Origin of the sequence: Pseudoalteromonas shioyasakiensis, assembly GCF_024518675.1 — a bacterium.
GTDB lineage: Bacteria > Pseudomonadota > Gammaproteobacteria > Enterobacterales > Alteromonadaceae > Pseudoalteromonas > Pseudoalteromonas shioyasakiensis_B.
The window spans coordinates 115,344-173,014 of record NZ_JANIGL010000005.1 but is presented as its reverse complement, the minus strand read 5'-3'; the positions used below and the strand labels follow the sequence as shown (position 1 = coordinate 173,014).

Genomic DNA, 57,671 nt, shown 5'->3' with positions numbered 1-57,671 from the left:
TTATAAAGCTAATAATTTTAAAAAGCCGGCAACTTTGCCGGTTTTTTTAGCTCTAATGAACACGGGCTCTGTATTCGCGATACAAAAATAATCTGGTATGATTAATACAGTAATGATTTATTTATTTTTCATGAGGTAACAATGACCCTGAGTGTTGGTTTTCAACTAGCTGATGAAGCAGCGACGGTCGCAATGGGTAACAAGCTGGCAAGCCTTACTGAGCAAGGCGCGGTTATTTATTTACATGGTGATTTAGGTGCCGGAAAAACCACATTAACACGCGGCATAGTGCAAGGGTTTGGTCATCAAGGTAAGGTTAAGAGTCCAACTTATACATTAGTCGAACCTTATGAATTAGCAAAAGCCAATGTATATCACTTTGATTTATACCGTTTGGGTGACCCAGAAGAGTTAGAATATATGGGCATTCGTGATTATTTTTCAAATGATGCAATTTGTGTTGTTGAATGGCCTGAGAAAGGCGGGGAGTTTATACCTGTGCCTGACTTAGACATTACTATGCGCTATGTTGGTGAGGCCCGTGAAATTGAAATTAACAGCGTAAGTCAGCGCGGTGAAGCAGTCATTGAACAATTAACTCGAGATTAAAAATAATAATTAAAGGTGTAATGGATCAGATGAGTCGAGTAGTCTTTAAGTGGGTATGTGCTTGTTTGTTATTTGCAATAAGCCAAGGGGTTGTTGCACAAAACACCATCAACAGTGTGCGGGTATGGCCGTCGCCAGATAGTACGCGCGTGGTTTTTGATTTGGCTGACAAACCTGACTTTAGCTACTTTATGTTGAAAAACCCGCTGCGACTTGTGGTTGATTTAGAGCATACAAATAAAATAAATGACTTACCAAGTATTCCCAAAAAACACCGACTAGTTAGTAAGTTACGTTACTCCAAAGCGAAAAACAGCAAAGGTGTACGGTTTGTGTTTGAATTAACCGGCCCTGTGAAACCGGTATTATTTGCCCTTGCCCCAACAGGGCCTTATAAAAACCGCCTCGTTGTTGATCTATATGATAAAGCGCAACCAGAGCCGGTAGCGCAAAGTAGTAATACAGCCGTGAAAAAACGTGACCTTAATAAGCAGCGTGACATTGTTATTGCCATTGATGCGGGTCACGGTGGCGAAGACCCTGGCTCTATTGGGCCATCCGGCACTTATGAAAAAACCATAACCCTACAAATTGCAAAACGTTTAGAGCGCATGATAGATGCTGAGCGCGGTATGATCTCGCGGATGATTCGCCGTAGTGACTACTTTGTTAATCTTAATACCCGCACCAGCCGCGCTCGTGAGAAAAAAGCCGACTTTTTTGTCTCTATCCATGCCGATGCATTTACTAGTCCGCAACCCAGAGGCGCTTCAGTGTGGGTGCTTTCACTGCGTCGCGCTAATTCAGAAATTGGTAAATGGTTAGAAGATAAGGAAAAACATTCTGAATTACTCGGTGGTGCTGCGGGTGTAATAAAAAATACTGCGAGTGAAAAGTACTTAGCTCAAGCTTTGCTAGATATGTCGATGGATCACTCTATGAAAACAGGTTTTAGTGTTGCAGAAGAAGTGATGGGTGAATTGAAGAAAGTTGCCAAAATGCACAAAAAACAGCCTCAGGCGGCAAGTTTTGCAGTTTTAAAATCACCAGATATTCCATCAATCTTAGTGGAAACAGGGTTTATCTCGAACCCGCAAGAAGAACGGCTATTAAAAAGTGCGAATTACCAAGAAAAATTAGCCAAAGCTATTTTCACTTCGCTAAAAAGTTATTATCTTAAAAATCCACCGGATGATTCGTTATTCGCATCATTAAAATCAAAATACCCAACCAAGCATAAAGTTCGCCCCGGCGAATCATTAAGCTTATTAGCTAGTCGCTATGGGGTGTCTGTTGCGCAATTAAAACGCGTAAACAAACTCAAATCCAATACCTTATTTATTGGCCAAGAGCTGGATATTCCACAGAGTTAACATCGTTAGGAAGAGTATGAGTATTGAAATATTACCCGCGCGATTAGCTAACCAAATTGCAGCGGGCGAAGTTGTTGAAAGACCCGCATCGGTTGTTAAAGAACTGGTAGAAAATAGCTTAGATGCAGGCGCTAACCGTATTCAAATCGATATTGAACGTGGTGGTCATAAGCTTATTCGTATTCGTGACAATGGGTCAGGTATTCATAAAGATGAGTTAACACTGGCGCTTTCTCGCCATGCCACCAGTAAATTAAAATCCCTTGATGACTTAGAGAGTATTTGCTCACTGGGCTTTCGCGGCGAAGCGTTAGCGTCAATTAGCTCGGTATCGCGTTTAACCCTTAGCTCTAAAACAAAAGAGCAAGAGGCAGCATGGCAAGCGTTTGCTGAAGGCCGAGATATGGCGGTACAGGTCAAGCCTACTGCTCACCCCGACGGCACCACCATTGAAGTAAAAGATTTATTTTTTAATACGCCAGCGCGACGTAAGTTTTTACGTACCGAAAAAACCGAGTTCAATCACATCGATGAGTTAATAAAGCGAATAGCACTTAGCCGCTTCGATGTTTCAATTACACTAACCCATAATGGTAAAGTGGTGCGCCAATACCGGGAAAAAACGGATCCCGCGCAAGCGATTACGCGGGTCGCACAAGTGGCGGGCAAAGCATTTGCTGAGCAAGGCTTGTATATTGAATCGGGCGATACCGGATTGCAGTTACATGGTTGGGTATTGCCCGTAGGTTCAAGCAATACTACACAATACACATACGTAAATAACCGTATGATGCGTGATAAACTGATTTTACATGCCATTCGCCAAGCATTTGAAGAAGTGGCTGGACAAGAAGAGTTACCTGGCTTTGTGATTTATATTGATATTGATCCGCGCCAAGTAGATGTAAACGTGCATCCGGCAAAGCATGAGGTACGCTTTCACCAAGGGCGCTTGGTACATGACTTTATTTTACAGGCGATTAAGCAAGTGGTTGTGCCGTTGCAAGATGATTTTGCTGCGCCACATGTATCACCGCAGGCTCAACCAAGTGAGCGCTATACAAGTGCGCCGCCAGTCGAGCAAGCTGATGTATTCGATTACCCCAAAACCCCTTTGCAGCCGAGTCCATCGAGTGGTTATGCAGCCGGTTCATCGCGTACTGGTGGTTCTGCTTCGAGTGGATTCTCAGAGCAAAGAGAGAGCAAAACCTCGCATCATGATGTGAATGCATTTTACCAAGGCGTGAGTGAACAACATGCCGCACACTTTGACAATGTTAGCGCCACACCGGCAGCGCAAGCGCCAGTGATGGCGTCTGCAGACAGCTTTAATACGACCTCATTAATAGTGCAAGAAGATGGTAGCTGTGTTTTCACACAGCAGCAGCAACTTTACTGTTCTCATTTTAAACATGCCTTAGCCGATTACTGGCAACAACAAGTTACTGAGCACGCAAGCCTTGAGGGTAAAGCATTATTGTTACCCGTACGCGTCAATATTAGCAAAGAGGATCAGCAAAGGTTAACTGAGCAGCAATCGTGGTTTACGTTATTGGGTTTTGATCTCAATATAGAAAAACAATTCGTGATGGTGAAAAGGCTTCCTCATAGCCTGTATTTATTAGATGTCAGCCAAGCAATTGAAGCGCTATTAGAGGCGAGTACACAACAGTTCGACAACCTAGAAGATTGGCTAAATTGGCAGCAAAGCAATGTGCCAGAACGCTACTTTGCAAGCCAAGCGTTCGCAGGTGAATTGCAGCAGATGAAAAATAATCCGCAAACAATTCAGCGTTTACGGGCAAAAGCAGTTAAAATAGACTTACATCACTATTTATCACAGCTAGATTAGGGTTAACGCGTGGGTAATTTACCGGTCATATTTTTAATGGGTCCAACGGCAGCAGGAAAAACAGCGCTTGCTATTGAACTTTGTCAGCATTTAAATACCGAAATAATCAGCGTCGATTCAGCCTTAGTATATAAAGATATGGACATTGGTACAGCTAAGCCAAATGCGCAAGAGCTGGCATTAGCACCACATCACCTAATTGATATTATTGATCCTGCCCAAAGTTACTCAGTGGCAGATTTTCGTCGCGATGCGATTGAAAAAATTGATCAATTTCATAAACAAGGTAAAGTGCCGGTGCTGGTAGGCGGTACTATGATGTATTTTAAATCACTGATAGATGGTTTATCGCCGCTTCCTGAGGCTTGCCCTAAAGTGCGTGCTGAGCTTGAAGCTCAGGCGAATGAGCATGGTTGGCCAGCACTGTATAAAGAGCTTGTAGAAGTAGACCCACAAGCGGCAGAAAAAATGAGCGAAAACGACTCTCAACGTATTAATCGTGCTTTAGAGGTTTATCGTTTAACGGGTAAAACCATGACAGAGCTGCAAAAAAGTAAGCAGCCCAATTTACCTTATACGTTTTACCAATTTGCTATCGCACCGGATGATCGGGCTGATTTGCATGAACGTATTGCACAAAGATTTAAAATAATGCTTGATGAGGGGTTTGAAAAAGAAGTTTCATCCCTATATCAACGTAAGGATTTACACCCAAACTTACCTTCTATTCGTTGTGTAGGTTATAGACAAATGTGGGATTACATTGCTGGCGAAACTGACTATGATGAAATGGTGTTTCGCGGTATCGCAGCAACTCGACAACTTGCAAAGCGTCAGTTGACGTGGTTGAGAAGCTGGCCCAATGTAACTTGGTTAACTACGGGTGATGAAGAAAACTTGCAACGTGTTGTAAGTTCGCTAAGCTAGTAGTAGTTGAATGTTTTTTAGCTTTGTTAAATGAGTTCAGCCACTTAATTATAATAACACCTAGAACGAAGGATAATAACATGGCAAAAGGCCAATCGTTACAAGACCCATTTTTGAATGCGCTACGTCGTGAGCGTATTCCAGTATCAATCTTTTTGGTAAATGGCATCAAACTACAAGGTAAGATTCAGTCATTTGACCAATTTGTAATTTTACTAGAAAACACCGTTAACCAAATGGTGTACAAACATGCAATTTCTACAGTTGTACCTGCTCGTGCAGTAAACTTCCAAGGTGTTCAAGGAAGTGAAGAAGGTGAAGAGCAGGCTGAACCTGGAAATTTTTAAATTAGGAGCGTAATGCTTGTTTGACCGTTATAAAGCCGGCGAACAGGCAGTCTTAGTTCATATTGACTTTCCTCAAGAAGGAGATCGTGAAGATCTTCATGAACTGGAAATGTTAGTATCTTCTGCTGGTGTTAGCAGTTTGGCGGTTGTGCAAGGCAGCCGTCAAGCACCACATCCGAAACTATTCGTCGGTAGCGGTAAAGCAGAAGAAATTGCTGAGATTGTCAAAATCCACAATGCAGATGTCGTCATATTCAACCATCAACTCAGGCCATCACAAGAGCGCAATTTAGAACGCGTTTGCCAATGTCGTGTACTTGATAGAACGACCCTTATTTTAGATATATTTGCCCAACGCGCACGTACCCATGAGGGTAAATTGCAAGTTGAGCTGGCGCAGTTGCGTCATATGTCGACCCGATTGATCCGAGGCTGGACTCACCTTGAGCGCCAAAAAGGCGGTATAGGCTTACGTGGGCCTGGTGAAACTCAGCTCGAAACCGATAGACGTTTACTGCGAGTGCGTATTCAGAGCATTCGTGCGCGTTTACAAAAAGTAGCGGTACAACGTGAGCAGGGCCGCCGTGCCCGTAATCGTAACGAAATTCCAACAGTGTCGTTAGTGGGTTATACCAATGCGGGTAAATCTACATTATTTAATCGTATTACTGATTCGGATGTTTATGCGGCCGACCAGTTGTTTGCAACACTCGATCCAACTCTTCGTAAGCTTGAGATTGGCGATGTTGGCTCAGTGATTTTAGCGGATACCGTTGGTTTTATTCGCCACTTACCTCATGACTTAGTGGCTGCCTTTAAAGCAACATTGACGGAAACCCGAGAAGCCGATTTACAGCTACATGTTGTTGATGTAGCCGATGGGCGTCGCAAAGAAAATATAGAACAGGTACAATCGGTACTAAAAGAAATTGAAGCCGATGAAGTGCCCCAATTACTGGTTTATAATAAAATTGATGCACTAGAAGATGTTGCACCACGTATTGATCGTGATGATGAAGGTGTGCCAATTAGAGTATGGTTGTCTGCGCACAGTGGTGCTGGTTGCGAGTTATTATCTGAAGCAATCAGTGAATTACTGGCGAAGAAAATGTTCGCAAACACAGTTAAATTGGCACCCCAATACGGGCGCCTGCGTGCTGCGTTATTTAACTTAAATGCGGTGCATGAAGAAGATTATGATGAGCAAGGGCAGTGGTTATTAACCACTCGTATGCCAATGGTAGAATGGAACAAATTAAAGAAAGAGTTTGGTCCAGAAATTGACTCATTTATTGTATAAAAGTAAAAATCTGCTACACATCGTCGTTTTTAGTATGAGAATGGTCGTATATTTGGTAGATTTAACACAATTACCTAAATTATTTAGATAACAATGGAGTATAGCTATGGCCTGGAATGAACCGGGTAATAATGGCAATGACAAAGATCCGTGGAACAAAAAAGGCGGACGTGATCAAGGCCCACCTGATTTAGACGAGGTGTTCCGTAAGTTCAGCAATAAGTTTGGTGGCTTGTTTGGCGGTAATAAATCCGGCAAAGATGGCGGCGGGCTTGGTGGAGCAGGGCTTTCGTTCGTGCTTATTATTGCTGTTATTGTATGGGCATTAAGTGGTATCTACACTGTTAAAGAAGCCGAGCGTGGCATTGTTTTACAGTTTGGCAAATATGATCGCATTGCAGATCCAGGTCTACGCTGGAAAATGACCTTTATTGAAACGGTTATTCCGGTTGATATTGAAGCAGTACGCTCATTACCTGCATCAGGCTTTATGCTAACTGAAGACGAAAACGTAGTAAGCGTTGAGTTTGAAGTGCAATACCGTGTTATTGACCCACATCTTTATAAGTTTAGCGTAACCGATGCGGATCACAGCTTACAACAAGCGCTTGATAGTGCTTTACGTTATGTTGTCGGTCATTCAAAAATGGACCAAGTACTTACCCGTGGTCGTGAAGAAGTACGCCAGCGCACGTGGGATGAACTAAATAAAATCATCGAACCTTATAACCTAGGCTTAATTGTAACAGACGTTAACTTTAAAGATTCTCGTCCGCCAGCTGAAGTTAAAGATGCGTTTGATGACGCCATTGCTGCACAAGAAGATGAAGAACGTTTTATTCGTGAAGCCGAAGCGTATGCTCGTGAAATTGAACCGCGTGCTCGTGGTCAAGTTACACGTATGACGCAAGAAGCGGAAGGTTATGGCGAACGTGTTATTTTAGAAGCGCAAGGTGAAGTAGCTCGTTTTGAAAAGTTACTGCCACAATACCAAGCCGCGAAACAAGTAACCCGTGAACGTTTATACATCGATACTATGGAAGAAGTGCTAGGTAGCAGCTCTAAAGTACTGGTTGATGTTGAAGGTGGTAATAACATGATGTATCTACCACTTGATAAAATCATGGAAAAACAAGGTACAGCTACACGCGTAGCGTTACCTAGTTCAAGTGATATAAACGACTTACGTAATAAAATAAACACATCGCGCAATAGCACAGTGAACTCAAGTTCAGACCGCTTTGCTGCTGATCGCTTTAACGACGGGAGATAAGCGTAATGAAAAACTTTAGTTTAGTTCTATTATTAGCTGCCGTTGTATTGTCATTTTCGTCAGTATTTGTGGTGCCTGAAGGGCAAAAAGCAATTGTAATGCTTTTCAGTAAAGTACAAAAAGACAGTGATGACAACGCGATTGTGTACAACCCGGGCTTACAGTTTAAAGTACCTTTCTTTAGCCAAGTACGTCGTATTGATGCGCGTATTCAAACTTTAGATGGTGCTCCGGATCGTTTTGTTACTAGCGAGAAAAAAGACTTAATCGTCGATTCGTTCGTGAAGTGGCGTGTAAATGACTTTAGTGCGTTTTACTTACGTGCACGTGGTGATAAGCAATACGCTGAAACACTGCTTAAGCAAAAAGTAAATAACGGCTTACGTACTAACTTTGGTTCGCGTACTATTCGTGAAATTGTATCAGGTGAGCGTAGTGAGCTAATGGAAGAAGCATTAGTTCAGGCCTCTGAAAGTGCGCAAGAGCTAGGTATTGAAGTACTTGATGTGCGTGTTAAGCAAATTAACTTACCATCAGAGGTGAGCAACTCGATTTACCAACGTATGCGCGCAGAGCGTACTGCAGTGGCAAAAGAGCACCGTTCTGAGGGTCAAGAAAAAGCGGAAACAATTCGTGCAGAAGTAGATCGCCGTGTAACCGTAATGCTTGCTGATGCAGAGCGTAATGCTCGTTCAGTACGTGGTGAAGGTGATGCACAAGCCGCTGCTATTTATGCCAATGCTTATAATAAAGACGCTGAGTTCTTTAGTTTTGTACGTTCATTAGAGGCTTATAAAAAGACCTTTAAAGGCAAGCAAGATGTAATGGTGTTATCACCAGACAGTGACTTCTTTAAATATATGAAAGGGGCTGCTGCGCAGTAATCTCTTCTTATCATATAGACCAAATCCAAACCCTGTGTATGCAGGGTTTTTCTTTTAGTAAAACGAATTTTTATGAATAACTTAATGTTATTCAACCAGTTAATTTTTATTCTGGGTGATGCATTGTGCGTGCGCAGAAAAAATAACCTAAACGGGGTGATCTTTGCCCTCATTTTCTGGTAAAATCTCGTCCTAATTTTTTCTAAGTGAATTTACAATGGGTAAAAACGTTGTTGTATTAGGCACCCAATGGGGTGACGAAGGTAAGGGTAAGGTAGTTGACCTCCTTACAGACAAAGCATCTTTAGTAGTTCGTTACCAAGGTGGCCACAATGCTGGGCACACTTTGGTGATCGGCGGTGAAAAGACGGTTTTACACCTTATTCCATCGGGTGTATTACGTGACAATGTTAAGTGTGTGATTGGTAATGGTGTTGTTGTATCACCTGAAGCGCTAATGAAAGAAATTGGCATGCTTGAAGAACGTGGCGTACCAGTACGCGAGCGTTTATTGATCAGCGAAGCATGTCCGCTAATTTTGCCTTTCCACATCGCATTAGATGTAGCCCGTGAAAAAGCACGTGGCAATAAAGCTATCGGTACTACGGGTCGTGGTATTGGTCCAGCTTATGAAGATAAAGTAGCCCGTCGTGGTTTACGCATTGGTGATTTATTCAACCCAGAATTATTTGCTGCAAAACTGAAAGAAGTATTGGAATACCATAACTTCACATTAGTTAACTACTACAAAGTAGATGCAGTTGATTTCCAACAGACTTTTGATGATGCAATGGCGGTTGCAGATATCCTTAAAGCAATGGTTGTTGATGTTACTGAATTACTTGATCAGACTCGTCTTGCTGGCGACAACATCTTGTTTGAAGGTGCACAAGGTACATTACTTGATATCGATCACGGTACTTACCCATATGTAACTTCGTCTAATACTACCGCTGGTGGTGTTGCTACAGGTGCAGGTTTTGGTCCATTAAACCTTGATTACGTACTCGGTATTATCAAAGCATACACCACGCGTGTAGGTTCAGGTCCTTTCCCGACAGAGCTTTACGACGGTGTTGATAAGCAAGATGAAGTGGGTAAGCACTTAGGCACTGTAGGTCATGAATTTGGCGCTACAACAGGTCGTTTACGTCGTACAGGTTGGTTAGATGCAGTGGCTATGCGCCGCGCGGTTCAAATCAACTCAATTACTGGTTTCTGCTTAACTAAACTAGACGTACTTGACGGTTTAGAAACGCTTAAGATCTGTACTGGCTATAAGCTTGAAGATGGCACTGTTACTAACGTAACACCGCTTGCAGCTGAAGGTTATGAGAAAGTAACACCAGTGTATGAAGAAATGCCAGGTTGGTCTGAAAACACAGTCGGCGCGACGTCTGTTGATCAATTGCCACAAGCTGCGCTTGATTACATCAAACGTATCGAAGAAATCACAGGTGTACCTGTTGATATTATCTCTACCGGTCCAGATCGTGTAGAAACTATGGTATTACGTAGCCCGTTTGCATAACTACTCATAGAACTAAAAAAGCTGCCTAGTGCAGCTTTTTTTGTGTCTTTATTTCAATATGGAACGATCTTTGTATAAACTTTATTAAGATAGTTCTAATTTTAAAGTGACCTAAATGCGTTTGTTATCTTGTATATCATTAGTGGTGGTATCAATGCTGCCTATAAGTTATGCCAAAGCAGATGAGCCGTTAACGGCAGTGCCTTTGTATACTGAAACAGAACTATTGGCACTGATCAATAAAAACGCTCATTTAGCGCGAGTGAAGGCAGATGATTGCCAGTTGGTACAAGATATCGAAGCGCGAGCCAATAAAATGGCACTACCGTCATATCAGTTTTTATATGGCGATATGCTTGCTTATGCGGTATGCGTGGATCGTAATGTTGAGCTGGGTGTTTATTATATGCGCCAAGCTGCAAACCAAGGTTTGGCAGCAGCATTAGAGCAACTTGGTCGCTATTATGATATTGGTCGTTTAGTGCAAAAAGATAAAGCGATGGCAATTACCTACCTACGTGAAGCATCAGCGCAAGGAAACTTAAAAGCTCAGTTACGGTTAGTTAAATTGTTTAACGATGGCTTTGGTAGCCCGCGAGATTATGAAGACGCCTACCGATGGTTATTTCATGCCATGGTTGCTGACCAAGCAACTCACAAAAAAATAGAGCGGGCGTTAACTCAATTAGCTCAAAAAATGCCTGACAGTGTCGTTGCGCGGGCGCGTTTACCGATGTAATGGGAGCTAAAAATTTTTTAGCTCAGCCATGATATACCTTCTATAGTTTATCATTTAACAAGCTTAACACTTACCCAATATTGTGATGGTATATCATATCTAAATTGTTGATTTTCATAAATAATAAATCTTTTCTTAACCTTGTTGTAATTGATAATAACAGTAACCTTCATAAACCCTGTCTACTATTTACCCGCACATACACTTATCCCGATAGCGGGTTAACGATTCTATCAATAACATAAAGACGGAATTTAAAATGAAAATCAATAAAATTGCGACTGCAATTGGTTTTACATTGGCGCTGTCTGCAGCAGCAAATGCAGCTGTTTTACCGCAAAGCCAAACGCAAAGCCAATGGTACGAAAGCGCTCAAACTACACTGGCAACAAAGCAAAGCCAAGCCCAAGGTGAACAACTAACTAAAGCTAAAAATGTCATCTTATTTGTTGGTGATGGTATGGGTGTTTCAACACTAACAGCTGCACGCATTTTAGCAGGCCAACGTGATGGCCAGCTTGGTGAGGAAGGATTACTTAGCTTTGAAGGGTTTCCTTACTCTGCACAAGTTAAGACCTACAATGTTGATGCGCAAACACCGGATTCAGCTGGCACCATGACAGCTATGGCGTCAGGTATTAAAACCGATGTCGGTGTTATTGGTGTAAATGAAAATATTGAACGTGGCGATTGCTCAACTGTGTTTGGCAATGAGCTTATTACCACAACTGAGCTTGCTGAAATTAAAGGCTTAGCAACGGGTGTAATTTCAACTGCGCGTATTACCCATGCAACTCCTGCTGCAACGTATGCAAAATCTGCAGATCGAAATTGGGAAGATGTGTCAGATATGCCTGAGGATGCTGTTGCTGCAGGTTGTGAAGACATAGCCTCACAGCTGGTAAACTTTGAGAAAAACCTCGAAACCCGCTTTTTAGGCACCGATGTTGATGGTATTGACGTTATCATGGGCGGTGGCCGTCGTCACTTTTTACCAAAAGACGCGGCGTTTAACTCAACTGATGCAGTCAGTGCTGTAGAAGGCGATCGTACTGATGAGCGCGATTTAACTGCTGAATGGCAAGCAAACTATCCTGACGGCCAGTATGTGATGGATAAAGCCGGTTTTGATACGTTATCAGCAGATACTAACCAAGTTTTAGCCTTGTTTAACGAATCGCATATGCAGTACGAAGCAGATCGTGCAAACGATGTTGCTGGCGAGCCGTCGCTTTCTGAAATGACAGCAAAAGCTATCGATATTCTAGATAATAACGAAAAAGGCTTCTTCTTAACCGTTGAGTCTGGTCGTATCGACCATGCGCATCACGCAGGCAATGCTTACAACGCATTAAATGACACTATTGAGTTTGCTAAAGCTGTTCAAGCTGCGGTTGATAGTACTAACCCTGAAGAAACGCTTATTTTAGTGACTGCCGATCATAGCCATGTATTCACCATCGCAGGCTACCCAAAACGTGGTAATCCAATCTTAGGCAAAGTGGTTGCAGTTGGTAGCGAAGAGCCAAGTCTTGCGTCAGATGGTATGCCTTATACCACTGTAGGCTACACAAATGGCCTAGGTTATAGAGATTTGGGTGACGAAACGGATGCTGATGCTGCTTACAGCGAAGGCCCAGTCGTAGGACGTGTAGACTTAACTGCTGTTGATACTAATTCAGCTGGTTTCCACCAAGAGGTGACAGTACCACTTGGCTCTGAAACACACGCTGGCGAAGACATTACTCTTCATGCTAAAGGACCTGGTGCACAACTAGCTCAAGGCGTAGTAGAGCAGAATGTGATTTTCCATCTAGTTAATCAAGCACTCGAACTAATTGAACAATAATGGCGGCTAACATGAAAAAATTAAACCTATTATCTCTAGCGGTTGTAGTTGCATTAGCTGGCTGCTCAGACGATGACGATAACGACTATAAAACACTGGTTGTGAATAACACTCTACCAGTTGGCTCAGAGCAATGTGTTAACGGTGGTAATGAAAAGCTTGAAGGTGAAGACAGCAACCGAAATGGTGAGCTTGATAGCGACGAAGTGCTAGAAACAACCGTTACCTGTAATGATCCAGCCACGTCTTTAACACCACAACAGTTGGTTAACTTATCAACAAACCAATGGTTTAAAGATGCGAAAGTTAAAGTAGCAGAAAATCAAGATAACATTGCTGAAATCATTAAAGAGTCAGGCAAAGCTAAAAACGTTATCTTATTTGTTGGTGATGGTATGGGGGTTTCTACTGTCACTGCCGCGCGTATTCTTGCCGGTCAGCTTGAAGGTAAAATGGGTGAAGAGCACGAATTGAGCTTTGACACTATGCCGTTCTCAGGCTTTGCTAAAACATATAATGTGGATGCGCAAACTCCGGATTCAGCGGGTACTATGACTGCGATGATCTCGGGTGTTAAAACTGATGTGGGTGTTATCGGTGTTGATGAAGACATTGAATATGGTGATTGCTCAACGGTTGCAGGAAATGAATTAGTAACAGCAACAGAACTTGCTGAAATTAACGGCCTTGCAACGGGTATTGTGTCAACTGCGCGTATTACACATGCAACGCCTGCGGCTACGTTTGCTAAATCAGCCAACCGTAACTGGGAAGATGTGTCTGACATGCCTGAAGATGCAGTGACTGGCGGTTGTGAAGATATCGCATCACAATTAGTCAACTTTGAAGCAAACCTAGAAGCACGCTTTGATGGCCTTGATGTTGATGGTCTTGAAGTGGTAATGGGTGGCGGTCGTCGTCACTTTTTACCTAAAGATGCAGCGTTTAACTCAGCAGATGCTGTAAGTGCCGTTGAAGGCGACCGCACCGATGAGCGTAATCTAATCACAGAATGGCAAGCTAAGTATCCAACCGGTCAATACGTAATGGACCAAGCTGGATTTAATAACTTAGACACAGAAACAGCGACTCAGGTGTTTGCTTTATTTAATGAATCTCACATGCAGTATGAAGCTGACCGCGGTAATGATATTGCTGGTGAACCATCATTATCAGAAATGACTGCTAAGGCCATTGACATGTTAGACAATAACGACAAAGGCTTTTTCTTAACTGTGGAGTCAGGTCGTATTGACCACGCGCACCATGCTGGTAATGCATACAATGCGTTAAATGACACCATTGAACTGTCAAAAGCAGTGCAAGTGGCCATGGATAAAACCAGTATCGAAGACACGTTAATTATTGTTACAGCGGATCACAGCCATGTATTTACTATTGCAGGTTACCCTAAACGTGGTAATCCAATTTTAGGTAAAGTGGTTGCCGTAGGTAGTGAAGAACCAAGTCTTGCTGCTGATGGCATGCCATATACAACAGTTGGTTATGCTAATGGCTTAGGCTTTAGAGATTTAGGTGACGAAACCGATGCTGATGCAGCATATTTTGAAGGTCCTGCCGCGGGTCGTTATGACTTAACATCTGTTGATACAACAAGTGCAGGTTTCCACCAAGAGGCGACAGTCCCTCTTGGCTCAGAAACTCACGCTGGTGAAGATGTGGGTGTGTATGCAATTGGTCCTGGTGCTCACCTTGTTACCGGTACTAACGAGCAAAGCTACTTGTTCCATGTTATGGACTACGCGGCTGACCTTGTTAAAAATGCCGATGCAAAGCTAGCAAACTAAGCGACGCTTATAATAATTTTAAGAGCAACTCGCCCGAGTTGCTCTTTGTCATAAATCTGCCAAAACAACGCTATACAGTAATAGCGTTATCTAATTTGAAAAAGAGAACCCCGTGAAATTAGCAATTTTGACTTTGGCGCTATTGAGCCCATTAGCCAGTGCTGCACAGTGCACTATTGATAACCAATACATGCAGGCAAGTTATCAAGTAACTCAGAAGCAGGGAGCTGCGCAAGTGACTGACACTCAGCAGTTCACATTATGGCGCACACCTTCGCAAGCTGCTCAGCAAGATCAGCAACTAGTTGAATTGTGGCAACAGTTAAGCAATAAACAACTGAGGCCTATTCGTTACTTTCCACAGGCCGAGCGCGGTATTGAATATCAACCATCGGAAGTGAAAGGGCAACAGAACTTTAGTAGCAAACAGCAATTAGTTAGTGATGAGTTACTGGCTCAAATGACGCTGCAAAGTGAGCACGGAGAAGGGTGCGATAAAATACAAAAATATACCTTAAAGCAAGCCGATACGACAATTGAAGTGTCATGGGCTGTGAACAAAAAGCTACTTGAGTCAATGCACATTACTAAACCGGTAGGAAGCCAAACCATTACTTTGCAATCGGTTAGTTTTGATAAGCAAAAAGTGCAACAGCAGTTTACTAACTGGGATAATTTTCAAACCACGGATTACGCCGATATAGGCGATAACGAAAGCGATCCGTTTTTAGCTAAAATGATTAACTTAGGTTTTATCGAACATAGTGCGACAGGTTTTTATGATGCCAATGGTAAAACATTGAGTGGTGGCCATAGTCATCATTAAAGAAAAGAGCGCATTTAGCGCTCTTCTCTATTGATGAGATTAAAATGCAAAGTCCCAATTAACGCTTAATACTCGGCCTGTGCCTGCAAAGTAGCGAGTAGCAGATGGGTTAGTTTGACCATAATAGGTGATATAAAATTCATCTGTTAAATTATCAACACCTAAGCTAAATGCACCATACTGCTGAGTTTGGTAGTTAACAGATAAATCAACAGTGGTGTAGCCGTCAAACTCTGCGCCTGTATTAAAGTCACGATCAAATAGCTTATTCGCCTGTAAACGGCTATTTACACTATTTGACCATTGTTGTTGCCAATATAAGTTTAAGCGTGTTGGCGATATATTACTGCCACCTAAATCGCTTTCTACCACACCATCGCTATTACCATCATATTGCCCGTTAGTATTCGCGTAGTTTGCACCAAACGTAGTGTCGTTGTTAAAATAATACTGAGCACTTGCTTCAAAGCCATCAATTTCAGTGCGCTCACGCTTTACACTATAAATACCATCACTATCAGCTTCTAAGCGAGAACCTAGATCTGAGTCTGACTCAAAGTAGCTAGCTTTAATGTTAAAGCTATCGTTGGCGTACTCGACACCTAACTCTCGATTATCAGATATAACGGGTTCAAGGTTTAAAAAGCTCTCTACAGATAAACCGGGCTGATTGATACCACGTAAAACACGTCCCACATCAGCCATACTAAAGCCTTCGCTATAGCTGGCGTAGAAACGTAGATCTTTCGTTACTTGGTAGACAATACCCACATTGCTTAAGAGCTCGTTAAAGCTAGGCTCGCCGCCTTCAACAAATTGGCTGCCATAAGAAGCAAGAGTAGTAAAGTCATCTACCTTTAACTTACCGTATTCGTAACGAGCACCTACGTTTAATGTCCAATCTTCAAAACCATCAAAACGAAGTTGTGCAAAAGGTGCAGCATTATTAAATGTTGTTTTAGGCACCCAGTTACGGCCTGTTTGAGCGAGTTCTTGGTATGTTTCGTCGCTAAGTAAGTCTAAACCTGTAACAAGGTCAAAGTTACTGCCAGCTAAGTTATTTTTGGCGTAGGTTAAGCGACTACCAAATTTTTGAGACTTATTTTGAGACTGGTCAAAAAGATCCTCGCCATAGGCTGGGTCTTGAAAAGTGCCAAAGTTACCCCCTCCATACATTGCTGCAAAGTCTTGCATAAATAATTGCCAAGCAAGTGTACCGCCAGCAATATCGCTGTGGTTGTAATCAAAAGTAAGAGTCGTTACTCGATTACGTGGAGCGTCACCTTCAATTTCGTCTTTTTGAGCTGTGGTCGGTAGCTCGTTATCAGGGTCGCCGCTAAGTGCAACGTAATCACCATTACCTTCTATATTGTAATGGTTGATCATCACTTGTAAGCTCTGAACAGAGTCGAGTTGATATTTAGCTTTTAAGAATAAATCAACGCTATTAGAGTCTTGGGTGTCACCTTGGCTACCATCAAGGCCAATTAAGTCACCATTACCGTCGCGATACATGCCAGTACTACGTGCTGAAACTCCACCAACTAGGCTTAAGTCATCTTTTTCCTGACTAAATAAATAGCTAGCCTTATAACTTTGGCTGTCACTGCCCCCCGATGTTGGCATACTAAAACCAGCACTTACTTGGTGGGTATTATCTGCGAGGGTTTTAGTTATAATATTAATAATACCACCACTGGCTCCCATTCCCTGAATCGCATTTGCACCGCTTATCACTTCAATACGCTCAATCATTGCAGGGTCAATCGTATTACCATCACGCGAACCATTACGTAGAGGGTTAGATTGTGGCACACCGTCAATCATATAAAGAGGCTCACGGCCTCGTAACGTTTCACCTGCACTGGTCATTTTTTGGCGACTTGGAGAAAAACTAGGTATTAAATTACCTAGAATTTGTGATAAGTCTTGTGTATGTGCCAGCTGCTTTGCAATGTCTTCTGCATTAATAACATTGATGGTGGCAGGTACAGTGCTTACAGGGGCTGTACTACGAGTTGTAGATACAGTAATACGTTCAATATCTGATGGGGTATTAGCGACGGCAGCTAAAGGGGTTAGTAAAAATGGTAAATAATATTTAATGCTCACGTTAATATCGCTATTTTATAGTAGTGGTAATTGTTCGTATTTATACATTTGTTTTTACTTGTTATCAACTAACCTTGCCTTTATTTTAAGGGGTGAGTGGGAACCTCAAGCCTCCACCTTTGCAAAAAATAGAATTTTCTATAAATTTGAGTAAGTAAACACCTTCGATTTAACTGGCAAAAAAAGTGTTCCTCCGTTAACTTTAATGTACCAACATCAAATTATGAGTGAACCATGAGTACTGAAAATACTAATCACCCACACGGGGTGTTTTGCTGGTCAGAGTTATGCACGCACAACTGGGCTGAGGGAAAGCGTTTTTACACCGAGTTATTTGATTGGGGCAATGATGATCAGCCAATCGGTGATGACTTATATTACACCATGTTGCAAAAGCAAGGTGATGATATTGCGGCCATGTATCAAATGCCTGAGGATCAACAAAGCTCGGGTATTCCCAGCCATTGGTTAGCTTATATTGCTGTTGATGATATTGATAACGTGGCTGAGAAAGCCAAGCAACTTGGCGCTGAAATTATTGCCGGACCGCATGATGTAATGGATGCGGGTCGTATGGTGCTACTCAATGAGCCGGGCGGTGCTTTATTTGCACTATGGCAAGGAAATAAGCATAAAGGATGTCAGCGCTTGGGTGAACTAAACACCCCTTATTGGCATGAGCTTGCTACCCGAGATAGTGCAAAAAGCCGTAACTTTTACTGCCAATTATTAGGTTGGGAAAGTGAAATTAAGCCAATGGAAGGCATGGACTACACCTTGTTTAAAGTCGCAGGTGAGCCGATTGCAGGTATGATTGAAATGACCGAGGAGTGGCCTGACGATATTCCTGCGCATTGGATGATCTATTTAGCCGTAGCCGATTGCGATGACACAGCAATAAAAGCGCAGCAACTCGGTGGCGAAGTGTGTGTACCACCGACAGATATCCCTGACGTGGGACGCTTTAGTGTGATCACAGATCCGCAAGGTGCGGTATTTTCAATTATGACTTCAGCAATGGATGATGTGAAATGCGGCTAGGTTGAGCGAGTATTTTATTGATTAACAAAAATAAGCGCTGCGGCGCTTTTTTTATTTTTATTTGCCCCAAGTTCTCAATTATACATTGTCTATTGGAGCTCATTTATGGCTAAGCACGTAGTTATCACAGGCGCAAATCGAGGAATTGGTTTAAATTTATGTCATCAATACCGAGCAAAAGGCTATCATGTTACAGCCGTTGTTCGCCAAGCAAGTGAAGAATTAAAAGCACTTGATGTAACGATCATCAGCAATATTGATGTTGCCAATGAGGGCGATATTGTTGCGCTGCAAAGCCAACTCCATGGCCATAAAATAGATTTACTGATTAATAATGCGGGGGTTTTTCACAATGAAAGCATTGCTGATATGGACTTTGCTGCTATTAACCAACAACTCGCGGTTAACGCTGTAGCACCAATCCGTGTCACACATGCGCTTATTCATAGCTTAGGTATAGATGCAAAAGTGGCGATGATCACTTCTCGTATGGGCTCTATTGCAGATAATGGTTCAGGTGGCTACATTGGCTACCGTATGTCTAAAGCGGCGTTAAATGCAGCATCAGTGAGTTTAGCGCATGAACTTAAAGATAAAAAAATCGCAGTGGGGTTATTTCATCCAGGCTTTGTACAAACTCAAATGGTCAACTTTGCTGGTGATATTTCTCCAGAGCAAGCGGCGGAGCGTTTAACACAACGTATCGATGAGCTAAACCTTGAAAACAGTGGTGGCTTTTGGCACTCAAATGGTGAAACGCTACCTTGGTAACAGCCTTAGCGTTACTATTTAACTAATGCAATAGTTGGTGGCTTAATGTCACTAACTGTTGAAATCTTTCGCGAATTTTGATCTTATTCTTTGCTATAATCGTACTATTAACAGTCGTATTTGAGAGCAGCACATGGAATTAGAGCAAGATAGCAACTTAACCCTACCGTTATTTCTTTTTGATGACACATTAAGTGAGCGTGATTTAGAAGTCCCCGATTTACAAATAACGATTACATTAGATGATGATCTCCTAACTCAGCTTTGCCAAAACCCAAGCGCAGACAGCAGTATTGGTATTACCCTTGCTGATTATCAACTTGAAGCGATTAATGAAAAGTACTCAACATTGGCTGAGGCCGAGCATTATGCGCAATTAACTCTCAGCCACGGCCCTTTACTTAGTGCAATGTTAAACGCTCAAGATGAGGCAACATTTGTATCCCCACAAATGGATATGATGCCGACATTTGACCTTGGTGATGAGGATGAGCAATAAATGAAAAAGTCATTTCTACTAAGTCTTATCATCATATTAAGTGGTTGTGCTTATTTAGGCGCAGCGCATTATGATGAATTATTTGGCCCTGAACAAACCCAGCAACGTATTGTTGAGCATAACACTGGCGCCGGAGCAGAGTTTTTACAACACGTACAACCGGTGCTCGATACTCGCTGTGTTGTATGTCACGGCTGTTATGATGCACCTTGCCAGCTCAAGCTATCATCGCCAGAAGGGATAGACCGTGGCCTGAGCAAAGAGTTAGTTTATGACGGCACACGCTTACTAGCATCGAACCCAAGCCGATTACTTTACGATGCAACTGATACCGCAGGCTGGCGTGAGAAAAACTTTTCACCGGTACTGAATGAACGAGCACAAACAGAAGAAGCAAATTTAGCGGGAAGCGTGCTCTATAACAGTTTAGTTTTAAAAATGAGTTCTCCTTTACCAGATGATGAAGTGCTGGGCGATGAGTTTGACTTTGCCCTTGATCGTTCTCAATCATGCGCCAGTATTGGTGAGTTTGAAAGTTTAGCGGATAGTCAACCACACGCTGGTATGCCGTATGGTTTACCGGGGATTTCCCGTAGTGAATTTAAACATCTAGAAAAATGGCTGAAAAACGGTGGTAAAATGGCGCATATTGCACCACCTAGCAAAGATGTTATTGCTCAGGCTCAGCGCTGGGAAAGCTTTTTAAATCAAGATAGTCTTAAGCACCAATTAACGGCTCGTTACATTTATGAGCATTGGTATTTAGCGCATATTTATTTTGTCCAAGATGGTGAAAAGAGTTTCTTTAAATTAGTACGCTCAAGCACGCCACCGGGCGAAGGTATTCAACTAATTAATACTCGCCGCCCTTACGACGACCCAAAAGTTGAACGCGTGTACTATCGCCTAATGCATGATCGTTCAACAATTCTTGCTAAAACACATTTACCATTAGCATTAGATGACACTAAGCTTGCTCGTTTATATCGACAGTTTATTGAGCCAGATTACCAAGTAACTAAAATGCCGAGTTATCAACCTGAGGTTGCATCTAACCCATTTAAAGTATTTGCCGCGATGCCGGTAAAGGCAAAATATCAATTTATGTTAGATGAAGCAGAGTTGATAATTATGGGCTTTATAAAAGGCCCGGTATGTCGAGGTCAAATTGCGCTCAACGTTATTAATGACCACTTTTGGGTGGCGTTTGCCGACCCAGATAAAGCCGCCACCCCGCAAGTAGAGCAAATGTTACTCCAGCATGAAGATGCGTTAGCTCTACCAGCGGCAGAAGAAAGTAATGCGTTGCCTATTTCTAGTTGGGTTAAATATTCAAAGCGTCAAAGCACCTACCTTGAGGCGAAAACAAAACTCGCTAATGAAATGTTTGAAAACAGTGAGCATTTAACTACAGATGTTTTATGGCGTGGAGAAGAAGTAAATGATAATGCCGCATTAACGATATTTCGTCACTTCGATAGTGCCACTGTTGTTAAGGGGCTTATAGGTCAAGAGCCAAAAACAATGTGGATACTCGATTATGCTTTGTTTGAGCGTATTCATTATTTACTGGTAGCGGGCTTTGATGTGTATGGCAATATTGGCCATCAACTAGTTACTCGTTTATATATGGACTTTTTACGATTAGAAGGCGAGCAAAACTTTTTAGCACTACTGCCTAAACAGCAGCGCAAAGAGTTAAAAGCCAATTGGTACCGTAAATCACCAACCAGTTTAACTAACTTCTTCAAAAGTGGAGAAAGCTTTAGTCTAGCTACTGGTATTGAGTACCAGACTCAAGATCAACAACATGAGTTATATGGCTTAATAAAGCAAACATTAAAGCCAGTATTAAGCCCTCGTTATGATTACACTCAAGTGCCTGAGCCATTGCAGCAGCTTAATAATATGCCAGCAAAAGCAGTTAATTTACTGCCACAAATCTCGTATGTGTTAGTGAAAGATGGTGACTCTGAGCATGAGGCATATACGCTAATTCATCATAATGCTCACTATAATATTTCAAGCTTGTTGAATGAAGAAGGCCAGCGTGCTTACGATGAAGATACGGTTACAATTGTGCCCGGCTTTATTGGCGATTACCCTGAAGCTATTTGGTATTTAAATAATCAGCAGCAAGTTGATGCTTTTGCGCAGCAATTACCGCAAATGAAAAGTGAGGCTGATTATAGAGCGTTAAAAGGGCAGTTTGCTATCCGTAGAACGCATCCTCAATTTTGGCAATACAGTGACCTACTGCATAATGTTGCAAAGCAATATCGTGGTATTGAATACGGATTGTTTGACTATAACCGTTTAGAAAACCGTTAATTGTCATTGCTCTAAATAAACCCCGTAAAATACGGGGTTTATTTTTTCCTAATAGAAAATGTCACTTTTTTACAGCTAAGCTACAATTAAGTAAATTAATTGATGGGTGTCCTATGTTACAAGTAATTGCTAATATCCGATCGCGATATCGCTTAGCTTTATTGGCTATTGCAATTCTTAGCACCGCTACCGCTTTGCTTCTTCAGTGGTTAATCTCAATTCAAAAAGATGATGCGCAAGTTATTAATATTGCGGGTAAACAGCGAATGCTCTCGCAAAAAATGGCTTGGTATGCAAATACGCTGCATCAATACAACTCACCACAGCACAGAGATTCGCTCCAGCAAGCGGCCAGTGACTTTAATGCTGGGCATTATTTTTTAACAAAAAAAAACGACTCTGGTGAGTACGAGCATCTAAATGATGCACTGATGAATCATTACTTTGCAGCACCAATAAATTTAGCTGAGCAGAGTGAACAATTTTATGCTGCAGTGAGTGTGTTTTTACAGTCAGGTACTGCTCATTTACTGCCTTCAGAGCTTCACATTAATGAGGTCGAATTACTGCTAACTAAGTTAGATCAAGCTGTAAGTTTATTTGAAAGCCAAGCAAAAGAAAAAATCACCCTAGTTTCATATATTGAGATCGGGTTTTGGTTATTAACTTTGGGCTTGTTATTGCTTGAATTGAAATTTATTTTTAGGCCTATGGAAGCCCATATAAAAACAACGCTCAATAAATACCAACAACAAAAACAGCATGCTGAACTCATCAGCCAAAATAAAGAGCGCTTTATAGCCAGAGCCAGTCACGAGTTTAGAACCCCATTGCAAGGGCTTGTAAATGCCATAGATGAGTTAGAAACAAGCTCAGAGCAAAAAGCACTTCAACAACAGGCACATTATTGTTCAAACAGATTACTCAATATATTAGATGAACTGCACGATGCGCAGCAATTAAGTTCAGGGCAATGGCAACTAGAGCCGACAAAAGACAATTTACTAAAGACCATTGAAGCGGTGCTGTTTTCATATCAGTTTTCTTTTAAGCAGCACAACTTACGCTTGATAAAAAATTTAGCAAATGAGCTCGATTGTGAAGTAGAGCTTGATCATCTGCGTTTACAGCAGGTGCTAAGTGAGCTACTCACCAATGCTCTTAAATTTACGCAAGTTGGGCAAGTTACAGTAACCGCATCTATGCCTAACAAGCATCAATTACTGCTATCAGTTAGCGATACAGGGACTGGGTTTGCAAGCCACTTCCCTTATTTATCGTCAGAGCATATAGCACAAGATAATCATTTTCAGGGGATGCAAATGGGGTTGGCGCGGGTGCAGCATATTTTACAGGCACAAAACGCGAGCATAGAGTTTATAGATCAACAACCAAGCGGAGCTCTGGTAAGTGTTGTGTTACCCATCCATATTACTGAACAGCAAAAAAACTTATTGCCGAATCAATTGCATTGCTTGATTGTTGAAGACAACCCGTTAAATGCCATGATCCTCGACGGTATTTTAAAAGGTATAAACTACACCACCGAACTGGCAGAAAATGGCCTAATAGCAACAGAAAAAGTAGTGCATGAGCAGTATGATGTGATATTTATGGACTTGAATATGCCAGTCATGGATGGCTTTAAGGCAATAGACACCATGCGCCAAGAGTTAAATTTAACCACTCCAATTATTGTTGTAACAGCTAACACCTCGCAGTCAGATTTAGAGCGCAGCTATCAGCTTGGCTCTAATGGTCATATCTATAAACCTATTAAAAGTGACACGATTAAAAAAGCCCTTATAGAGGTACTCGCAAAGGGCTAACCAAGGATAAGGTATTAGTGTTTTAGCTTTATATCACCGACACCAACTTCAACTTTTACCGTGTGAGTGCCATTACCAGAGTACTCGCTTTGTGAACTGACCATTTTACGACTGCTTTTAGCGGTATTTTTTAAGCCTGAGATACGGGTATCACCAACACCACTATCAAGATTTATATATTTGTAGTCGTCACTTTGGCTATCTATTCGAACTGCGCCAACATCTACTTCAATGTCTGCACTGTTGGCAAAATCATTAATCTCGATATCACCAACGCCTAAATCCACATTTACCGCTAAGCTACGTGGCATACTGACTAACCAAGTTTGTTGTACATCATCATTATCTAAAGTAAGCGTTAATTTATTAGCTGTTTGTTCGCTATCCAGCGTTAACTCATCAAGGTTGTCTGAGTTATCAAACCAGCCGTTACTTTTCTCTTCAAGCTCAATAGAGACTTTTATTTCATTTCCCTCGTGAGTATTAATTTCAAGACTGCCAACAGGAAAGCTAATATCAAGGCTTTGTTGACTGTCAATTGTGAAGCTGTGCTTAATTTCATGCTCGGATTTAGCGGTCGCAGCGGCACTTAAAAATGCAGCAAAAGCGGTGAATAATAAAATCTTTTTCATAACGTTACCTGTTGTGTGATTAGTCGTTTTTAGTTATTAGTTAGACGCAGCGGCTTTATAAATGGTTTAAACAGATATTAATTTATTTTACAAAACTAGCCAATTGCGATGTTGTCGGGTATTTTCAGTTTAAACAAAGTTAAAGAGAAATGCTGGTGGCGTTGATACAACTACAAGAAGTAACAGCTAAGTTGCAAGGTGAAGGGCAAAATAGTTACCAACTCAATAACCTAAACTGGCAAGTACAAAGTGGTCAACACTGGTTGTTAATTGGCGGTAATGGCGCGGGGAAGTCTGCCATTACAGCAGCTTTACTCGGTTATGCGCAGCTGATAGCGGGTGATAGACAGTGTACATTTGAGCGTATGGAGTTGGTATCATCAGATATGCAAAAGCAGCTAATTAATGCTGAGCTACTGCAAAATCAAGATGACATAACCGATGGCTTAATTGCAGCGAGGCTGGTAAAAGACATTGTATATGAGCACGCAGACAATGCCTTTTTTGATAAAGCTCTGTGTCAGCAATTGCTGGCGGCTTTTTCATTCGCCCCATTACTGACAAAGCGGCTACGTGCATTATCAACCGGTGAAACACGCAAACTTCTGTTGATCAAAGCATTGAGTAATCGGCCAGAACTTATAGTGCTCGATGAACCCTTTGATGGCTTAGATGCAGCCAGCACTGCGGCGCTTAATGTCATTTTAGCGCAACTTAGTCGCAGTATAACCATGGTATTTGTGCTGAACCGTTTAGATGAAACCCCTGATTTTATAAACAATTATGGTTACGTGGTTGATGGCCAATTACAACATCAATTAATGCAACCTAATCAAGCGCAACGAAACGATTTATTTAAACTACTGCACTTACAACACACCGATTTAACCATCCCTGAAAAAGATCCTGCAAACAGCACTGCGACGTTTGATGGTGAGGTGTTAGTAAAGTTACACCAAGCTAAAGTTAGTTACGCCGATAAAACAGTGTTTAATAATCTCGATTGGACCATTAAAGCCAAGCAACATTGGCAGCTTAGTGGTCAAAATGGTTCAGGCAAAACCTGCTTACTTAACTTGATCACCGGCGATAACCCACAGTGCTACAGTAACGATATTGAAGTGTTTGGCTTTAAACGTGGCACCGGCGAAAGCATTTGGCAGATAAAGCAGCATATCGGTTATATATCGAATGCTTTGCATATGGACTACCGAGTTAGTACGTCTGCGTTAAACACCATAGTGTCAGGCTTCTACGACAGCATAGGGCTTTATCAAAAAGCCAGCGACAGTGAAATTAATACCGCTTTACAATGGTTGCAGCTGCTAGGTTTAACTGAGCATAAAAATACTGCGTTCACACAGCTGTCTTATGGTGATCAGCGCATGTTACTGATTGCCAGAGCCATGGTGAAACACCCAACCTTACTGATTCTTGACGAACCTTGCCTAGGGCTGGATGAAGCAAACCGGCAACGCGTGCTGCTACTAATTGAAAAAATATGCGCCGCACAAAGCAGCACCGTGATTTATGTAAACCACCACGCCAACGACAAAATAGCCGGTATAGAACACTATTTAAAAATGGAAGATTTTAGGTAAGGGAGTGGCTAGGTTATAGGTGCTAGGCGCTAGGGAAAAAACAGAGCTCTCGGCGTTAAATTTACCGCCGTAGGTTGTGGTTGAGAGCAACGAAACCCAACAATGAATGTTTAAAACCAAAGCTGTATTGCTTGCTACCCCCAAGTTATGAAGTGAGGGCAAATAGAATGTGTAGCAACCTATTAAATCCACCTTTTTAGATTACATAAACGCTTGAGTTAAGTTACCTAAGCGTTTATGTCGCGCAATAGTGTTGCGGATAAGTAGGTTGTGCTTTAGCGCGTCAATCTAAATCCGTAAATGGTCGCCATAAATGACGACCTAGATTAGGGGAATTTATAAGCGGGTAACGGTTATACCTTGCTCTTTAAACTGTTTTAATAAACCGTGTTGCTCGGGTAAGTGCAGGGCGCCTACGGCGATAAATAATTGCTCTTGTGCTAGGCGTGGAGTGAGTTCTTCTACCCAGTTGTTGTTACGTTCAATCAGCATAACTTGCTCGCTGATTTCGCCGTAGTTACTGTCGTCAAAGCTCTCATTGTAATACTCGGTTAAAGTGTCCATATCGCCATTTTTCCATGCATCTACAAGCGTAATAAAATAAGTTTCAACATCGGCGAGTTGCTCAAAGGTTTCTTCTATCATTTCGTTACTAAGCAGTGACATATGGTTAAACATTTCCATTTGATACTCTAATGTTTCAAGTTCACCAATTTGCTTGTTTTTAGTTTTAGCGTAAGCAAGTACTTGCTTATCAATGCCTGTCTGATCTGAAAAACCTGCATTTTGAAACTCCATTTGCATCATGGTGACCATCACTGCCCACGGTGCAAGGCCGTCAAACATAGCTATATCAATTGATTTGTTACCAAAGTACTCTTTTAATTTGGCGTAGTTTTGCTCGGATAACTCGCCTTTTAGGGTTTTCCCGTTTTTAAGCATCATAAATGGCATGGAACGGCGCTGCATTTCCATTGGGCTAATTGCGCTGATATCGACCTCGACAATCACTTTATCTGTCGCATCAATCGCTTTGGTTACTTTACTCGGTAAACCTTTCATGCTGCTATCGCCAACATGTACAGTGCCAAATAAATACGATTTCACACTGTTTTTTTCAAGTTGCCAAAGGCCAGGCTCTGCATGCGTTGCAAAGCTAAGAGTGAGAAAAATTGCTAAAACAAAGTAGCTACTAATACGTTGTGCGAAGTTCATAATTATCCTTATTGCTGAGTTGCTAATGTAATAATATACCTAAGTGCCTTAATTAGGCGAGTAGTTGTTCGTTTATCGCGAGGATGATTTTATCCTTGATATAGCTTATTGCAGGTTTTATAGCTTAATTAAAATAAAAGTTTATAGCGATTGTGCTAAAAATGAATCAAACCACTAAACGAGTATTACTAGGTATGAATTATCAATAAATACACATATATGAAAACTTAATTCTTAATTTGGTATATATTGGATTTTTTAACCGACAAACTCGGGTGTTTTCTGGTTTTTTAGATTGTTTTTAGGGTTGACTTAGCACGGTCATCGCGGTACTAATAGATAAAGACAGCGGGGAAGCGAAATGCTCTTGCGCTTATTAAACAAATTTACGGTATTTATTACATGCTTACAAATGCACTAAACCTAGTCCTTATTAACATCGTGGTGATTATTATTACCGCGGGGGCTACTTAGTGCTTTAAATTTGTAAAGCATTAAAAAGCCCTCCGCACTTAACCAGTCGGGGGGCTTTTTAGTTTCAGGTTTAGAAAAAGTAATAGCACACAATGTCACTGAGGAATGGGGATTTATTAATGACAGGCGCAGAGTTAACAATCGATTTATTAGCCAAGCATGGCGTAAATGAAGTATTTGGTTACCCAGGTGGTGCCATCATGCCAATTTACGATGCCTTGTATGGCGCGCCAGTGAAGCATTATTTGACTCGTCATGAGCAAGGAGCCGGCTTTGCTGCTGTTGGTTTTGCTCGTAGTACGGGAAAGCTAGGGGTATGTTTTGCTACATCGGGCCCTGGGGCAACTAACTTAATCACAGCTCTTGCCGATGCGATGATGGACTCAGTGCCGCTTTTAGCCATCACAGGGCAAGTACCCACAGCTGCAATTGGCTCTGATGCTTTTCAAGAAATCGATGTATTAGGTATGTCGTTATCATGCACAAAGCATAGTTATATGGTTGAGCGAGCTGAAGATTTAGCTGAGATCTTACAAGAAGCCATGCATTTGGCGCAAAGTGGCCGTCCAGGACCTGTACTTGTGGATATTCCAAAAGACATTCAGCTAGCGCAAGTGCCTTTTCATCCTTGGCTTGCTGCGGACGACTACTTACCTCAGTTAGATCTAAACCAAGTGGCTATTGCTAATCAATTATTGAGTGAAGCAAAGCAACCTGTGGCGTATGTTGGTGGTGGCGTACAAGGGGCTGATGCACAAAGCGAGTTAATGCAATTTTTAGAAAAAACGCAAATGCCTGCTGTCTCAACACTTAAAGCATTGGGCAGTGTGTTACCTGATTATGAATACGACTTAGGTATGCTAGGTATGCATGGCGGCCAAGCTGCTAATTTAGCGGTACAAGAGTGTGATGTACTAGTATGTATAGGTGCTCGTTTTGATGACCGCGTTACTGGCAATTTAGGTAAGTTTGCGGCCAAAGCAAAGGTGATTCATTTAGATATTGATGCAGCTGAGGTGGGTAAACGAAAGCCCGCAAAAGCGTCACTCATTGCCGATTTAAAAACATCACTGCCGCAACTTGAATGCTTTGTCACACCGCAGCCTTGGCGTGATCACACCAAACAGATGATGATTAAACATGCGTGGCGTTATGATTACCCTGGTGAAAAAGTATTTGCCCCTTATTTGTTAAACCAGCTTAGTCAACGTATGCCTAAAACTGGCGTAGTATGTTGTGATGTAGGCCAACACCAAATGTGGGTTGCACAACATATGAAGTTTACTCACCCGAGTAACCACCTAAGCAGTGGTGGTGCGGGTACTATGGGCTTTGGTCTACCTGCTGCTATTGGCGCTCAAGTCGCGCGCCCAAATGATTTTGTGATCACCGTATCTGGTGATGGTTCAATCATGATGAACATTCAAGAGCTGGCGACTATTCGACGTAACAATTTACCGGTAAAAATATTAATACTAGATAACCAGCGTTTGGGTATGGTGCGCCAATGGCAAGAGCTGTTTTTTGATGGCCGCTACAGTGAAACAAATTTATCGGATAACCCCGATTTCGTGCAGTTAGCAGCCGTATTTGGCATTCCAGGACAAACAATTACCCACGCTAATCAAGTGGATGATGCCATTACAGCATTAGTGACTAGCACAGGCCCGTACATAGTACATGCCTGTATCGATGATAAAGAAAATGTATGGCCGTTGGTTCCACCTGGTGCCGCTAACGATGAAATGATGACGGAGAGTGCAAAATGAAACACAGTTTAACAGTTACTTTAAAAAATCAGAGTGTCGCCGTTGAGCGCTTTTTACGCGTAGTACGTCATCGTGGTTTCGATTTAACCCATTTTCAACTTAACTTGTCTGATGGCTACTATGAGCTAGATATGACCGTCGACAGCGACAAACCAATTTACTTATTAACTACACAGCTAGCTAAATTAATCGATGTAAAGCAAGTGACGCTGCAAAGCGTACCGCAGCAGCAAGCAATGTAGCTTAAAGAAATAAACAGGATTAGTGGGTATTTACCGGCTAACGATCAAATTTAAGAATGAGGAACAGCCTCGCGGCTGAAAACACTGAGGTAACTATGGCTAAATTAAGAAGTGCAACAACAACAGAAGGTCGAAAACGCGCAGGTGCACGAGCATTATGGCGCGCAACAGGTATGACAGACACCGACTTCGGTAAACCAATTATTGCTGTTGTTAACTCATTTACGCAATTTGTACCAGGCCACGTGCATCTTAACCAACTTAGCGAATTGATGGCTGAAACCATTACTCAAGCTGGTGGGGTACCAAAAGAGTTTAATACCATCGCTATAGATGACGGTATTGCTATGGGACACGGTGGCATGCTTTATTCATTACCTTCGCGTGACTTAATTGCCGATTCAGTCGAGTACATGGTAAACGGCCATTGCGCCGATGCGATGATCTGTATTTCTAATTGCGACAAAATCACTCCAGGCATGATGCTTGCGGCACTACGTTTAAATATTCCGGTTATTTTTGTATCGGGCGGGCCAATGGAAGCAGGTAAAACTAAGCTTGCTAACATTGATATTAAACTTGATCTCGTTGATGCCATGGTTAAAGGCGCAGATACTTCTGTAAGTGATGCTGACTCAGAGCAAGTTGAACGTTCAGCGTGCCCAACCTGTGGCTCATGCTCAGGCATGTTTACTGCCAACTCTATGAACTGTTTATTAGAAGCGATAGGTTTAGCATTACCTGGCAACGGCACTACGCTTGCTACACATAAAGACCGTAAACAGCTGTATGTTGAAGCCGGCGCACGCATTGTCGATTTATGCCGTGAGTACTATCAAAAAGATAACCAAGATGTATTACCGCGCGCCATTGCAAATAAAACCGCCTTTATGAACTCAATGGTCGTTGATATCGCAATGGGTGGATCGTCAAATACCGTATTGCATTTGTTAGCCGCAGCCCAAGAAGCAGGCGTCGATTTTGATATGTCTCACATTGATGAGTTATCACGTAAAACGCCATTTTTATGTAAAGTAGCGCCAGCAACGCCTGAGTATCATATCGAAGATGTGCACCGTGCTGGTGGCATGATGGCAATCGTGCGTGAGTTAGGTAAAGCGGGTTTAGTTGATTTATCAGTTAACCATGTTGCCGGTATGACCATGGGTGAGTTAGTTAAAAAATGGGATGCCACAGATCCAAACAACGAAGCTGCGCAAAAGTTTTATCGTGCAGGGCCTGCAGGTATACGTACGACTAAAGCAATGAGCCAAGAGTGCCGTTGGGATGAAGGCGATAACGACCGTGAAAATGGCTGTATTCGTAGTGTTGAACATGCATTTCGCCAAGATGGTGGCTTAGCGGTATTATCAGGTAACTTAGCGGTAGATGGCTGTATTGTTAAAAGTGCTGGCGTAGTCGATGAAATGCTGCATTTTGAAGGCACGGCCGTGGTGTATGAATCACAAGATGATTCAGTTGAAGGTATCTTAAATGACGAAGTTAAAGCCGGTGATGTTGTCGTTATTCGCTACGAAGGTCCTAAAGGTGGCCCAGGCATGCAAGAAATGCTTTACCCAACCAGTTACTTAAAATCAAAAGGTCTTGCTGAAAAGTGCGCCTTGATCACCGATGGTCGTTTTTCGGGTGGTACCTCAGGTTTATCAATTGGTCACGTATCACCAGAAGCGGCAAGCGGCGGTGCCATTGCTTATGTTGAGAACGGCGATAAAATTATCATTGATATCGCTACTCGTGAAATCACTCTAGCATTAACTGATGAAGAGCTTGAAGCGCGTAAACAAAAACAATTGGCTCGTGGCAAACAAGCCTATAAGCCGCTTGATCGCGACCGCTATGTCTCATCAGCGTTAAAAGCGTATGCGCTACTAGCAACCAGTGCTGATAAAGGTGCGGTACGTGACTTAGCCAAACTGGAGGAGCTTAGCTAATTATGGTTTCTCAAGAGCTCGATTATTTTCGCGCTATTATTCAAGCGAATATGGAGCCGTTGGCAAAAGTTACTGAAGTAAGCGAAATGCCTACTTTGAGTGAGCGCCTCGGGAACCATGTTTGGTTAAAGCGTGAAGATCAGCAGCCGGTTTATTCGTTTAAACTGCGCGGTGCGTATAATAAATTAGCAAAATTACCAAAAGGCACAGTGGTGATCACCGCTTCTGCGGGTAATCATGCCCAAGGTGTGGCGCTCAGTGCCTCACATTTGGGGCATCAGGCGACTATTGTCATGCCTGTTACCACACCTGAAATTAAAGTAAGTGCAGTGCGTGCTTTAGGTGGCGAAGTCGTATTACATGGTCATCATTTTGATGCCGCTAAAGCCTACGCATTAGAGTTAACTGAAAAACGTAATGGCGTTTTTGTCCCACCCTTTGATGATCCTGACGTCATTGTTGGCCAAGGCACTGTCGCACGTGAGCTAATGCAGCAGCTTAATCAACTAGATGCGGTGTTTATTCCTGTAGGGGGCGGTGGCTTACTTGCGGGAATGGCGGTGTATATTAAATCGTTACGTCCTGATATTAAAGTCATAGGTGTTGAGGCTGACGAAAGTGCTTGTTTACAGGCCGCTCTTGAAGCTGGAAAGCCTGTAGAGCTTGAACGTGTTGGTAGTTTTGCTGATGGTGTTGCCGTTAAAATCATCGGTAGTGAAACCTTTCGTTTAGCACAAAAGTTTTGCGATGAAGTGGTTACGGTATCAGGCGATGAAATATGTGCTGCAATGCAGGATATTTTTGTTTCAACCCGTGCTATTGCAGAGCCCTCTGGTGCACTTGCAACTGCCGGGCTTAAAAAGTGGAGCCAGCAAAGTGGCCTTAAAGGGTTGCATTTAGCAGCTATTTTGTCTGGCGCTAACTTAAACTTTGACCGCCTGCGCTATGTAGCTGAGCGAACCGCTTTGGGTGAGCAGAACGAAGCCTTATTTGCGGTGACCATTAATGAAGAAAAAGGCAGTTTTAAGCAGTTTTGTGCATCTTTAGGTGGCAGAGCAATAACAGAGTTTAATTACCGTTATGCCGGTCCCGGCGAAGCACAAATCTTTGTCGGTATTGCCTTGCGACAAGGTCAGCAAGAGCTTGATGAGCTTAAAAGTGATTTATCCTCAAATGGTTATCAATTTTGTGATTTATCAGACAACGAACTGGCGAAACTACATGTACGTTATATGGTAGGTGGTAAGGCGCCAGAGCAAATGCAAGAACGGTTACTGCGCTTTGAATTTCCTGAGTACCCTGGTGCACTTGCGCGCTTTTTAGATACCTTGGGAAGTAATTGGAATATTACTTTATTTCATTACCGCAACCATGGTGGCTCAATGGGCAATGTACTTGCAGGCTTTGCGATAGAGCCGAGTCAGTTTGAGGTGTTTAATGAGCATCTAAACCGCTTAGGGTATAGCGTACAAGATGAAACAAACAACCCATGTTTTACTCAGTTTTTGACAACGCAACCGCCGATAAATGCGCCTCAGGCAGCTAATAACTAATATTATTAGCATATATAGGTAAAATTGCCTTATTAACAATTTTACCTATAGTTAGTAGTAATGACTTATTTACCCATGGGTGTAACTATTGCTACTTAAAGGATTTATCGCAGCAATTGGCATAATCGGTTTACTATGTTGCAGCGCTGCAGTCGCTGAGACCAAGAATGTAACTTTACAGCTTAAATGGTCGCATCAATTTCAGTTTGCTGGCTATTATATGGCGCAACAAAAGGGGTTTTATAAAGACGTTGGGCTCAATGTTACTCTTGCTGCGGCGGATGTAAGTGAGCCTGATACCTTTAGTAAAGTACTTGCAGGGCAGGCGCATTTTGGCGTCGGCCATTCGGGAATTCTTCAACACCGTATTAATGGTAAACCTCTGGTTGCTTTAGCTGCTATTTTGCAGTTTTCGCCTTATTGTTGGATGGTAAAAAAAAGCTCCGAAATATTTCACCCTAGAGATTTCTTTAATAAGCGTATCAGTGATATCAGCCGTAAAGAAAATGCTGAGTTATTGGTGATGTTAGAGCGCAGTGGTATTGATACCCAGTTGTTGCCAGCATACCTTGGTAGCGGCAAAGCCGAACAATGGCTCAATGGTGAGCTTGATGCAATGCAAGTTTATATTACGAATGAACCGTTCGTTATGAGGCAGCAAGGTGTAGAGCATCGCCTAATTTGTCCGCAAAGATACGGCATTAATGTGTACAGCGATATACTCTACACCACAGAAAACATGCTAGTGCACCACCCTAAAACGGTTGAAAAATTTTATCAGGCTAGTCTAAAGGGCTGGCGCTATACGATGATGAACTTAGACGAATCAGTCGCTGTGACTGCGCAGCATTATGCAAAGCATAAAAGCGTTGCTGAGCTCACTTACGAAGCTGAAGTGTTAACCGATTATATTTCACCACCGGGTACTAAACTGGGGGCTATGTCGATGGCCAAGTGGCGCTTGATAGCCGATTTATACGATATTGAACAAACTAAATTTGACCAAATTAAAGTGGGCTTTATGTATCAATATGATAAACCTGAAAAACTACAACTCTCATGGATGTTGATTGCAGCCATCATTATTAGTGTTTTATCTATCCCGCTTTATCTACGCCTGATGCTGAAAAAAAGCGTATAATGCAGCAAATACTTTTCACCATTTTAATTTTATGACCCTTGCTGAGCAGTTTACTGCCCTTGATGACTTTTTATTTTCAACTCGCCAGTACTGGCAATGCACTGCGTTTGATTACGATGAACTCCCTTGGCCAACGCTTGAGCCTATACTCGCTGCACTAACCGATGAACAAGTGGCTGAACTTGATAGCGACCAAGATGCACTCTATAGGTTTTTTACTCCTTACATTACCGGTCTAGAAAATCTGGCTGGTTTATGCACACTTGTCACAGCGCAAGTTAAGCGTACAGAGTATCCATTTTGGCTTAGTAATGGTATTAAAGGGCGCAAGTTTGAGCAACTTCAAGACTTTGTTGCGGCACTTGGAGAGCAAACCAAACCCGTGCTTGAATGGTGTGCGGGGAAAGGGCATTTAGGACGTATGCTGGCATTTAATCAAGCGCCTAGTGTACACAGTATTGAGTTACAACAACACTTATGCGACCAAGGTCAGCATAGTGCACAGCAGCAGGGGCTTGCAATGCGCTTTAGTCAGGCTGACGTGTTAAAAGATGATGTATCAAACCACTTTACTCAGCAACAACATGCGGTTGCTTTACATGCCTGTGGCGCTTTGCATCAGAGCTTTATGCAGCAAGCCTGTAATGCCCAAACAAAACAAATAAGCTTATCGCCTTGTTGCTACCACCTTTTTACTGATGATGTTTATATAGCAATGAGTGAACGCGCTAAGCGTAGTGAACTTAAATTACGGCATCGAGATTTAAAATTGGCACTACAAGAGACAGTCACAGCGCCTTCAAGAGTCGCGAAAGTACGTAAAACCGAAGTTGAGTGGCGGCTTGGTTTTGATGCAATGCGTAAAGCCATTACCGGCTCTACTAGCTATGTGAGTGTACCCTCGGTTAACAAGGCAGTTTTCTCAGATTCATTTAAAGCATTTTGTGCATGGGCAGCTGAAAAAAAATCTTTAGAATTGCCGCAAGATATTGATTACGAGTATTTTTTACAAAAAGGAAAAATACGCAAAAAGGTGACTGAACGTATTGAACTGGTTCGACATGTGTTTAGAAGAGCAATAGAAGTTTGGCTTGTGCTCGATCGTGCTTTATATTTGCAACAACAAGGTTATCAAGTCACCGTGAAAACGTTTTGTGAAAAGCAATTAACGCCTCGCAATATCTTGATCCAAGCACATTTACCGTTATAAATAGATAAGAGATGCAATGAAAAAGTTAAAGAATTTGTTCGATAATAATAGGCTTTGGGCAGAGCGCACTAAACAAAACGATCCTGACTTTTTTGCTACCTTATCAAAGCAGCAAAATCCTGAATATTTATGGATTGGTTGCTCGGACTCGCGCGTTCCAGCAAATGAAATTGTCGACTTACTACCAGGAGAGCTATTTGTTCACCGTAACGTCGCTAACATTGTCGTTCATACTGATCACAATTGCCTTTCTGTTATGCAGTATGCTGTAGAAGTGCTAAAAGTTAAGCATATCATGGTAGTCGGTCATTATGGCTGTGGTGGTGTGCAGGCGGTGCTTAATGACGCTAAATTTGGTTTGATTGATAATTGGCTGCGTCATGTAGGTGATATAAAAGAAAAGCACATGACACAATTAAATGCAGTGCCAGAGGAAAAGCGCCTTGATGCACTCATTGAATTAAATGTTATTGAACAGGTGCGTAACGTTTGCCGTACCAATATAGTGCAAGAAGCTTGGCTACGAGGCCAAAACCTAACAGTTCATGGTTGGGTATATGGCTTAGTCAATGGTCATCTACATGATTTAGAATCTGTAGTGACCTGTACTGATGAAATGGCTGATACGTATAAAAGTGCGGCGCAAAGAGTATTTGACCGTAATATTAAATAATGGCTATTTGAGCTGCGACTCTACGCATTTTCTTCAGCGCGTAGAGTAAGCACTTCATAGCCATCAGCGGTTACAGCGATAGTGTGCTCCCATTGTGCCGATAATTTTTTATCGCGGGTAACTACCGTCCAGCCATCAGGCTTGGTTTTTATTTTTGCCGCACCTTGATTGATCATAGGCTCAATGGTGAACGTCATGCCTTCTTTGAGCTCTACACCGGTATTGCGTTTACCATAGTGCAGTACTTGTGGCTCTTCATGCATTTGTTCGCCAATGCCATGTCCGCAGTACTCTTTAACTACGCTATAACCATTACTATGGGCAAAGTTTGCTATAGCGTTGCCGATATCACCTAAGCGCACCCCAGGCTTGACCATTTTTATTCCTTGCCACATGGCTTGGTAGGTTTTATCAACCAAACGTTTAGCCAGTGGAGAGACCTCACCAAGCATGTACATTTTACTTGAGTCAGCAATATAACCATTTTTCTCCAGCGTGATATCAATATTAACAATGTCACCTGACTTTAAAACGCGTTTAGTATCGGGGAAGCCATGACAAACAACCTCGTTAACAGAGCTATTTAATACATACGGGTAATCGTATTGCCCTTTACTTGCAGGACGTGAGGCAAGCTGTTTAATAATATAACGCTCAACCAAATCATTAATTTGCATAGTGGTAATACCGACTTGCACATGCTCATCTAAATAGGCAAACACCTGCGCGAGTAAACGGCCAGATTCACGCATTAAAGCAATTTGTTCGGGGGTTTTGATGACGATATCACTCATGTTGGAACTCCTTCGTAGTGACATCTGCTTGTGCCAGCTGTTGTTTTAAAATTTCTGCGTAAGTCATGGTTGGGTTAAGCTCAGCAAGCATGCCTATTTTTATCCAGAATTCAGATTGTGAATTGATTGAACGCACCATGGTGCTGCTGGCTTTACGAATTTCTTCGTGGAGTTCGTCGCTAATTTTTACAATGCCCATGAAACCTGCCGATATATAAAACGTATATATATCGTATATTGTTTTGTATGTTTTTCAAGTATAAGTTCTGTGATAGTTATAAAACTCAAAGTGAAAAAAGTGAAACGGTAAAATATAGTAGGTGTGATGCGTGGCTTGGCAGGGAGCGCTAGTTACCCATAAAACCGTTCACTTTGTGCAATAGAGGTTTTAGTGGCTTATTCAGTAGGAGGTTAAGCGGCGTTTCGCTTATAAAGAAAGAGTCTCAAGTTCAAGGGAAGATGAAGCGTACTTCATACTCCCTTAGCCGTTAGCAGCCTATCATGGCTGATAAGGTAATGATGATTGGTGCAGAACAATTCTTACTTTGTCATCATCGCATACTTTAAAGACAAAGCTTTTGTTGACAAAAATGTGGCTGTCGTCTGCGCCAATGAAGTGAACATTACATTGCACGATTGCTAAATCACCATGTAAGATAAAATCTTCTTTGCTGTACCATACTTTTACCCAAGGCTTTAGTTTAAAACCATTATCGTCTGGGTAATCACTATTACCACCAACAAAGTAAGAAAGCGCACCTTCTTTGGTTGGTCGGAATGTTTGTTGACCAAATGTCAGTGTCGGTTTAAATAACACATGGCCGTTATCGTAATCATAATTTTCAGATAGTACCTGCAGTGAGAACGCTTTTGCGTCGCCGCCTTGTGCGTGGATTTTACCAACTTTGACTACGTTATCGCACCAAGTTTGTAATGCTGTATGTACCATTTCTTTAGTAAACATAAGGTGTACATTCCTCCGATATTGTTTTTTTAGTCGTTCTTTTTACTAAGTTGCTCCTCTAAAAGCGCAACTTTGGCTTCCAGTTCAGTTAATTTTTCACGCGTGCGAATAAGCACTTGGCTTTGTACGTCAAATTCTTCACGGCTTACAAAGTCCATTTCAGTTAACTTACTTTGAATAGCTTGTTTGGTTTTTGCTTCAAAAGTATCCGCGAGGTTTTTCACACCCTGTGGCATGTTACTTGAGATTTGCTTAGCGATTTCTTCAATTTTTGCTGGGTTGATCATATCTATCCCTCGGTGTCGCGTAAAATGATAATAACTAATCTTACCTTATTGGCTAGGCGTATTGTAGTGATTACGCTAAAATTGCCCGTCTTTAATGTAATCTCTTTGGTCGTTATGAAACTCAATCCTAAACAAGATGAAGCGGTAAAATATATTAGTGGCCCATGCCTAGTATTGGCAGGGGCGGGCTCTGGTAAAACGCGAGTAATTACTAATAAAATCGCTTACTTGGTGCAAAAGTGTGAGTATCAAGCGCGTAATATAGCAGCGGTGACCTTTACCAATAAAGCAGCTAAAGAAATGCGCGAAAGGGTGATGCAAACGCTCGGTAAGCAAGAGTCGAAAGGGCTTTGGGTATCTACCTTTCACACCTTGGGCCTTGAGATCATTAAAAAAGAGTTAAAAACGTTAGGATTTAAACCGGGTTTTTCATTATTTGACGATCAAGACACCAATCAATTACTTGGTGACTTAACCGAAGACGAACTAAAAAAAGATAAAGATTTACTTAACTTATTGAAGATGCAAATCGGCAGTTGGAAGAATGAACTTATCTTGCCAGAGCAAGCAATTCGCGAAGCTCGCGAACCGCAAAAAGCGTTGTTCGCGCAACTTTATGCTCGTTACCAAACTCAGTTGCGTGCTTATAATGCATTAGATTTTGACGATCTGATTATGATCCCAACTTTGCTATTAAGCACAAATGCCACATCTCGCGATCGCTGGCAACAACGTTTTCGCTATTTGCTGGTGGATGAATATCAAGATACCAATACTAGCCAGTATCAACTGGTTAAGTTGTTGGTGGGTGAGCGTGCCCGCTTTACCGTGGTAGGTGATGACGACCAATCAATCTACTCTTGGCGTGGTGCCCGTCCGCAGAACCTTGTATTACTGAGTAAAGATTTTCCAGGCCTTAGGCTTATTAAGCTTGAGCAAAACTACCGAAGTGCAGGGCGAATTCTTAAAGCCGCTAATATATTAATTGCTAATAACCCTCATGAGTTTGATAAAAAACTGTTTAGTGAGTTAGGTTATGGTGAGCCAATAAAAGTGATTGGCTGTCGTGATGAGGAGCATGAATCTGAGCGAGTGGTGGCTGAGATTATCTCTCATAAGTTTATGAAGCGCACCAGTTATAAAGATTACGCTATTTTATATCGCGGTAATCACCAAGCGCGTGGGTTTGAAAAGTCACTTATGAGTAACCGTATTCCGTACAAAATTAGTGGTGGTATGTCGTTTTTCTCACGCTCCGAAATCAAAGATATCATGGCGTATTTACGTCTGTTAGTGAATCAAGATGACGATAATGCATTTTTACGTATCGTTAATACTCCACGCAGGGAAATAGGCACGGTTACCCTTGAAAAGCTAGGGACATTAGCGAACGAAAAGCACGCTAGCTTATTTGCCACCTGTTTTGATAATGACTTAAATTACAGGTTAAAAGGCCGTGGCTTAAACGCGCTAGCGGGCTTTGCTCGTTGGGTGGTTGAACTGTCTGATAACGCTGTACGTGGCGATACCCTCGAAGCGGTTAAGGACTTGATCAGACAAATAAACTACGAAGCTTATCTCTATGAGACATCACCTAGCGCGAAAGCGGCAGAGATGCGGATGAAAAATGTGTCAGAGTTATATCGTTGGATCACCGATATGCTAACGGGTGATGCAGATAACCCTCCTATGACATTAGCCGAGGTGGTGAGTAAGCTAACTCTACGCGACATGCTTGAACGTAATGAAGAAGAGGACGAAAGTGATGCGGTACAATTGCTAACGCTTCATGCTTCAAAAGGTCTCGAGTACCCATACGTATTTATGGTGGGAATGGAAGAAGGGTTACTGCCGCACCAAGTGAGTATTGATGAAGAAAATGTCGATGAAGAGCGTCGCTTAGCGTATGTGGGGATCACCCGTGCACAACAAGAACTGACCATGACCTATGCTAAAATTCGCCGACAATTTGGTGAAACATCGCAAACGGAATTAAGCCGTTTTGTGCAAGAGCTGCCGCAAGATGATTTAGCGTTTGAAAATAAAAAGGCGCCTAGTAGCCAAGCAGAACGTATGGAGAAAGGCCAAGCACGGGTAGCTAACTTACGGGCTATGTTAAAAAAGCCTAACTAATTTAGTTGTTGTTCGCTATTATTTATATCAGCGTTGTAGCTTCCCGGGGTGTTTATTGCGTGTTGCTTACCAACAAATAAAGACAGGCCATGAGTATCTAATAATGCTCTAAAATTTAATATAGAAGGGCCTTTAGCTATCACTTTTACTTGTTTTATTTTGGTGATGGCTAATACACCTTGCAGCTGTAAGTCGTAACTTTGTTGTTGTAAAACGCGTTTACTAAAGGTTGAGCTTAATAATAAATAGTCAAAGCTTAACTCGGTAAGTAAGTTTAATTCACAACGATCTTTGGCAAAATCATTTAAGCCAATCGCATAGCCTAGTGCGCTAAGCTGCTTTAAGTTAGTTATTTGTACAGCAGATGCATAACGAATTTCTTGTTCATTAAATAATAAGCATAACTGTTTTTGATTTGGCTGGTTTTGTAATGTTAAGCATAAAGCTGCAAACTCGACCTTTTCAAGTAAAAGGGCAGAGCAAGGCAGTAATGCTAGGCCTAAATTAGCTGCTTGCGCTTGTTTGCAAGCTTGATCTAGCAGCTGCAATTCGACCTCAAGTTGCTGTGCTTTGTCGGCAGCGAATTTTTTCAAAATATCAAAGCTGGTGCTGCCCAATACGGGATGCTCACCAAAGGCTTCAATTAGCACTTCTGATTGAAATTGTTCATCGAGGGTAATAATTTCAGAGCTGCGAAAATGCATCGGCAATGCATCGAGATGATGGCTTGCTTCAAATTCTTGATTGTTGGTGCTTACATTAAGTAATGGATGAAAAAACTCAAAGCGACTGCGACCGGCATTTTTTGCGTAATACATGGCCGCATCTGCATCACGAATTATTTCATCGGTGTGCTTATAGTGTGTTTTTGAATAGGTAATACCTACACTGGCGCCACTTTGTACACAAATCCCCTTCATGCAGAATGGTTTTTTCATTAACTTAATTATACGCTTTGCGACATCTTCAGCTTGTTGGCGCTCAGTTAGGTGGGTTAATAAAATAACAAATTCGTCACCACCTAGGCGCGCCAATAGGTCGTGTTCACGTATACACTGTGAAAAACACTCCGCTACCCCAATTAAAAACTGATCGCCCGCTTGGTGACCAAGTTGATCGTTAATGTCTTTAAACTTATCTAAATCTATAAATAGGACCGCAAACTCTTGCTCAGGGTAGCGCTGGTAATGCTGTAGGGTCTTTTCAAGCTGGGTCAAAAACAAGCTGCGGTTTGGTAAACCTGTGAGCGAGTCGTGGTGGGCATCGTGATATAGTTGTTGCTCAATCTTTTTCCGCTCTTCGATCTGCATTTGTAAGTGCATATTTGTTTGGCGAATTTCTTTGGTTTTTTCGGCAACACGATGTTCTAAATTTTGATTACTACGCTTAATGGCCTGGCTGGCTAAATGAGCTTGCAATACTGTTGCTATCTGGTGAGAAACAAAGGTAATTAACTCACAGTCGTCTTGATTAAAAATATGCTTATTTTGATAAGCCTGACAGACAATTAAGCCAATTACACCTTGCGATGTTTTAAGCGGGGCACCTAACCAACTGGTTGCTGTTTGTTGCACAGGAACTACCTCTGGGCGTTCAACTGTGCCGCTTTTAATTAGTTTTTCTGCTCTGTTGGAGTCGATCAATTGAGTTTGTTCAGTACTTAAAACCAGCTCACTATAGCCTTTAGCAAAAGGACGAGGTTGTGTATTTTCACTAAATTCATCGACGCAATACGGGAAATTTAACCAGCCAGACTTTTTATCATATAGTGCGATATATAAGTTATCAGCATACGTAATGGATTTAATGATTTCGTGAACTTGCTGGTACACTTCTTCTATGTGTTTACTTTGTGTTGCAAGTTCAGAAATTTTAAATAGAATTTGTTGGCGTTCTAAGGTTTTTTTATGTTGCTTAACTTCAACATTGAGTGCTTCATTACTTTGTGTAAGGGCACGAGTGCGTATTTTTACTTCAGATTCTAATAGCTCACGTTTTTTAACTCGTTCAATCGCAGTGGCAAGGTATAACGACATAACTTCGAGAAGTTCTATCTGCTGATCTGAATAGCTTTGGCGTTCATCATAACTTTGCGCAACGAGCACGCCAATTATTTGTTTTTCACGGTAAACAGGTACGCCTACCCAGTGTTCCGCTGGTGATCCTAGTAGTTTAAAAAGTCCCTTGTCGGCATCTTCTTGCATCTCATTACCTTTGTAATAAGTTGTTTTGCCTTGCTTGAATACATAACCAGTCACACCTTGGCTAAAGTTATGATCTTGATTTAAAGGAATTGCGATACCGTCTTTTTCATCGGCGAAATACGACAGCTCTAGGGTATTTGTGAATTGATTGAGTAGTACAACATAAAAACTTTTGCTTGGTACATAGTCTTGCAGAATATCGTGGATCGCAGGGTAAAGTAGCGTTAACTCGGCAACAGTGCTCGCTTGCTCTGATAATTGGAGCAGGGCATGTTGAAGGTGATGTGATCGCTTATACTTTTTGACTAAAGCGGATAAACGGGCATTCTTATGCTCTAGTTTTTGTAGTAAAGCTGCTTTATCTTCCACTGACGTTGAACCGACTGTTTTTATTGTATAATAATTACACTCATATTTTCATTTTTTGGGTTAATCGTCAAGTAGATAATAGTATTAGAAAGATATAATAATAATTAGCTATAAAATACTGCTTTATTTAGCAGCTGCAATAAAAAAGGCTGATAAAAATCAGCCTTTTTTAAAATTTCATAAGTAATTAAGTATTACTTTTTAGCCATGAAATCGATAGCAGCTCGCAGTTCATCATCAGAACAATCCATGCATGTTCCTTTTGGAGGCATTGCATTGAAGCCATTAATTGCATGATCTAAAAGAGTGTCTGCGCCTTTCGCTAAACGAGGTGCCCAATCCTCAGCTGACTTTGGTGCACCTAAAGCCCCTGTGCCATGGCATGCAAAACATGCGGCTTGATAAACTTGTTCACCTGAACGAGGGCCTGACGGCACTTCAGCAACTGCTGCTTTATCGCCTTCAAAGTAAACGGCACCAATTGGTGCGATACGTTTTTTGATCGCATCTTCAGTCATAGAGTTATCATATGGCTGTGCGTATGCGGTGGTTGCTAGCAATAATAATGCTGCTGATAGTTTTTTCATTTTGCCTTGCTCACTTCGATTTGAACGTGATCAATCACGATAGATGACGGAATTTAGAACGATTATAACGCTTAGCTGCAATTTATAAAACGCCGTGAGCTGTTTTTATTTTGAAAAAACGACATTTTTTGCGTTAGCGCAAAAAATGTCGTGGTAAAGCTCAGTAAATAGTAGGTTGAAATTGATTAACACATCTTAATGACGGCTTTGACTAGCTTTTCAATACCGGCATCGGCATCTAGTATTGATTGCGCGAGCATATAAGCTGGGGTACTGACGACTTTATGTTTCTCATCAATCACAATATCATCCACCATGCAGTCGATATGCTCAGCACCTAAAGCACTAATCGCAGAAGCTGTATCTGCATCATTACCAATGGTGGCTTTGATGCCTGTTTGGTAGATCAGTGGGATCATCGCAGGTGCTATACACATATAACCTGCGGGTTTAGCCATGTCTGCAAACTGTTTGCAAGCTTGCATTACATCAGTATTCATTTGCGCTTCAGCGCCTTTAACTGCAAAATCACACAAGTTTTTCGCTGCACCAAAACCGCCAGGAATAATCAGTGCATCAAAGTTACTTGCGTTGAGTTCAGTGACAGGTTTTATATCACCACGGGCGATACGAGAGGCTTCAACTAATACATTACGATTTGGCGCCATTTGCTCACCAGTAAGGTGATTAATAGTATGCAGTTGCTCTACATCTGGCGCAAAACATTGATAGCTAGCACCTGCTTTAGCTATGTGCAGTAAAGTCAGTACCGCCTCGTTTATTTCTGCACCATCATAAACACCACAACCAGCTAAAATTACAGCAATTTTTTTCATAATGAAGATCTCCTTGAGGTTGGTTTAGTTAAGTCTAACATGCGATTACGCTAAACATTGATACACAGATGATAAAATAAATTTATTGCCTCAGATCGCAATCTAGCAAAGTGAACTCGCGGTATATGCTTTTTTGAAAGTCTACTAAGAGGAAAAAATTATAAAGGATCACTATGATCTTTGATCCATTATGGTAGAATGCTTGTCCGGTTATTTAGAAGGGTATAAAATAACCGTTTACTGGTTTGCATATATAAGGCCATATATAAGACAAGTACAAGGAAAGTAAAGCAGAGTAAATTGCTTTTCCACATTGGCCAAAAAAATAATAAAAAAGAACGCCGTATTATCTTTTTATATAAATCAACGAGTTAATGTTTTTCTAAGCCGTTTATATTGCTTTGGAAGAATTGACTGTGTTTGTTATCTACAAAGTTATCCACAGCTTGCTCTTGTTTAGCCCCTTGAACAAAACTTTATTTCAAGTCGTTTTATGTGTGTCCTTGTGGCATGCTTAGCATTATTTCATTTTCTCTCATTTAGGATCCAATTACATCATGGCTCAGATCCCAGAAAATCCACTTATTTTAGTTGATGGCTCTTCATACTTATTTCGCGCGTACCATTCGCCACCACATTTAACTAACTCTAAGGGTGAGGCGACAGGTGCTATTTATGGTGTGGTAAACATGCTGAAAAGTTTGATCAAACAATATGATCCGTCTCACATGGTGGTGGTGTTTGATGCCAAAGGTAAAACTTTTCGTAACGATATGTATAGCGAGTATAAAGCTAATCGTCCGCCGATGCCGGATGATCTGCGTACGCAAATAGCGCCATTGCACAGTATTATTAAAGCGATGGGATTCCCGCTTATTAGTATTGAAGGTGTTGAAGCTGATGATGTAATCGGTACTTTTGCCCGAATTGCTACAGAGCAAAAGCGGCATGTTTTAGTTTCAACTGGTGATAAAGATATGGCTCAGCTCGTCAATGAGCATGTCACTTTGATCAACACCATGACCGACAGCATTTCAGATCCCCAAACGGTGTTAGAAAAGTTTGGTGTTGGCCCAGAGCTTATTATCGATTACTTAGCCTTAATGGGTGATAAAGTCGATAACATTCCAGGGGTCGATGGATGTGGTCCAAAAACTGCGGTTAAATGGTTACAAAAGTATGGATCACTCCAAGGTGTGTTAGATCACGCCAGCGAAATCAAAGGCAAGATTGGTGAAAAACTCGCAGCCGCAGTTGCTCACCTACCATTAAGTTATGAGCTTGCCACCATTAAGTGCGATGTTGAGGTTGAATCAAACCTTGATACCTTCAAACTGCAAGAACCAAATAGAGACGAGTTGATTGCTTTATATGGTGAATGTGAATTCCGCCGTTGGTTAGCTGAATTACTAGATAACCCAAAAGATGCAGAGACGCACTTAGCAGTACCAAGTGAAGCTAATGAACTGCCTAAAGTTGCTGATGCTCACTATGAAACTATCTTAACTGAACAACAACTAGACACACTCGTTGAGCAATTAAACGCAGCTGAATTGTTTGCCTTTGATACTGAAACAACCAGCCTAGATTACATGCAAGCGCAACTGGTTGGGATGAGCTTTGCGGTAAAAGCGGGTGAAGCGGCGTATTTACCTGTTGCTCATGATTATCCTGATGCGCCTGAACAGCTTTCTCTTGAAACGGTAATGGCTAAAATTGGGCCGATTCTGGCTGATGAAAATAAAGCAAAAGTTGGGCAAAATTTAAAATACGATAAAAGCGTCCTTGCCAATGCAGGCTTTGAGCTAAAAGGTATTAAGTTTGACACTATGCTTGAGTCGTATGTGTTTAACAGTGTAGGGACTCGCCATGATATGGATTCCCTTGCGCTAAAATATTTAGGCCATAAGAATATCAGCTTTGAAGACATTGCCGGCAAAGGCAAAAAGCAATTAACCTTTAACCAAATTGAGTTGGAAAAAGCCGCACCGTATGCAGCAGAAGATGCGGATATTACGCTGCGTTTACATCAAGTGTTATGGCCAAAAATTGCAGCTGATGAAAAATTAAAATCAGTATTTGAAGACATTGAATTGCCGCTTGTCAGTGTTATATCTGATATTGAACGTACCGGCGTTGCCATTGATAGTAAAATGCTGGCTGCACACAGCCAGCGCTTAGGGGAACGTTTACTGGAGCTTGAAAAAGAAGCCTTTGAGATTGCTGGTGAACCATTTAATTTAAGCTCGCCAAAACAGTTGCAAGTATTGTTGTTTGAAAAGCTTGAGTTACCGGTTATTAAAAAAACCCCAAAAGGCGCACCTTCGACAGCAGAAGAAGTACTGCAAGAGCTTGCGCATGATTACCCGCTACCTAAGGTTATTATTGAGCACCGCGGGTTATCAAAGCTGAAATCAACTTATACCGATAAGCTACCATTAATGGTTAATGAGCAAACTAACCGTGTGCATACTTCTTATCACCAAGCGGTTACGGCAACAGGGCGCTTAAGTTCAACTGATCCTAATTTACAGAATATTCCAATTCGTTCAGAAGAGGGTCGCCGTATTCGTGAAGCGTTTGTCGCAGCTGATGGTTATAAAATTGTCGCTGCCGATTACAGCCAAATTGAGCTACGTATTATGGCGCATTTATCGCAAGATAAAGGCTTATTGAATGCCTTTGCCAATGGCCTAGATGTACACAGTGCAACAGCCGCAGAAGTATTTGGGGTTGAGTTAGACGAGGTTACCACTGATATGCGCCGTAAGGCTAAAGCAGTCAACTTTGGCTTAATTTATGGTATGTCAGCGTTTGGTTTAGCGCGTCAACTTGATGTGCCACGCCATGAAGCACAGCATTATATAGATAAATACTTTGAGCGCTTCCCAGGCGTTTTAGACTATATGGAATCAACGCGTGAAAAAGCGGCTGAAAACGGTTATGTTGAAACATTATTTGGTCGACGTTTACATTTACCTGAGATCAACGCACGCAATGGCGCGCGCCGTAAAGGTGCAGAGCGAGCGGCTATCAATGCACCAATGCAAGGAACAGCAGCAGATATTATCAAAAAAGCTATGCTAACAGTGCATAAATGGGTTGCTGAGCAAGCACCGAATACAGTTAAATTATTGATGCAAGTACACGATGAATTGGTTTTTGAAATCAAAACTGATTGTACAGAGCAATATACTGCGCAGATTTGTCAGTTAATGTCGGATGCTGCAAAGCTGGATGTGCCACTTATTGTTGAAGCCGATACTGGTGACAACTGGGAACAAGCGCATTAATAAAGCGTTAATACCTTAAATGACGAAAAAGCGCCAGTTGGCGCTTTTTTTGTAACTAAAAGGTTAAATTATCGAAATATATGTTTGTAAGCGTTATTTGTTCATTAAATCGAGCCAAAACCGTGGTTTTTTAATTTATTTTTAAGCCTGATTTTGTTAAAGTCCGCGCCGTCCTCATCCTGTAGGACATCCTGTTGATGATGCACTCGTAAGGGTGCAACTTATTGATAGCTTCTCCCCAGTTTGCTATACCGGCCCAGCATTTATTTGCTGGGCTGTTTTTTCTACTATTTCCTTTAAATTCACTTATTGTGAACTCTCTTCTATATATTGCACTTCGGTGTTGAACTGCTACCATTGAATCTCATTTTCATTTTGAAAGGAATGCGTCGTGATTAAATCAATAGCTGTTTTCGGTTTTTCGTTAGTCAGTTTAGTAGCAAGTAGTGCAGCACTGGCTGGTTGGCAGTTAAATAATGATCAAAGCAAGGTGAGCTTTGTTTCAATAAAGAACAATAGTATTGCTGAAGTCCATTACTTTAAAACATTATCTGGTAGCCTATCGGATCAAGGTATGTTTGAAGTTAATATTGATTTGGCTTCAGTCGAGACTATGATCCCTATCCGTAATGAGCGTATGACTAAGCTGTTATTTGAAACGGTTAAGTTTCCTGCGGCAACCTTAACCGCAGACTTAAGCAAACGCTTAATGACCATCATCCCTGGTCAACATGTTCTTAAAGGTGTAAAAGCTACGCTTGCTTTTCATGGTCAAACGAAAGAGTTCACCACTGATGTACTTGCAAATATGTCACCTGAAGGAGATGTTACTGTATCGTCTTTATCACCTTTGATTGTTAATGCTGCTGACTTTGCCGTAACTGACGGTATTGCACAGCTGCAAAAATTAGCAGGGTTATCAGCTATCGCCACAGCTGTACCTGTTAGTTATTCATTAACATTAAAAAAAGATAAGTAATGTTATCGGTTTCTGAGCTAGCAGCGAGTCTGTCACAGCAAAGCAAACCGTTTGAACAATGGCAACCTACCGAATGCGGTTCGTTGCCTATTGTTATAGATAATCAGGCTAAATGGCATTATCAAGGAAGTGAAATAAGCCGTATAAGCATGGTTAAATTGTTTGCCTCAGTACTGTGTAAAGAGCAGGAAACTTTCTATTTAAAAACACCAGTAGAAAAAATTGCGATTACCGTTGCTGATGCGCCATTTATCATTATTAGTTGGCGTTATGAACAAACTGAGCAAGGCTTAGTGCTTTGTTGTATAGATAATATCGACAGGGTGTGGTTAGTGACAAAAGCACAGCATTTGTATATGCAAGATTATCAAGGGACCGTGATCCCTTATTTGCAATTACCTAATGGCTGTAGTGCAAGAGTTGCACGAAATGTGTTTTATCAGTGGGCTGAACAAATAGCGCAGGTTGATGAGCAAGGCTATTTTGTTCAATCCACTACAGAGCGGTTTTATTTACAGCTTAATTAAGCGTCAGGCTCAGGGGCTGCTTCAGTTGGTGGTACCGCAACAATGGGCCCTAAGTACCATTCATCAAGCTTTTTAGCTAGTTCTGCTAAGCCGGTGCCTTTTAACGATGAAAATGCATGCACAGTAATATCGCCTTCAAGATTACTTAATTCGCGGCGAACTTGTAACACCTGTGCTTTGCGTGCACCTTGCTTGAGCTTATCTGCCTTGGTTAAAAGTGCTAAAACAGGGATTTCACTGCCAATTGCCCAGTTAATCAGGTCTAAATCTAAATCTTTTAACGGATGGCGAATATCCATTAACACCACGATGCCTTTTAAACTTTGACGCTTTTGTAGGTATTCACCTAACGATTTTTGCCATTTCTTTTTCATTTCGATAGGCACTTTAGCGAAGCCGTAACCCGGCAAATCAATTAAGCGCATGTCATCAACGTCTGCCAATTCAAATGTATTAATTAACTGAGTACGACCAGGTGTTTTAGATGTTCGAGCAAGTTTTTGATCTGTAAGGGCGTTTAAAGCACTTGATTTACCGGCATTAGAGCGACCAGCAAAAGCAACTTCAATTCCCGTATCAGCAGGTAATTTAGTGATATCTGGAGCGCTGGTGACGAACGACGCAGTGTTATATTTGATACGAGATTTAAGCACGGGCTTTCCTAAGTACAATAATAATTGAATAAAGAGTAAACTATGTTTACTCAGGGCGCGTATTTTATACTATTACCAGCACATTAAAAAGCGTATTTGAGGTAACTAACAGGCCTTAAATAAACTAAAACCTAATGCACAAAGCTTAATCTAGGTCAAAACCCTATAATTTATAAGTTTAATATGAGTAGAAAACGTGCCAGCGAATTTATTATCGTGTAGAATATATAAATCGCAACATCCATATTGTAGATGATACAGGGTCGGAAACAGAGAATTCACCATGAAAAAAATAGCACTATCTTTAACTATATTGCTTGGTGCGTTGTCAGCAAGCAACGCAACAGCATTTGATGGCGATGTAAACGCAGGTAAAGAAAAATCAGCAACGTGTGCGGCTTGTCACGGCCCAGACGGTAATGCGCCGGTTAATATCTACCCAAAGATTGCAGGTCAACACGCAGATTATATTTATAAACAGCTTACTGAGTTTAAGTTAGGTATGACTTCTGGGGGCAAAGAAGGTCGTATGGACCCAGTCATGAGCGGTATGGCTATGCCACTTAGTGATCAAGACATGAAAGATTTAGCTGCCTATTTTGCTTCACTGAATATGTCTGAAGGTGCGACACCTAAAGATGTGGTTGATGTGGGTGCAATGTTGTTTAAAGCTGGTGATGCAGAGCGTGGTATTCCATCGTGTGCGTCGTGCCATGGTCCACGTGGTAATGGCTCATCTTTAGCTAAGTTCCCGAAGATTTCTTTCCAGCATCCTGGTTATATCAAATCACAGCTTGAAAAGTTCCGTGATGGTAGCCGTAATAATGACCTAAATGGCATGATGCAAGATGTGGCGAAGAAATTAACAGACAAAGACATCGAAATACTTTCTAAATATTTAGGTGGCCTCCACTAAAGTTGTATAGATTAGCCCTTCGGCTAACTATAAACTATAGGTTGGACAAAAAAGCAGCGTTCGCTGCTTTTTTTGTATTTAAAATTTGCCGTTTTAGCCCCTCTCCTTGTAAGACATTGACCATGCTGTCGTGTAGGAAAATTCCTATTTTATTTTTATTTTAATCTGTAAGTTATTGTTATTAATTGCGTTGGTGTTGTTGCAACTTATGTTCTGTAAGAAAAAATATATAAATTAGTTGTAACAAAATTATTAATGCGTAAATTAACCCCTGTCGCAAAAAACAATAAAAACAAAACGGATACAGCTATAGGGATAGTAGTTAGCGGCAAATTGGGATTAGCATCGATTGATGCTATAAAGGAAATACTAAAAAAGCGTCATTGAAGACCGAGAATAATAAAAACTCATGGAAGTTTGATAATAATAAAAAAATGGAATGCTACACGGAAGGTAAAAACAATAACAAAATGGAACAGCAATAATAATAAAAATAATAAAGACTAAAAAGTCGAAGGGAGAAGTGTCCAGATTTATGGCGCTCAGATTAGTAGGCGGTAGAGATGTTTTCTCTACCGCCTTTTTATTTGTCCTGTTACAATAGCGAACGAAAAAGTGCGCTAGTAGTCGAGTAACCCAACCTCATTTCCGCACGAACCGAATTCTTCTGGCAAGGCCAGCATTGCAACGCCATAGTGTGTGTTGTTCAAAACCTCTTAAGTGAGATGATCAAGTTATGAGTAGAAAGAAAAAATCACGTAAAATTCCATCAAACGGTCCTGTGCGTTTAAGTAAAGATAAGCTTCAGGAAATGCGTGCTTTAAAAGAGCAGCGTGTTAAAAAGTACAAGGGTGCTAAACCGGGCTCTCGCAATGCGTTAGATGCACTACAGCCGGAAACTAAAAGCAATAACTCGCAAAATAAAGATAAGCGCGTTGGCAGTAAAAAGCCGGTACCTTTAGTCGCCAAAGCACCTGAGCCAGTGGTTGAGTTAAAACGTAACCTAAAACCGCAAGCCGAGTTGAAAAAAGTGAGCGAACCTGAGCTAACGCCAGAGCAAGAGCTTGAAGCGCTTGAAAACGATGAGCGTTTATTAAAACTGGTTGAGCGTCACGAGCAAGGTGAGATGTTAACGGGTAAAGATGCGAAGTACTTTAATAGCCGTATCGATCGTCATCAAGTTTTATGCGAGCTTTTAGGTATCGAAGATGAGCCAGAAGACGATTTTGATGATGAAGAGTACGAAGCCTCAGGTAGTAGCGACTTTGATCAATACTTGTCGAATGATTTAGCCAACGAATGGTTAGATGACGACGAGGATGATAAATAATGAATATGATGATCTTAGCTCTGTGTGTGGGCGCTGTGATCATCGCAGGTCTGGCATTCTACGCAGGACAGTTGCTGTATAAGCTTAGAGCGCAAAATAAGTTCATCGCTAAGGAGCAAGCAAAGCAACAGCAAAAGCTTGCCAAATCACGTTTAGAGCGTAATGCGAAGCTTGCTGATAGCATTCACTTAATTGCGCGTGCCATGGAGCAAGAGCAATGTGAGTTTTCTGAAGGAAGCCTGCGAATTTGGGTGTTAATGTCGCAATACAATTTTGCTGATGACACCGATCTGACGTTGCGCTACCCAGGGATCTTTGCGATGTACGAAGTCGTTAAAGAAATGCCAACTCATGATGCACGTAAAAAGTACTCGAAAAAAGAAATTTTCAAGCAAGATACTGCACGTTGGCGCGCAGAAGAAACCCACGGCGAGCAAATTAAAGCAGACTGCAAAAAAATTATTGCAGAGTTTCAAGCCGCACCCGGCAGCGAGAATATCGTTTTTAATTAAGAAAAGCAGGCCTAGCCTGCTTTTTTATTACCTAACCTAAACTCTGGTTAAGGGATGTACTAATATCTTGATATTAAATAACCCGTGAGAAGCGGCTATTTTTAATCTGTTGTTGTAAGTACTTATCGAAGCACATACAAATTATTCGAATAAATAAATTGCCTCTTGCAGTAACGGTAATTTTTTCTTTGCTTACATAAACTAAGCCATCAGCTATGAGTGGCTCCAGTGCGGCTAATGCTTCATTAAAGTAGTCGTTAAATTCAATGGCAAACTGTTGTTCGATTGAAGCGATATCTAATTCAAATTGGCAAATTAGCTGCTTGATAACCGCAGCGCGCAAAGCATCGTCTGTCGTTAATTGCACGCCTTTACATATGGCACTGCCATCACCTTGTTGCACCGCTTGGTAGTAATGTTTTAGCTCTTTTTGATTTTGTAAAATGGCATTGCCAATTTGCGAAATGGATGACACCCCTAAGCCGAGTAAGTCACATTGCCCATGGGTGGTGTAACCTTGGAAATTACGATGTAATTGACCTTGGTTTTGCGCAATTGCCAGTTCATTATCTTTTTTGGCAAAATGATCCATACCAATAAACTGATAACCTGCGTCAGTCATTTGCTCTAGGGTATTTTTAAACATGGTTAGCTTGTCGTGAGCGCTGGGTAAGTCGGCATCTTTTATTTTACGCTGAGCGGCAAAACGCTCTGGTAAATGAGCGTAGTTAAACACAGATACACGATCTGGACTTAGTTCAATCAGTTGTGTAATCGTTTCTTTAAAGCTTGCAGGTGTTTGCAGAGGCAGGCCATAAATCATATCAGCATTTATTGATTTAAAACCCAGCGCGCGTGCTTGGCCTATTAAGGCCTTTACATCATCGACACTTTGCGGGCGGTTAACGGCCAGCTGTACGTCATCGTTAAAATCTTGGATACCAAAAGAAACGCGGTTAAAACCTAAAAAATGTAAATGATTGAGCATGCCATCAGCAAGGGATCGAGGGTCAATTTCAATGCCGCGTTCGGCATCATGGGTAAAGTTAAAATGCTGTTCTAACAAGCCGACTAACCGCGCCATTTGTGAAGCAGTTAAAAATGTTGGTGTGCCACCGCCTAAATGTAATTGCGCGACTTGGTAGTGTTTAAAGTGCCCAGCTTGAGCTGCAATTTCGATAGCCAAGTTATCTAAATATAAATCGGCTTTTGATTGGTGACGGGTAATTACTTTATTACAGCCACAGTAATAACAAAGCTGACTACAAAACGGAATGTGGATATATAAAGATAAACTGTTACTTGATGAGGACTCAATGGCGTCAATGAGGCTATTTTGTTGATAGCCATGCTGTAATGACAATGCCGTAGGGTATGAGGTATACCTTGGGCCAGACACATTGTATTTGTTTATTAAGCTTTGATCCCACTTGGGTAAATTAATCATCACGCGCACCTTTATATAAAGTTTGCGTAATTATAAAAAACTGTCGCTAAGTGATATTGATCTACAACAAAAAAGAGTGCACCAAGGCACTCTTTTTTGTCTTTATTTACTCACTCTAAAGTTTAAACTCATTAACCGTGTTGTTAAGTGAACTTGCTAACTCATTTAGGTCGCGAGCTTCATCGGCAAGCTCTAACGCATGATCTGCGGTGCTATTTACTAACTGATTAATAGCCGACAAACTACTGTTAATGTCTTCAGCCACAACGGTTTGTTGTTCAGTAGAGGTTGCAATTTGATGGCTTTGATCTTGAACCTTGGTGACTGACTCGGCAATGTTTTTCAGTGCGTCGAGCACTTCTTGTGTTTGCGTCACTGAGCCTTGTGCACGTTCTTGTCCTTGCTGCATCATGGTTGATGCTTGCTGGGCTATTTGTTGCAAGCGTGAGATCATATTACGAATATCGTCGGTAGATTCTTGTGTACGACTGGCAAGTGAGCGTACTTCATCGGCTACTACTGCAAAGCCTCGGCCTTGTTCACCAGCTCGCGCAGCTTCAATTGCGGCATTCAGAGCAAGTAAATTTGTTTGCTCTGCAATTGAGTTGATGACATCAACAACAGCGCCAATATTGCCACTTTCTTGCTCTAAGCCGGCGACCACTTTTGATGCCTCACCAATGTGCTCAGCCAGTGCCGTCATAACACTTTGTGCATTTTGCGAGCGAGAAGCACCATCAGCAGTAATGTGTTGTACTTCTTCTGCAGCACTATTTGTGTGTTGGGCATTGCGCGAAATTTCCATGACGGTGGTTGCCATTTCAGTTACAGCCGCACTTACGCTATCGACTTGTTGTTTTTCTTGTTGGATCTCGTCATTAGTTTTTTGCGAAACTGACTTTAACTGTGCCGCTGCGTTGGTCAGTTGCTCGGCTTGCGCTGCGGTATTGAGCATCATAGCGCGTAACTTATCAATAAAGGTATTCATATGATGGGCTAATTGACCCACTTCATCTTTACTGTCGATGGTAATTTTTTGCGTTAAGTCACCATCACCAGAGGCGATATCACGCATTATGTGCGTTAGCGTGGTAATTGGTTGGGCTATCATATGGGTGGCCCACATAATCATTGCAATAATAATTAAAAGAATAATAACGACAGAAGTGGTTGTGGTAGTGACGGCTTGATTCACCGGCTCATCAATCATTGAACGTGGTACTAAAATACCAACGTACCAGTTTAGGTAGGGTTCTTCTAATTGTAAGCGATCATAAACAACAAAGTACTCTTGTCCTTGCAGCGTAACGCTTGCATCGCCGCTGATATTGTTTTTCATGTCGCGATTTAAGCTGGCAAAACCACTGGTATTACTAAATTGTTTTTCTAGCTGCTCTAAGCCTTCTTTTCCGTTGGGGCCTTCATCTGTCACTGATAACTTGTGATTAGTACGATTAGAGAGGTGCACCACTTTTTGGTCGCCATCAAGTAAAAAGCCGTAACCTTGACCATTAAATCGAATATCTTCGACCATTTTGTTGATTTTATTTAATTGTAAATCAACACCACCAAAGCCGATAAGTTCGCGTTGTTGATTATACACGGGCTGTTGTACCACCGCAGAGGCGTTACCTGTGGTTAAATCAACTGAGATGGGACCAACATAAAGGCGATTTAGTTTTAACGCATCCTGCCACCAGCCACGCTTATAGGCATAATAAGGTTGGCCGTTATAGTGAGTGGTACGTTCGTGCTCTTTAAAGTATTCACCGGTCTTTGCTGAAGCAAAAAAGGCCGACAAAACGTTTTCATCATTGCTACTGATACGGATGAAGTCCTGATCAACTTCATCATAACCAGGTGCACCTTCGAGCGGTTGATCACGTTGATCCCAGGCATCAAACCAATTAACCAAATGCGGGTTAGTAACAAAGGTACTAACGAGTTTACCGTATTTAGCAAAATAGCCTTGCATTGAAAGTTGTTCGCTTTGTAAATAGCTATGGGCTTCGCGCTCAATGCCTTGTCGCGAAAGAGAAGCGATATGATTTACAAAATAGGTTGAAGCAATAATTAGTAAAACACTAATTGTTCCTCCAATTAGCAATAATATTTTTTTTCGCAATGATAGATTTTTAAGCATGAGTGCACACATTCTTGTTATTTAGTAGAGTAGGTATACTCAAGCCACTTCAATATGTAAATTTTGCATCTTGAAGTGGTTTGAGTATCTATATAATCATATCTTAGTCTTAATCGCCATATTATGGGGTAAGACAAATGCAGCGTTTTTTATAAAATCGTAAGGGTCTTGTTACTTTATGGGAACATTTGAACGAAAGTTAGTCGTTTTAGGGGCTGGTTGGTTAGGTCGAGCTTTGTGCTTAGATAGACTACAACAGAATTGGCAAGTGCAAGGCACCCATCGAAGTGCACAGCATCAAGATGATTTTTTACGGCAGCTTGTTTTGCAAGACGAGCAGCTCATTCATCAGTTAGATTTAGATAATGCATGGTGGGTTTGTGCTATGCCTCCGCGAAGTCGACAGCGTGAAAGTAACTATCAAGCAACCCTCGAACATAGCTTAAAATTAGCAAAAACAATGAATGCACAGGGTTTTTTACTGTGTTCATCTACGGGTGTGTACGATCCCAGTGCAAAAACCTATGATGAAACAAGTGATATAACGTCCTCAGGTGAACGTCAACAAAGATTAATTGATGCCGAAAAAAGCGTATTAAAGGCAGGTGGTAAAGTTTTACGCCTAGCGGGTTTAGTCGGCCCAGAGCGAGAGCCTGGACGGTTTGTTGCTGGCAAGCAATTAAACAGCTCTAGCCAACAAGTTGTTAATATGGTGCACCAGCAAGATGTAATTAATGCAATTATCACTGTGCTTGAGCATTGGCAAATAGCTGCACCTATTTATAACGTAGTTAATCCGGCGCACCCGAGTAAAGCTGATTACTATCAGCAAAAGTGTGCCCACTATGGCACTGTGCCACCCACCTTTACTAGTGACTCAAGCGTCGAGCGAATTATTGACGGCTCGGCGATTGAATCACTTGGCTTTAATTATCAGTTTGATATTTAAAATGAAGGCAGTACACCATTAGGCAGTAGGTTGCAGAGCTTACCTTGCGCTAATAACGTATTTGCAGCTTCGATATCCGGACCAAAATAACGGTCTTTATCGTAGTAGCTCACTTTTTCGCGTAAGCTTGCTTTTGCTTGTTCAACTTTGGTTGATGCTTTAAGCGGTGCTCTAAAATCAAGTCCTTGCGCTGACGCTAACCATTCAACGGCAAGCACACCTTGGGTGTTATCAGCCATGTCGTTCAACCTTCGAGCAGCAAAGGTGGCCATTGAAACATGGTCTTCTTGGTTTGCTGAAGTGGGTAAGCTATCTACCGATGCTGGATGCGCGAGTGATTTATTCTCAGAGGCAAGCGCAGCGGCTGTGACTTGTGCAATCATAA

General features: G+C 41.7%; 48 protein-coding genes (1 of these 48 only partly in view). 34 read left to right on the top strand and 14 right to left on the bottom strand.

The features are described from left to right. Positions 1–141 precede the first annotated feature (141 nt). The 13 genes from tsaE (at position 142) to NQT69_RS14675 (ending at position 15,318) form a co-directional block, all read left to right on the top strand. Complete coding sequence (gene tsaE, locus NQT69_RS14735) at positions 142–609, top strand: tRNA (adenosine(37)-N6)-threonylcarbamoyltransferase complex ATPase subunit type 1 TsaE (RefSeq protein ID WP_256828452.1); 468 nt, start codon at positions 142–144, stop codon at positions 607–609. 29 nt (positions 610–638) lie between these two features. Then, positions 639–1,982 carry an N-acetylmuramoyl-L-alanine amidase gene (locus NQT69_RS14730; RefSeq protein ID WP_256828451.1) on the top strand — a complete coding sequence of 448 codons (1,344 nt, stop codon included), beginning with the start codon at positions 639–641 and terminating at the stop codon, positions 1,980–1,982. Positions 1,983–1,998: 16 nt separating this feature from the next. Beyond that, a complete protein-coding gene (mutL, locus tag NQT69_RS14725) occupies positions 1,999–3,834 on the top strand; it encodes a DNA mismatch repair endonuclease MutL (RefSeq protein ID WP_256828450.1) in 1,836 nt (611 codons plus the stop codon). 36 nt (positions 3,835–3,870) lie between these two features. Then, on the top strand, positions 3,871–4,761 hold the full coding sequence (miaA, locus tag NQT69_RS14720; protein ID WP_256828543.1) for a tRNA (adenosine(37)-N6)-dimethylallyltransferase MiaA: 891 nt from the start codon (positions 3,871–3,873) through the stop codon (positions 4,759–4,761). Between the two features lie 80 nt (positions 4,762–4,841). Further along, positions 4,842–5,108 carry an RNA chaperone Hfq gene (gene hfq, locus NQT69_RS14715; RefSeq protein ID WP_087532705.1) on the top strand — a complete coding sequence of 89 codons (267 nt, stop codon included), beginning with the start codon at positions 4,842–4,844 and terminating at the stop codon, positions 5,106–5,108. A gap of 16 nt (positions 5,109–5,124) precedes the next feature. Continuing rightward, positions 5,125–6,408 (top strand): ribosome rescue GTPase HflX, encoded by a 1,284-nt coding sequence (gene hflX, locus NQT69_RS14710; RefSeq protein WP_256828449.1) that lies wholly within the window; start codon positions 5,125–5,127, stop codon positions 6,406–6,408. Positions 6,409–6,514: 106 nt separating this feature from the next. Next, complete coding sequence (hflK, locus tag NQT69_RS14705) at positions 6,515–7,681, top strand: FtsH protease activity modulator HflK (RefSeq protein ID WP_256828448.1); 1,167 nt, start codon at positions 6,515–6,517, stop codon at positions 7,679–7,681. Positions 7,682–7,686: 5 nt separating this feature from the next. After that, positions 7,687–8,565 (top strand): protease modulator HflC, encoded by an 879-nt coding sequence (gene hflC / locus NQT69_RS14700; RefSeq protein ID WP_256828447.1) that lies wholly within the window; start codon positions 7,687–7,689, stop codon positions 8,563–8,565. A 217-nt stretch (positions 8,566–8,782) separates the two neighbouring features. Next, entirely contained in the window at positions 8,783–10,096 is a 1,314-nt protein-coding gene (locus NQT69_RS14695) for an adenylosuccinate synthase (RefSeq protein WP_256828446.1), read from the top strand. Positions 10,097–10,211: 115 nt separating this feature from the next. Further along, entirely contained in the window at positions 10,212–10,835 is a 624-nt protein-coding gene (locus NQT69_RS14690; RefSeq protein WP_256828445.1) for a tetratricopeptide repeat protein, read from the top strand. A 259-nt stretch (positions 10,836–11,094) separates the two neighbouring features. Next, positions 11,095–12,684: an alkaline phosphatase gene (locus NQT69_RS14685; protein WP_256828444.1), complete on the top strand. Its 1,590-nt coding sequence runs from the start codon at positions 11,095–11,097 to the stop codon at positions 12,682–12,684. A gap of 11 nt (positions 12,685–12,695) precedes the next feature. Then, positions 12,696–14,492, top strand: a complete 1,797-nt coding sequence (locus tag NQT69_RS14680) for an alkaline phosphatase (RefSeq protein ID WP_256828443.1) — start codon at positions 12,696–12,698, stop codon at positions 14,490–14,492. A gap of 112 nt (positions 14,493–14,604) precedes the next feature. Beyond that, the gene (locus NQT69_RS14675; protein ID WP_256828442.1) at positions 14,605–15,318 is read left to right on the top strand and encodes a hypothetical protein; all 714 of its coding nucleotides are present in this window, start codon (positions 14,605–14,607) and stop codon (positions 15,316–15,318) included. Positions 15,319–15,357: 39 nt separating this feature from the next. On the opposite strand, the gene NQT69_RS19580 is transcribed toward NQT69_RS14675, so the two are convergent. Further along, the gene (locus NQT69_RS19580; RefSeq protein ID WP_256828441.1) at positions 15,358–17,430 is read right to left on the bottom strand and encodes a TonB-dependent receptor; all 2,073 of its coding nucleotides are present in this window, start codon (positions 17,428–17,430) and stop codon (positions 15,358–15,360) included. 234 nt (positions 17,431–17,664) lie between these two features. Between NQT69_RS19580 and NQT69_RS14665 the strand changes: the two genes are divergently transcribed. From NQT69_RS14665 to NQT69_RS14645, 5 genes are all read left to right on the top strand, one after another. Further along, positions 17,665–18,471, top strand: a complete 807-nt coding sequence (locus tag NQT69_RS14665; protein ID WP_256828440.1) for a VOC family protein — start codon at positions 17,665–17,667, stop codon at positions 18,469–18,471. Positions 18,472–18,576: 105 nt separating this feature from the next. After that, complete coding sequence (locus NQT69_RS14660; RefSeq protein WP_256828439.1) at positions 18,577–19,242, top strand: SDR family oxidoreductase; 666 nt, start codon at positions 18,577–18,579, stop codon at positions 19,240–19,242. Between the two features lie 133 nt (positions 19,243–19,375). After that, on the top strand, positions 19,376–19,741 hold the full coding sequence (locus NQT69_RS14655) for a hypothetical protein (protein WP_256828438.1): 366 nt from the start codon (positions 19,376–19,378) through the stop codon (positions 19,739–19,741). After that, positions 19,742–22,072 (top strand): fatty acid cis/trans isomerase, encoded by a 2,331-nt coding sequence (locus NQT69_RS14650; protein WP_256828437.1) that lies wholly within the window; start codon positions 19,742–19,744, stop codon positions 22,070–22,072. Positions 22,073–22,185: 113 nt separating this feature from the next. Then, on the top strand, positions 22,186–23,901 hold the full coding sequence (locus NQT69_RS14645) for a response regulator (protein WP_256828436.1): 1,716 nt from the start codon (positions 22,186–22,188) through the stop codon (positions 23,899–23,901). Between the two features lie 14 nt (positions 23,902–23,915). Here the strand turns inward: NQT69_RS14645 and NQT69_RS14640 are convergent, their stop codons facing one another. Further along, the gene (locus NQT69_RS14640) at positions 23,916–24,533 is read right to left on the bottom strand and encodes a hypothetical protein (protein ID WP_256828435.1); all 618 of its coding nucleotides are present in this window, start codon (positions 24,531–24,533) and stop codon (positions 23,916–23,918) included. A gap of 155 nt (positions 24,534–24,688) precedes the next feature. On the opposite strand from NQT69_RS14640, the gene modF reads away from it, so the two are divergent. Continuing rightward, positions 24,689–26,134, top strand: a complete 1,446-nt coding sequence (gene modF, locus NQT69_RS14635; protein ID WP_372823298.1) for a molybdate ABC transporter ATP-binding protein ModF — start codon at positions 24,689–24,691, stop codon at positions 26,132–26,134. Between the two features lie 336 nt (positions 26,135–26,470). On the opposite strand, the gene NQT69_RS14630 is transcribed toward modF, so the two are convergent. Further along, a complete protein-coding gene (locus tag NQT69_RS14630) occupies positions 26,471–27,349 on the bottom strand; it encodes a TraB/GumN family protein (RefSeq protein WP_256828433.1) in 879 nt (292 codons plus the stop codon). Between the two features lie 593 nt (positions 27,350–27,942). On the opposite strand from NQT69_RS14630, the gene ilvG reads away from it, so the two are divergent. From ilvG to can, 7 genes are all read left to right on the top strand, one after another. Then, on the top strand, positions 27,943–29,592 hold the full coding sequence (gene ilvG, locus NQT69_RS14625) for an acetolactate synthase 2 catalytic subunit (RefSeq protein WP_256828432.1): 1,650 nt from the start codon (positions 27,943–27,945) through the stop codon (positions 29,590–29,592). Then, positions 29,589–29,834, top strand: coding sequence for an acetolactate synthase 2 small subunit (gene ilvM, locus NQT69_RS14620; RefSeq protein ID WP_256828431.1), 246 nt, complete (start codon positions 29,589–29,591; stop codon positions 29,832–29,834). Before ilvG ends, ilvM begins: the two co-directional genes overlap by 4 nt. A 95-nt stretch (positions 29,835–29,929) precedes the next feature. Beyond that, on the top strand, positions 29,930–31,786 hold the full coding sequence (gene ilvD / locus NQT69_RS14615) for a dihydroxy-acid dehydratase (protein ID WP_256828430.1): 1,857 nt from the start codon (positions 29,930–29,932) through the stop codon (positions 31,784–31,786). A 2-nt stretch (positions 31,787–31,788) separates the two neighbouring features. After that, on the top strand, positions 31,789–33,339 hold the full coding sequence (gene ilvA / locus NQT69_RS14610) for a threonine ammonia-lyase, biosynthetic (RefSeq protein ID WP_256828429.1): 1,551 nt from the start codon (positions 31,789–31,791) through the stop codon (positions 33,337–33,339). 88 nt (positions 33,340–33,427) lie between these two features. Further along, positions 33,428–34,480, top strand: coding sequence for an ABC transporter substrate-binding protein (locus tag NQT69_RS14605; protein ID WP_306174068.1), 1,053 nt, complete (start codon positions 33,428–33,430; stop codon positions 34,478–34,480). A 31-nt stretch (positions 34,481–34,511) separates the two neighbouring features. Next, positions 34,512–35,690, top strand: coding sequence for a methyltransferase (locus tag NQT69_RS14600; protein ID WP_256828428.1), 1,179 nt, complete (start codon positions 34,512–34,514; stop codon positions 35,688–35,690). A 16-nt stretch (positions 35,691–35,706) separates the two neighbouring features. Then, entirely contained in the window at positions 35,707–36,363 is a 657-nt protein-coding gene (gene can, locus NQT69_RS14595) for a carbonate dehydratase (protein WP_256828427.1), read from the top strand. A gap of 20 nt (positions 36,364–36,383) precedes the next feature. Here can and map read toward each other — a convergent pair whose 3' ends face one another. From map to ubiK, 4 genes are all read right to left on the bottom strand, one after another. Beyond that, positions 36,384–37,157 carry a type I methionyl aminopeptidase gene (gene map, locus NQT69_RS14590; protein ID WP_256828426.1) on the bottom strand — a complete coding sequence of 258 codons (774 nt, stop codon included), beginning with the start codon at positions 37,155–37,157 and terminating at the stop codon, positions 36,384–36,386. Further along, positions 37,150–37,356, bottom strand: a complete 207-nt coding sequence (locus tag NQT69_RS14585; protein WP_087532680.1) for a ParD-like family protein — start codon at positions 37,354–37,356, stop codon at positions 37,150–37,152. Before NQT69_RS14585 ends, map begins: the two co-directional genes overlap by 8 nt. Before the next feature lie 300 nt (positions 37,357–37,656). Next, a complete protein-coding gene (locus NQT69_RS14580; protein WP_256828425.1) occupies positions 37,657–38,121 on the bottom strand; it encodes a hypothetical protein in 465 nt (154 codons plus the stop codon). A 29-nt stretch (positions 38,122–38,150) separates the two neighbouring features. Continuing rightward, the gene (gene ubiK / locus NQT69_RS14575; RefSeq protein ID WP_256828424.1) at positions 38,151–38,408 is read right to left on the bottom strand and encodes a ubiquinone biosynthesis accessory factor UbiK; all 258 of its coding nucleotides are present in this window, start codon (positions 38,406–38,408) and stop codon (positions 38,151–38,153) included. Between the two features lie 114 nt (positions 38,409–38,522). Here ubiK and rep point away from each other — a divergent pair, with 114 nt between their 5' ends. Then, positions 38,523–40,541: a DNA helicase Rep gene (gene rep / locus NQT69_RS14570; protein WP_256828423.1), complete on the top strand. Its 2,019-nt coding sequence runs from the start codon at positions 38,523–38,525 to the stop codon at positions 40,539–40,541. On the opposite strand, the gene NQT69_RS14565 is transcribed toward rep, so the two are convergent. The 3 genes from NQT69_RS14565 to elbB form a co-directional block, all read right to left on the bottom strand. Next, positions 40,538–43,114, bottom strand: a complete 2,577-nt coding sequence (locus tag NQT69_RS14565; RefSeq protein WP_256828422.1) for a bifunctional diguanylate cyclase/phosphodiesterase — start codon at positions 43,112–43,114, stop codon at positions 40,538–40,540. The genes rep and NQT69_RS14565 overlap by 4 nt on opposite strands. A gap of 194 nt (positions 43,115–43,308) precedes the next feature. Continuing rightward, positions 43,309–43,701: a c-type cytochrome gene (locus tag NQT69_RS14560; RefSeq protein WP_256828421.1), complete on the bottom strand. Its 393-nt coding sequence runs from the start codon at positions 43,699–43,701 to the stop codon at positions 43,309–43,311. A gap of 185 nt (positions 43,702–43,886) precedes the next feature. Next, entirely contained in the window at positions 43,887–44,537 is a 651-nt protein-coding gene (elbB, locus tag NQT69_RS14555; protein WP_256828420.1) for an isoprenoid biosynthesis glyoxalase ElbB, read from the bottom strand. 557 nt (positions 44,538–45,094) lie between these two features. On the opposite strand from elbB, the gene polA reads away from it, so the two are divergent. The 3 genes from polA to NQT69_RS14540 all read left to right on the top strand — a co-directional run bounded on the left by polA (position 45,095) and on the right by NQT69_RS14540 (position 49,336). Further along, on the top strand, positions 45,095–47,830 hold the full coding sequence (gene polA, locus NQT69_RS14550) for a DNA polymerase I (protein WP_256828419.1): 2,736 nt from the start codon (positions 45,095–45,097) through the stop codon (positions 47,828–47,830). Between the two features lie 391 nt (positions 47,831–48,221). Beyond that, on the top strand, positions 48,222–48,809 hold the full coding sequence (locus NQT69_RS14545) for a YceI family protein (protein ID WP_256828418.1): 588 nt from the start codon (positions 48,222–48,224) through the stop codon (positions 48,807–48,809). Continuing rightward, positions 48,809–49,336, top strand: coding sequence for a DUF1285 domain-containing protein (locus NQT69_RS14540; protein WP_256828417.1), 528 nt, complete (start codon positions 48,809–48,811; stop codon positions 49,334–49,336). The genes NQT69_RS14545 and NQT69_RS14540 overlap by 1 nt, the downstream gene beginning before the upstream one ends. Here the strand turns inward: NQT69_RS14540 and yihA are convergent. Then, positions 49,333–49,989 carry a ribosome biogenesis GTP-binding protein YihA/YsxC gene (yihA, locus tag NQT69_RS14535; protein WP_256828416.1) on the bottom strand — a complete coding sequence of 219 codons (657 nt, stop codon included), beginning with the start codon at positions 49,987–49,989 and terminating at the stop codon, positions 49,333–49,335. The two genes, NQT69_RS14540 and yihA, sit on opposite strands and share 4 nt — an antisense overlap. A 283-nt stretch (positions 49,990–50,272) precedes the next feature. Here yihA and NQT69_RS14530 point away from each other — a divergent pair, with 283 nt between their 5' ends. From NQT69_RS14530 to NQT69_RS14520, 3 genes are all read left to right on the top strand, one after another. Beyond that, positions 50,273–50,905 carry a c-type cytochrome gene (locus NQT69_RS14530; protein ID WP_256828415.1) on the top strand — a complete coding sequence of 211 codons (633 nt, stop codon included), beginning with the start codon at positions 50,273–50,275 and terminating at the stop codon, positions 50,903–50,905. A gap of 736 nt (positions 50,906–51,641) precedes the next feature. Then, positions 51,642–52,235: a Der GTPase-activating protein YihI gene (gene yihI / locus NQT69_RS14525; protein ID WP_256828414.1), complete on the top strand. Its 594-nt coding sequence runs from the start codon at positions 51,642–51,644 to the stop codon at positions 52,233–52,235. After that, on the top strand, positions 52,235–52,747 hold the full coding sequence (locus NQT69_RS14520) for a DUF2489 domain-containing protein (protein WP_306174066.1): 513 nt from the start codon (positions 52,235–52,237) through the stop codon (positions 52,745–52,747). The genes yihI and NQT69_RS14520 overlap by 1 nt, the downstream gene beginning before the upstream one ends. 73 nt (positions 52,748–52,820) lie before the next feature. On the opposite strand, the gene hemN is transcribed toward NQT69_RS14520, so the two are convergent. Both hemN and NQT69_RS14510 read right to left on the bottom strand, forming a co-directional pair. Then, on the bottom strand, positions 52,821–54,194 hold the full coding sequence (hemN, locus tag NQT69_RS14515) for an oxygen-independent coproporphyrinogen III oxidase (protein ID WP_256828413.1): 1,374 nt from the start codon (positions 54,192–54,194) through the stop codon (positions 52,821–52,823). A gap of 115 nt (positions 54,195–54,309) precedes the next feature. Continuing rightward, on the bottom strand, positions 54,310–56,337 hold the full coding sequence (locus tag NQT69_RS14510; protein ID WP_256828412.1) for a methyl-accepting chemotaxis protein: 2,028 nt from the start codon (positions 56,335–56,337) through the stop codon (positions 54,310–54,312). Between the two features lie 178 nt (positions 56,338–56,515). On the opposite strand from NQT69_RS14510, the gene NQT69_RS14505 reads away from it, so the two are divergent. Next, a complete protein-coding gene (locus NQT69_RS14505) occupies positions 56,516–57,286 on the top strand; it encodes an NADP-binding protein (protein ID WP_256828411.1) in 771 nt (256 codons plus the stop codon). Here the strand turns inward: NQT69_RS14505 and hutH are convergent. Continuing rightward, positions 57,283–57,671, bottom strand: partial view of a histidine ammonia-lyase gene (gene hutH / locus NQT69_RS14500; RefSeq protein ID WP_256828410.1) — the 3' end only. It continues 1,144 nt past the right edge of the window; 389 of the gene's 1,533 nt are visible here — the last part of the coding sequence; its start codon lies beyond the right edge, outside the window; the stop codon is at positions 57,283–57,285. The two genes, NQT69_RS14505 and hutH, sit on opposite strands and share 4 nt — an antisense overlap.

What these genes read in the sequence shown, in the direction of transcription:
- miaA (WP_256828543.1), top strand. Translation starts at nt 3,871, where the DNA reads ATGGGTCCAACGGCAGCAGGAAAAACAGCGCTTGCTATTGAACTTTGT.
- NQT69_RS14655 (WP_256828438.1), top strand. Translation starts at nt 19,376, where the DNA reads ATGGAATTAGAGCAAGATAGCAACTTAACCCTACCGTTATTTCTTTTT.
- tsaE (WP_256828452.1), top strand. Translation starts at nt 142, where the DNA reads ATGACCCTGAGTGTTGGTTTTCAACTAGCTGATGAAGCAGCGACGGTC.
- NQT69_RS14520 (WP_306174066.1), top strand. Translation starts at nt 52,235, where the DNA reads ATGAATATGATGATCTTAGCTCTGTGTGTGGGCGCTGTGATCATCGCA.
- NQT69_RS14540 (WP_256828417.1), top strand. Translation starts at nt 48,809, where the DNA reads ATGTTATCGGTTTCTGAGCTAGCAGCGAGTCTGTCACAGCAAAGCAAA.
- NQT69_RS14650 (WP_256828437.1), top strand. Translation starts at nt 19,742, where the DNA reads ATGAAAAAGTCATTTCTACTAAGTCTTATCATCATATTAAGTGGTTGT.
- can (WP_256828427.1), top strand. Translation starts at nt 35,707, where the DNA reads ATGAAAAAGTTAAAGAATTTGTTCGATAATAATAGGCTTTGGGCAGAG.
- NQT69_RS14505 (WP_256828411.1), top strand. Translation starts at nt 56,516, where the DNA reads ATGGGAACATTTGAACGAAAGTTAGTCGTTTTAGGGGCTGGTTGGTTA.
- NQT69_RS14665 (WP_256828440.1), top strand. Translation starts at nt 17,665, where the DNA reads ATGAGTACTGAAAATACTAATCACCCACACGGGGTGTTTTGCTGGTCA.
- mutL (WP_256828450.1), top strand. Translation starts at nt 1,999, where the DNA reads ATGAGTATTGAAATATTACCCGCGCGATTAGCTAACCAAATTGCAGCG.
- map (WP_256828426.1), bottom strand. Translation starts at nt 37,157, where the DNA reads ATGAGTGATATCGTCATCAAAACCCCCGAACAAATTGCTTTAATGCGT.
- NQT69_RS14680 (WP_256828443.1), top strand. Translation starts at nt 12,696, where the DNA reads ATGAAAAAATTAAACCTATTATCTCTAGCGGTTGTAGTTGCATTAGCT.
- ilvD (WP_256828430.1), top strand. Translation starts at nt 29,930, where the DNA reads ATGGCTAAATTAAGAAGTGCAACAACAACAGAAGGTCGAAAACGCGCA.
- NQT69_RS14630 (WP_256828433.1), bottom strand. Translation starts at nt 27,349, where the DNA reads ATGAACTTCGCACAACGTATTAGTAGCTACTTTGTTTTAGCAATTTTT.
- NQT69_RS14695 (WP_256828446.1), top strand. Translation starts at nt 8,783, where the DNA reads ATGGGTAAAAACGTTGTTGTATTAGGCACCCAATGGGGTGACGAAGGT.
- ilvA (WP_256828429.1), top strand. Translation starts at nt 31,789, where the DNA reads ATGGTTTCTCAAGAGCTCGATTATTTTCGCGCTATTATTCAAGCGAAT.
- hflK (WP_256828448.1), top strand. Translation starts at nt 6,515, where the DNA reads ATGGCCTGGAATGAACCGGGTAATAATGGCAATGACAAAGATCCGTGG.
- NQT69_RS14585 (WP_087532680.1), bottom strand. Translation starts at nt 37,356, where the DNA reads ATGGGCATTGTAAAAATTAGCGACGAACTCCACGAAGAAATTCGTAAA.
- NQT69_RS14730 (WP_256828451.1), top strand. Translation starts at nt 639, where the DNA reads ATGAGTCGAGTAGTCTTTAAGTGGGTATGTGCTTGTTTGTTATTTGCA.
- yihI (WP_256828414.1), top strand. Translation starts at nt 51,642, where the DNA reads ATGAGTAGAAAGAAAAAATCACGTAAAATTCCATCAAACGGTCCTGTG.
- NQT69_RS14530 (WP_256828415.1), top strand. Translation starts at nt 50,273, where the DNA reads ATGAAAAAAATAGCACTATCTTTAACTATATTGCTTGGTGCGTTGTCA.
- ilvM (WP_256828431.1), top strand. Translation starts at nt 29,589, where the DNA reads ATGAAACACAGTTTAACAGTTACTTTAAAAAATCAGAGTGTCGCCGTT.
- NQT69_RS14645 (WP_256828436.1), top strand. Translation starts at nt 22,186, where the DNA reads ATGTTACAAGTAATTGCTAATATCCGATCGCGATATCGCTTAGCTTTA.
- elbB (WP_256828420.1), bottom strand. Translation starts at nt 44,537, where the DNA reads ATGAAAAAAATTGCTGTAATTTTAGCTGGTTGTGGTGTTTATGATGGT.
- rep (WP_256828423.1), top strand. Translation starts at nt 38,523, where the DNA reads ATGAAACTCAATCCTAAACAAGATGAAGCGGTAAAATATATTAGTGGC.
- NQT69_RS14580 (WP_256828425.1), bottom strand. Translation starts at nt 38,121, where the DNA reads ATGTTTACTAAAGAAATGGTACATACAGCATTACAAACTTGGTGCGAT.
- NQT69_RS14510 (WP_256828412.1), bottom strand. Translation starts at nt 56,337, where the DNA reads ATGCTTAAAAATCTATCATTGCGAAAAAAAATATTATTGCTAATTGGA.
- polA (WP_256828419.1), top strand. Translation starts at nt 45,095, where the DNA reads ATGGCTCAGATCCCAGAAAATCCACTTATTTTAGTTGATGGCTCTTCA.
- NQT69_RS14640 (WP_256828435.1), bottom strand. Translation starts at nt 24,533, where the DNA reads ATGAAAAAGATTTTATTATTCACCGCTTTTGCTGCATTTTTAAGTGCC.
- NQT69_RS14600 (WP_256828428.1), top strand. Translation starts at nt 34,512, where the DNA reads ATGACCCTTGCTGAGCAGTTTACTGCCCTTGATGACTTTTTATTTTCA.
- NQT69_RS14690 (WP_256828445.1), top strand. Translation starts at nt 10,212, where the DNA reads ATGCGTTTGTTATCTTGTATATCATTAGTGGTGGTATCAATGCTGCCT.
- NQT69_RS14685 (WP_256828444.1), top strand. Translation starts at nt 11,095, where the DNA reads ATGAAAATCAATAAAATTGCGACTGCAATTGGTTTTACATTGGCGCTG.
- NQT69_RS14560 (WP_256828421.1), bottom strand. Translation starts at nt 43,701, where the DNA reads ATGAAAAAACTATCAGCAGCATTATTATTGCTAGCAACCACCGCATAC.
- NQT69_RS14660 (WP_256828439.1), top strand. Translation starts at nt 18,577, where the DNA reads ATGGCTAAGCACGTAGTTATCACAGGCGCAAATCGAGGAATTGGTTTA.
- hflC (WP_256828447.1), top strand. Translation starts at nt 7,687, where the DNA reads ATGAAAAACTTTAGTTTAGTTCTATTATTAGCTGCCGTTGTATTGTCA.
- ubiK (WP_256828424.1), bottom strand. Translation starts at nt 38,408, where the DNA reads ATGATCAACCCAGCAAAAATTGAAGAAATCGCTAAGCAAATCTCAAGT.
- hfq (WP_087532705.1), top strand. Translation starts at nt 4,842, where the DNA reads ATGGCAAAAGGCCAATCGTTACAAGACCCATTTTTGAATGCGCTACGT.
- hemN (WP_256828413.1), bottom strand. Translation starts at nt 54,194, where the DNA reads ATGATTAATTTACCCAAGTGGGATCAAAGCTTAATAAACAAATACAAT.
- ilvG (WP_256828432.1), top strand. Translation starts at nt 27,943, where the DNA reads ATGACAGGCGCAGAGTTAACAATCGATTTATTAGCCAAGCATGGCGTA.